We start from the raw sequence: 57,671 nt of genomic DNA on the forward strand, positions 1-57,671 counted from the left end.
CTACCTGGGCTCCTACGGCACCCGCGGCGTCGGGTACGACGTGGAGTACCTGCGCTACCAGATCGCCCGCGAGATCGGCGTCACCCAGGACTGGGCCGTGGTCATCGTCGGGATCGGGAACCTGGGTCACGCGCTGGCGAACTACTCCGGCTTCGGTACGCGCGGTTTCCGGATCGTCGCCCTGCTGGACGCCGACCCGAACCTGGTCGGCGAGCGGATCGGCGACATGGAGGTCCGCGACTTCGCCCAGCTCGAGGACATCGTGAAGGCCGACCGGGTCTCGATCGGGGTCATCACCACTCCCGCCGGTCCGGCCCAGGAGGTGTGCGACCGGCTGGTCGCCGCCGGGGTGACCAGCATCCTGAACTTCGCGCCGGTGGTGCTGTCCGTGCCCGACGGCGTCGACATCCGCAAGGTGGACCTCTCGATCGAGTTGCAGATCCTGGCGTACCACGAACAACGAAAGTCCGGAGAGGCGGCGCTCCCCCAGGTGCCCGAGCTACCAGCGATGAACGGTCTGACCGATCTGCCGAGCGTCGGCGGGGGTGTCGGCGCATGAGTTATTTGGTCGTCGGCATCTCCCACCGGTCAGCGGACATCAACGTCCTCGAGCGGGTGGCACTCGACCCGGACGCGGCGACCAAGCTGGCTCTGGCCGTCAAGCACACCCCGGCCGTCGGTGAGTCCGCGGTTCTCGCGACCTGCAACCGGACCGAGGTCTACGCGACCGTCGAACGGTTCCACGCCGGTATGGACGAGGTCACTGCGATCCTGTCCGACGTCACCGGCGTACCGCTGCTCGATCTGGCCGAGCACCTCTACGTGCACTTCGAGGAAGGTGCCGTCGCGCACCTGTTCCAGGTCGCGGTCGGGCTCGACTCGATGATCGTCGGGGAGAGCCAGGTCCTCGGCCAGGTGAAGGAGACGCTGCGCGTCGGCCAGGACCTGGAGACGATCGGCACCGACCTCAACGCCCTGATCCAGCACGCGTTGCGGGTCGGCAAGCGGGCTCGGGCCGAGACCGGTATCGACTCCGCCGGCCGTTCGGTCGTCTCGGCCGGACTCGAGGCGGTCGGCGGCTTCGAGGGCCGCCGCGCGCTGGTCGTCGGCGCCGGCTCGATGGCCTCGCTGGCCGCCCAGACCCTGCTCAACGGTGGCGCGAAGAGTGTGACCATTGCCAACCGCAACTACGACCGCGCGGTCGCGCTGGCCGAGCGCATCGGCGGTACGGCGATCCAGCTCGCGGCCGTCCCGGACGCCCTGGCCGACGCCGATCTGGTCGTGTCCTGCACCGGCGCGCGTGGCGTCGTACTGACCGAGGAGATGATCCGGAACGCGGCGGACGGGCGACTGTTCGGTGTCCTGGACGTCGCCCTGCCGCGGGACGTGGCGCCCGAGGTGGCCCGGATCCCCGGAGTCACGCTGGTCACCCTCGCCGACCTGGCCGGGACGGCCGGCGGCAGCGAGCACGACATCGACGAGGTACGCCGGATCGTCGGCGAGGAGACGGCTTCGTTCGAGGCCACCCGCCGGGCCGCGTCGGTCGCGCCGACCGTGGTCGCACTGCGGACGATGGCGACCGAACTGGTCGACTCCGAGCTGGCCAGGCTGGAGCGCCGGCTGCCCGGCCTGGACGAGAACCAGCGCCACGAGGTCGCGCGCACGATCCGCCGCGTCGTCGACAAGGTGCTGCACAACCCGACGGTCCGGGTGAAGGAACTCGCGGCCGATCCGGGCGGTCCGACGTACGCCGACGCCCTGCGCGAACTGTTCGCACTCGACCCGGCGACGGTGGACGCCGTCACGGCCGCGAAGGCGCCGGCCGAGACCAGCCACACCCGCGCCGACGCGACCGGAGGTGAGCACACATGATCCGGCTGGGCACCCGGCGGTCCGCGCTGGCGACCGCGCAGGCGACGCTCGTCGCCGACGCGCTCCGCACTCTCGGTCACGAGGTCGAGGTGGTCCCGATCATGACCACCGGGGACGCCGACAAGGTTGCCCCGGTGGAGCAGATCGGTGGCACCGGTATCTACGTCAGCGCGCTGCGCGACGCCTTGCTGGCGGACGAGATCGACATCGCCGTGCACTCGCTCAAGGATCTGCCGACCGGGCCGGTCGACGGCCTGGCCATCGGCGCGATCCCGGTCCGGGAGGACCCGCGCGACGTGCTGGTCGCCCGGGACGGCCTGACCCTCGGTGAGCTCCCGGCCGGCGCCCTGGTCGGCACCGGCGCACCACGCCGGGTCGCGCAGCTCGAGGCGCTCGGCCTGGGCCTGGAATGCACCGGGATCCGCGGCAACGTGGACACCAGGATCGCGATGGTGGCCGAGGGCAAATTGGACGCGGTGGTGCTGGCGAGGGCAGGGTTGTCCCGGTTGGGACGGCTCGCCGAGGTGACCGAGACCCTGGATCCGATCCAGATGCTGCCCTCGCCGGGACAAGGTGCCCTGGGCATCGAGTGCCGCGCGGACGACACCGAGGTACTGGCCGCCCTGGCCCCGCTGGACGACCCGGCCACGCGCGCGGCGGTGACGGCGGAACGGCAGTTGCTGGCCACACTCGAGGCAGGGTGCACGGCTCCGGTCGGCGCGCTCGCCGAGGTGGTCGACGGTGAGGACGGCCCCGAGCTCTGGCTGCGGGGCGCGCTCGGCCAGGACGACGGCGTACGGCGGCTCTCCGCGAACGGGCCGGTGGACGACCCGGTGTCCCTGGGCAAAGCGCTGGCGAACGAGTTGCTGGAGCGAACATGACACCGGCACGGGGAACGACGGCCGCCCACAAGACGGCCCATGAGACGGCGCACAAGACGAGCAGGACGAGGACGAGGGCGAAGGCAGACGTGAGCAGCGCGAAGACAGCCACCGCAGCATCCACGACACCTCAGAAGGTGCCGGCGAAGGCCGCCGCCACCAGTACCGTCAAGCAGACCAGGCCACTCGGCCACGTCACGTTCGTCGGCGTCGGTCCCGGTGACCCGGCCCTGCTGACGCTGGCCGGCCGCGACGTGCTGGCCAACGCCGACGCCGTCGTGGTCGAAGGCCCCGAGCACGATCCCTTCCTGGCGTACTGCAAGCCGGGTGTCGAGGTGATCGACGGCTCCGGCGCCGAGGGCAGCCGGGCGCTCAAGGTCGCCGCCCGGGCCCGGCTCGTGGTGAAGACGGCCAAGACCTCGGCGAACGTCGTCCGCCTGCTGACGGGCGACCCGTTCACCTTCTCCAGCGGCGCCGAGGAGGCGGCCGCGTGCAAGAAGGCGGGCATCGGCTTCAACGTCGTCCCCGGTGTCAGCGAGGTCTCCGCGGTTCCGACGTACGCCGGGATCCCGCTGACGATGAAGGGCGACCGCGAGGTCACCGTGGTCGACCTGGCCGAGGCCAAGCTCGACCTGACCCGGCTGCACCCGAAGCAGACGCTCGTACTGCTGAACGCGACCGAGGTGTTGAAGGACACCGTCGCCGCGCTGCTCGAGGCGGGCTTCGACGCGTCGACGCCGGTCGCCGCGACGGTCGGTGGTACGACGACCGCGCAGACCAGTGTGGTCGGCACGGTCGAGACGATCGTCGCCGACCTGCGCGCCGCCAAGGTGACCGGCGAGGCCGTGATCGTGGTCGGCGCGGTGGTCGAGCAGCGCGAGGCGCTGTCGTGGTTCGAGACCAAGCCGCTGTTCGGCTGGCGCATTCTGGTGCCGCGCACCAAGGACCAGGCCGGCCCGCTGATGGACCGGCTCCGCCGGTACGGCGCGATGCCGGAAGAGGTCCCCACGATCTCGGTCGAGCCGCCGCGCAACCCGCAGCAGATGGACAAGGCGATCCGCGGCCTGGTCGAGGGCCGGTACGAGTGGGTCGCGTTCACCTCGGTCAACGCGGTCAAGGCGGTCCGGGAGAAGTTCGACGAGTACGGGCTGGACGCGCGGGCGTTCTCCGGGCTGAAGATCGCCGCGGTCGGCGACAAGACCGCCGAGGCGATCGGTGCCTGGGGCATCCGTCCGGACCTGGTCCCGTCCGGTGAGCAGTCCGCCGCCGGGCTGGTCGAGGACTGGCCGCCGTTCGACGAGGTGCTGGACCCGATCAACCGGGTGTTCCTACCGCGCGCCGACATCGCGACCGAGACGCTGGTCGCGGGGCTGACCGATCTCGGCTGGGAGGTCGACGACGTCACGGCGTACCGGACCGTGCGGGCCGCCCCGCCGCCGGCGCCGACTCGCGAGGCGATCAAGTCGGGCAAGTTCGACGCGGTCGTGTTCACCTCGTCCTCGACGGTGCGCAACCTGGTCGGCATCGCCGGCAAGCCGCACGCGTCGACGGTGATCGCGGTGATCGGCCCGGCGACGCTGAAGACGGCCGAGGAGCACGGGCTGCGGGTCGACGCGATGGCCGAGTCGCCGTCCGCCGAGGAGCTGGCCGACGCGCTCGCTCGATTCGGTGCGGACCGGCGTGACACCATGATCGAGGCCGGTGAACCGGTCACCCGTCCGTCCGAGCGTCGCTCGGGATCTCGTCGGAAGAGCTGAGTCAATGCCTGGATTCCCGGAGGTCAGGCCGCGGCGGCTTCGGTCGTCGGCGGCGATGCGCAGGCTGGTCGCGGAGACCACCCTGGAGCCGCGGCAGCTGATCCTGCCGATGTTCGTCCGGGAAGGCGCCCGCGAGCCGATCGCGATCAAGTCCATGCCGGGCGTCGTGCAGCACACCCGCGACACCGCGCGCAAGGCGATCGCCGAGGCCGCTCAGCTGGGGCTCGGTGGGGTCATGCTGTTCGGCGTACCCGAGGTGAAGGACGAGGTGGGGTCCGGTGCTGTGGACCCTGACGGCATTCTCAACGTCGCGATCCGGGACGCCGTGTCCGAGGTCGGCGATGCGCTGCTGGTGATGTCGGATCTGTGCGTGGACGAATTCACCTCGCACGGGCACTGCGGCGTACTGGACTCTTCCGGCCGGGTGGACAACGACGCGACGCTGGCGATCTACGCCGAGATGGGGGTCGCTCAGGCTTCCGCTGGTGCGCATGTCGTCGGGCCGTCCGGGATGATGGACGGTCAGGTCGGAGCCGTGCGTACGGCGCTCGACGCGGCCGGGTTCGTGGACACGGTGATCCTGGCGTACGCCGTGAAGTATGCGTCGGCGTTCTACGGTCCGTTCCGCGAGGCTGTGGACTCTTCGCTGCAAGGTGACCGCAAGACCTACCAGCAGGACAGCGCGAACGCTCGCGAGGCTCTCCGCGAGGTCGACCTGGACATCGCCGAGGGCGCCGACATCGTGATGGTGAAGCCGGCGCTGGCGTACCTCGACATCATCCGCCAGGTCCGCGACCACGTGGACGTGCCGGTCGCGGCGTACAACATCTCCGGCGAGTACGCGATGGTCGAGGCCGCGGCTGCCAACGGCTGGATCGACCGCGACCGCGCCATCCTGGAGACCCTCACCTCCATCCGCCGAGCCGGCGCCGACACCATCCTCACCTACTGGGCCGCAGACGCAGTCCACCTCCTCAACCACCGCTGAGGTACTGGGGTTCAGCCCACGCCGACCGCACGCGTCGGCTAGTCGAGCGCGCCTGACCTCGATCCGTGGGCTTCCGAACGGAGCCGGGAGGGGGCTGTGGGCAACGGGTGGGCTGGTTGGGGGTTAGCCTGCTGGGGAGTTCGAGTGAGAGGGAGTGTGGGCGTGCAGGAGGAGCCAGCGGGTGGGGTGTCGGGGGATGACGGGGTGGAGGTGCCGGACGCGTTGGCGCCGGATCCGGATCTGAGGGCCGCGCGGCATGAGGTTCGGGCTGTCAGCTCGGGGATTCGGGATGCCTTGGCTGCCGACGACCTGCTCGCCGCGGGTGACCAGGCCGACGGGGCGGCGCAGTGAGTACGCCTGCTGAGGAGCAGCGGCTGCAGGCACAGCAGCAGGAGCGGGCTGCCTTGCTGGCGGACTCGACCGTCAACGCGTTGACCGCGGCCCGGACCTCGCTGGGGTTCGCAGCTGAGACGGCCGACGAGGTGGACCGACACCTGCGTCGGAGTGAGGACGACATTCTCGAGCTGGGCGGTCAGGTGAACCGGATCCGGTACGCCGGCGACGAGCCGCAGCGGACCGGGGAAGACGTTGCCGTTGAGGTCCATCGGCAGTTCGGGAGTGCGCAGGAGCTCGCGGGGGACATCGATCGTCGGCTGAGGGCCGGGACCTCCGGTCTGCGGGACGCGCAGGATCACCTGGAGCAGAGTGCCCGGGCGATCGCGGCGGGACGGCAGTTCGTCGGGGAGCTCGAGCAACTGCCGGGCCAGCAGAACGAGCGGACTGCGCAACTGCGGGAGCGACTGGCGAACCTCGATCGCGCGGTCCACGGAGCCATGGACGGCGTGGAACGGACCGGCTCGCGGCTCACCGCCGCGCGCCGGAACCTCGAGCCCGTGCTCGAGGGCCGCGCGTACACCGATGATCCCGCGCGGACCGCGGCCATCGTCAACGAGGCCAGCAGCACTGTGGATCGAGACGTCCTGAACGCGCGGAACTCGATCCGGACGCTGCGGGAGGACTTCGATACCACCAGGCCGGATGTCGCCGCCGCCGCCCGGGACAGCGACGAGCTGGCGACCGCCATCCGCGCGGGCACCAACCCGACGCCTCGGGCCCAGCAGACCGCTTCAGCTTCCCAACCCGAAGACCCACGGCGCGGCTGGTCCGAAGGCCGCGACCTCGGCCACGACATCAAGCGCTAGCCGGGCGGTGGATGGTGTAGTCGGATTGGGTGAAGCCGGCTTTCAGGGTGCGGGTGGCGTTGTGGGTGAGGGGGATGTCGGCGTCGAGGTCGCCGAAGAGGCGGATGCCGGCGCCGAGGAGAACGGGGACGGTGGTGATGGTGAGCTCGTTCAGGAGGCCGGCGCGGAGGAAGGTCTGGATGACCGCTCCGCCATCGGCGTACACGCGCCGGGCGCCACGGTCGTTCAGCGTCTCGACCAGCCCGTCGAGGGTCCGGTGCACGATGATGCGCTCGTCGGCGTCCGGGGCGAGCGTCGTACTGAGCACCTCGACCTGCTTGCCGTCGTACGGCCAGAAGTCGAAGCTCAGCACCAGTTCGAAGGTCTTGCGCCCGAGTACGACGGTGTCGATCGACGCCATGAACTCGTCGTACCCGGTGTCGCCCGCCTGCTCGCCGCGCTCGGTGAGCCAGTCGATCGATCCGTCGGGCCGGGCGATGTAACCGTCAAGACTGGTGGCGATGAATACGGCCGCGTGGAAGCTCACTCGCCCATTTTTCCACGCGGGACTTCAGGCGTGGTACTTCTGCACGAAGGTGAGCGCGGCGTCGGCGACCTGTTCCCAGCCGGAGTCGATCACCAGTGAGTGCCCGCGGCCGGGCAGTTCCTCGATCTCGGTGACGGCCGGGTTGACGCGCTGCTTCTGGTACGCCGCGTTTGTGATCGCCCATGGGACCGTGTGGTCCTTCTCCCCGGACAGGAACTTCATCGGACCGCGGTCCGGGTTCGCCCGGTCCACCAGGGTCTCGCTCTTCGGATTGAAGTTCGCGACCGCGGCCTGGAACAGCGGCAACCCGGCCCCTGGCACCGGGAACTCCTCATACAACCGGTGCGCCTCGTCCTCCGGTACGGCGTTCACGAAAGCGAACCGGAACTGGTCGTAGGTCAGCATCACCGCCTTCTTCCGGTTCGCCGGATTCCGCAGCGCCGGGAAGGACGCCCGCAGCGCGGACAGCGGCAACGGCAGCACGCCGCGACCGGGCGCCGGGTCGATCGGGACCGACACCGTCCCGAGGCCCATCCCGGCCAGCTTCTGCGTGATCAGCCCACCGAACGAGTGCCCGACGATGGCCGGCTTCCGCTCCAGCCTGGCGATCACGTCGGCGTAGTACGCCGCGATCGCACCGACCGACTTCCCCGCGAACACCGAAGGATTCGCCCGTCCCTCGCCGACGGACTCCGGTTCGTCCGGCCAGCCCGGCGCGACGGTCGCGAACCCGGCGGCCTCGAACTTCTCCTGCCAGGGCTGCCAGCTTCCCGCCAGCAACCACAACCCGTGCACGAACACCACCGGCGGACGCCCCGATGTGTTCGCGATCTCGATCTCGCCCAACTCACGTGCTGTGGCCATCAGGCACCCCTCTCCCAGCGCAGTAGACCACAGCACGACCGGTCGGGTCAGTAGCCGGTGACGTCCGGCTGGCCGACCTCGACGCCCTGGCTCACCAACCGGTCCTGCAACGCAGTCACCCGTCCGTCGCGCAGCGACAGGTGGGTGCCAGTGAACCGTGCGCGCATGCGCCGGTCGTGGGTGACGATGACCAGCGCACCCTGATAGCTCGCGAGTGCCTCCTCCACCTGCTCCACCAGGAGAGGGGAGAGGTGGTTGGTGGGCTCGTCCAGCAGCAGGAGATCGACCGGCTCGCTGACCAACCGAGCCAGCTCGACCCGGCGACGCTGCCCGTATGACAGGTCCTCGACGCGTTTCCGCAGATCGGCGGGACTGAACAGGCCGAGTGACAGCAGCGCCTCGGCGATCTGGGCAGTGCGCATGCGGCGCACACCTCCTGGGTTCTGCGCGGGAGATGACAGACGTGCACGGCCACGGCGGAGCCAAGCTCAACGCCGTCCGTCCTCGCAGATCACAGGGAACCCATGGGGACCAGCCTAGAGGCACACCTCCCTTGCGCGCAAAGACTTTCCTACGAGGTGCGCAGGGTCAGGGTCTGGCGGTTCGGGGTGCGGCCGGTGAGATAGACGCGGAGGCCGTCGGGGGTGAGGCTGCCGTTCAGGTACGTGAACCGTTCGCCCGGGTCCATCGTCACCCGGGTGGCGCCGTTCCCCGGGCCGAACTCGATCCGGTCCGTGCCGACGGTGTAGCTCCCGGTCCCGGACACCAGCTGGTAGTTGCCGGGGGCATCCAATGCCTCGACGCCTGCGAGCGTGCCGCCGGGACGGAAGCAGAGCTCGATCGCGTACGCCGTCTCGTCACCGTCCAGCTCGAAGGTCAGGTCGAACCCGTTGCCGACCTCGGTCACGGTGATCTCGGTCCGGAGCGAGCGGTACTGCTTCGGCCGGTGCGGGAAGTCCATCGACGCGTAGAACCGGCCTTCCAGCGTGAGCGCATAGCGCCCGTCCGCCCGCCGGTACCGCTTGGGCAGCGGCAGGTGATACGGCACCTTCACCTCGTCGGCGAGCTTGAACGTGCCCGGTCCGGTCCGCCGCAGCCCGTCGCTGCGGAAGTGGCCGGTGCTGAAGAACTGCGGGGACAGCCGGACCGAGTCGAGGATCGCCGCACCCTGCCGGAGCTTGAAGAAGGTGGGGTTGGTGGACAGTCCGGACGCGATCACCGGGATGTCGTGGAAATCCGTGCCGCCGAAGACCGTCGCCGTCCGCGCACCGCGCCGGATCCGGGCCGACGCCTGCGTGGGGAAGGGCTGGACGAAATCCGTCGGCACCGGTTGCGCGGCCGGGAGTACCGCGGCCAGTTCGGGTCGCTCGAGCACCTCGGCGAGGAAGTCGCCGAGCTCACCGGTCCCGCGCTGTTCGATGCTCTTGGCAACAGTTGTGAAGCGGCCGTCCTTGCCGTGCAGGGCGAGCTCGCGGAACTGGGTCAGGTACCACCAGACGTCGCGGATCCCCTTCTGGTCCTGCCGCCGGGACGCCACCGTGTCGACCTCGCCGTTCGGTTCCAGGAAGGACAGCGTCGCGTCCAGGTTGCGCCGTACGTCCTCGAGCAGCTCCGGCTTGCCGCGCAACCACGCGATCGTCAGCAGCGAAGGGTTCGTCACCTCCGCGGCGTAGGTCGAACTCCGCTCGCTGTAGATCCCGTCCGGGGTCGCGTCGATGCCCTCGTCGAGCCAGTCGTCGATCCGCGCGGCGTACCGGCGGTCCGGGAACAGGTGGTGGGTGCGCGCCAGCGCGGCGGACACCTCCCAGCGATGGTTCGGCGTGTGCACTCCGCCGGCCGCGAGCGCCGGTCCGGCCTTCTTGATCACGTTCGCGAGGATCGCGCGATGCGCCTCGGTGTCGGGCTGGCCGTCGGCGTCGAGCAGGGCGTAGAGCGTGCAGGCGTCCTGGATCGCGAACGCGCTGTCCGGCGGCGAGTGCAGGTTGCCGACGTCGTACGTCCCGTCCTCGTGCTGCCGTGCGGCGAGCTGCTCGACCAGCCGGCGCAGCGGCGCGAGCAGGGACGCGTCATGGTGGTACGACGACCGGCCCCAGACGTACCCGGAGATCAGTCGCCGGGCCTTGCGGGCGACGGTGCGCACGCTGTCGGAGGCGTTCTGGTACGAGCTCAGCACCAGCGGGATCTGGGTCTGGTTGGCGTTGGTCAGCACGGTCAGGAAGTCGTCGTCCACAGCAGCTACCTCAGCATGCGCGGGGGCGGCCGGATACAGCGCGCCGACCGTCAGCGTGGTCAGTGAGCCGGCCAGGAAGGTACGACGCTGCATCGGGATCTCCACTCGGTAAGCGGTTGCCAAATGTTCAGTACTGTCGCCGGGCGACTTTGTCCTGTCAACAGCTCGCAACGAGTCCGTATCTGGTCAGCTCACGGCCGCCCGAGCCCTTGCATAAACCGGTTTCTCGTACTAACTTGACCGGCCAAGGCAAGCGCTTTCCAACCTCCGGAGGTCATGAAACATGAGTGCGCTGGGCGAGCTCGGCAGCCTCCGGGGGAAGAAACCGGCGGGCCACAAGAAGGACAACCTGGCTGCGTACCTGTTCCTGACGCCGTGGCTGCTGGGGCTGTTCCTGATCACGATCGGGCCGATGCTGGCCTCGCTGTACCTGTCGTTCACCGACTACAACCTGATCCAGGCCCCGAAGTGGATCGGGCTCGAGAACTTCACCCGGATGCTGTCCGACGAGCGGCTGCACAACTCGCTCCGGGTGACCTTCACCTACGTGTTCGTCTCGGTCCCGCTCCAGCTGGCGATCGCCCTGCTGCTGGCCGTCGTCCTGGACCGCGGCGTCCGTGGCATGGCGTTCTACCGCTCGGTCTTCTACCTGCCCTCGCTGCTCGGCTCGAGTGTCGCGATCGCCGTGTTGTGGCGCCAGGTGTTCGGCACCGAAGGTCTGCTCAACCAGGTGCTCGCCCTGGTCGGCATCGACGGCAAGGGCTGGATCTCCGATCCGAGTACGGCGCTGGGCACGCTGGTGGTGCTGAACGTGTGGACGTTCGGGTCGCCGATGGTGATCTTCCTGGCCGGCCTGCGGCAGATCCCGACGATGTACTACGAGGCCGCGTCGGTCGACGGCGCCGGCGTGCTGCGCCGGTTCTTCAGCATCACGCTGCCGCTGCTCACGCCGATCATCTTCTTCAACCTGGTGCTGCAGATCATCCACGCGTTCCAGTCGTTCACGCAGGCGTTCGTCGTCTCCGGGGGCAGCGGCGGGCCGTCGGACTCGACCATGTTCTTCACGCTCTACCTCTACGACCGGGGCTTCGGCAATTTCGACATGGGCTACGCGTCCGCGATGGCGTGGTTCCTGCTCGTGATCATCGGAGTCTTCACCGCGGCGAACTTCTTCGCCTCGAAGTACTGGGTGTTCTATGACGACTGAAACGCTCCGAACCACGGTGGCCGCGCGGCGGCCGGCCGCCATCACCTGGTCCCGGGTCCGGCCGGTGCTGATCCACGTGGTGCTGGCCGGGTCAGCCCTGGTGATGCTCTACCCGGTGATCTGGATGGTGGTCAGCTCACTGCGGCCGGGCAACGAGATCTTCCGCGATCCGGGCATCCTGGTGAAGGACCTGCAGATCGAGAACTACCGGGCCGGCTGGCACGCACTGACCGAGCCGTTCACCCGCTACCTGCTGAATTCGGCGGTGGTGGTGCTCGGCGCGATCCTGGGCAACCTGGTCTCCTGCTCGATGGCGGCGTACGCGTTCGCCCGGCTGGAGTTCAACGGGAAGAAGTTCTGGTTCGCGATCATGCTGCTCAGCATCATGCTGCCGATCCACGTGGTGATCGTGCCGCAGTACATCCTGTTCTCGCAGGCGGGCTGGATCAACACGTTCCTGCCGCTGATCGTGCCGAAGCTGCTGGCCACCGACGCGTTCTTCGTCTTCTTGATGGTGCAGTTCATCCGCGGTATCCCGCGCCAGCTGGACGAGGCGGCCCGGATCGACGGCTGCGGCAAGGCCGGGATCTTCCTGCGGATCATCCTGCCGCTGATGGTGCCCGCGCTGGCAACCACTGCGATCTTCACGTTCATCTGGACCTGGAACGACTTCTTCAGCCAGCTGATCTACCTGACCGACCCGCACATGTACACCGTCCCGGTCGCGCTGCGGGGATTCGTCGACTCGACCTCCAGCTCGTCGTGGGGATCGATGTTCGCGATGTCGGTCGTCTCGCTCGTCCCGGTCTTCCTCGCATTCCTGCTCGGCCAGCGGTTCCTGATCAAGGGCATCGCGACCACCGGTATCAAGTAACCCCTGAAAGGTGCACAGCATGAGGCACATCCCACGTCCCGCGGGCCGGCGCCTGCGGGCACTCGCCGCAGCCGCTATCGCCGCCAGTCTGCTGGTCGCCAGCGCCTGTGGCGGCGACTCCGGTGGTCCCTCGTCGTCGTCGGCCGACGGCGGCAAGGTGACGCTCCGCTTCAGCTGGTGGGGCAGCGACACCCGGACCAAGCTGACCCAGCAGGCCATCGACGCGTACCAGAAGGACCATCCGAACGTCACGATCAAGGGCGAGTTCGGTGAGTGGTCCGGCTACTGGGACAAGCTCGCCACCACGGTCGCGGCGAACGACGCCCCGGACATCATCCAGATGGACGAGAAGTACCTGCGCGAGTACGCCGACCGCGGCGCGCTGCTCGACCTGAAGAAGGCCGACGGTCTCGACACCGGCAAGTTCGAGCCGGACACCCTGGGCGCCGGCGAGTTCGACGGCGGCCTGTACGGGCTGAACGCCGGGATCAACTCGTTCGCCGTGATCGCGAACCCGGCCGTGTTCAAGGCCGCCGGCGTCGCGATGCCGGACGACACCACGTGGACCTGGGACGACTACTCCCGGATCGCCGCCGAGATCAGCGCGAAGCTGAACGGCAAGGCTTGGGGGACCGGCACGCTCGGCCAGAACGAGGCCGGGCTGAACCTGTGGGCCCGGCAGAACGGCGAGTCGCTGTGGACCAAGGACGGCAAGCTCGGGGTCTCGCCCGAAAAGGCGACCGCCTTCTTCCAGTACGTGCTGAAGCTGCGCGACGCGAAGGCGGTGCCGTCGGCCGAGGCGATCTCGCAGGACCTGAACGCGCCGCTGGACCAGTCCATGATGGCAACCGGCAAGCTGGGTATGAGCTTCACCTGGAGCAACCAGCTGGTCGCCTTCACCAAGGCGTCCGGGCAGCCGCTGAAGCTGCTCCGGATCCCGAGCGCCGACGGCACCGCGAAGGACAACGGCTCCTACTACAAGGGCTCGATGTTCTGGTCGATCTCGTCGCGGTCGAAGCACCAGAAGGAGGCCGCCGAGTTCGTCAACTACCTGTCCAACAACACCGCGGCCGGCAACATCCTGCTCGCCGAGCGGGGCGTCCCGCCGAACACCGAGATCCAGGCCGCGGTGACGCCGAAGCTGCAGCCGGCCGACGCCACGTCCGCGAAGTTCATCCAGGACATCGGCAAGGAGCTCGGTGAGCCGTCGCCGGCGCCGCCGGTCGGTGGTGGCCAGGCGGAGAAGATCGTCCAGCGCTACACCACCGAGGTGCTGTTCGGCCGGCAGGCGCCCGACAAGGCGGCGAAGGCCATGCTGGACGAGATCAGCGGGGAGCTCAAATAGTGTTGCTATCGGCAACTGATTGCCGATGAGGGGGCCTCGGGTGGCCGTGGCTGGTGTCCACGGCCACGGGGCCTCCCATGTCCGCAACGTCGCCCGGCTGGCCGCGGCCGGCCGGGCCGAGCTCGTCGCCGTTGCCGACCCGCGGCCGGCCGCGGACCTGACCGTCCCGGCCTTCGGCAGCCTGGCGGAGTTGCTCGCGGCGACCGAGGTCGACGTGGTGATCATCAGTACGCCGATCCAGACGCACGTACCGCTGGCCGAGCTGGCGATGCGGGCCGGGGCCGACGTCCTGCTGGAGAAGCCACCGACCGCGTCGCTGGCCGAGTTCGACCAGCTGACCTCGATCGTCGCGGAGACCGGGCGGGCCTGTCAGGTCGGCTTCCAGGCACAGGCCTCCCAGGCCACGCTGACGTTGGCGAAGCTGGTGGCCGACGGCCGACTCGGCGAGCTCCGCGGGATCAGTGCCGTGGGCAAGTGGGTGCGGACGGCGCGGTACTTTCAGCGCGCACGGTGGGCCGGTCGCCGGACGCTCGACGGTGTGGCAGTCGTCGACGGTGCGGTGACGAACCCGCTGGCTCACGCGACCGCTGCCGCGTTGCTCCTGGACGGGTCGACCGGGACGGACGACGTACGGTCCGTCGAGACAGAGCTCTTCCGGGCGAACCCGATCGAGTCCGACGACACGTCCACGGTCCGGATCGTGACCGCTCGCGGTACGACGATCCTGATCGCGGTCACGTTGTGCGCGACGGAGCATCTCGAACCGGCTGTGATCGTGGAGGGCTCCGAGGGCCGCGCCGTACTGCGGTATGCGTCGGACAGGCTCGAGGCGGACTCGGGGACCACGACGTACGAACGAGAAGATCCGCTGGAGAACCTGCTCGCGCATCGTGCGGATCCGGCCGTACCGCTCTACTGCCCGCTGGCCGCGACGGGTGGGTTCACCCGGGTCGTCGAGGCGGTGCGGACGGCGAAGGACCCGGCCGGGATCACGGCCGAGCTGATCCGGTGGGAGGGCGAAGGACTCGAACGGCATCCGGTCGTGCTCGACGTCGAGCGATGGATCGACCGGGCCTCGGACGAGCTGGCGTTGTTCAGCGAGATCGGGGCGCCCTGGAGTACTCAATCGACACGGGAGAATTCATGACGCAGAACCTCGGCTGCAATCATGCTGTCGGCCGATCGATCCAGGTGACGGCGGGCGACGCGGAGCTGTTCACCTATGTCTACAAGGCCACCGATCCGCAGTACGAGTCGCCGCGGCCGTACTTCCACCCGATCCGGACGCTGACCGGCGACCTGATCAGCGTGTACCGGCCGTGGGACCACTTGTGGCACAAGGGCCTGGCCTGGTCGTTGCCGCACTTCGGGCACGACAACTTCTGGGGCGGACCGACGTTCACGAAGGAGGACGGCTACAAGCCACTGGACAACAACGGCTCGCAGGATCATGACCGGGTCGACGCCCTCGACGTGTCGGACGATCTGGTCCGGTTCGCCCACCACCTGTCCTGGCACACACAGGGCGGCGTTCACGTCGTCGACGAGGCGCGCACGGTGACCACGCGGCTCGCGGATGACGGCTGGGTGCTCGTGTTCGAGACCGCGATGACGAACGTCTCGGGCGCGACGGTCCAGATCGGCAGCCCGACCACCGCCGGCCGGCCGAACGCCGGGTACGGCGGTCTGTTCTGGCGTGGTCCGCGGGAGTTCACCAACGGCACCATCCTCGCCCCGCAGGGCAAGGGCCGCGACGAGCTCCGCGGTCAGCGCGCACCTTGGATGGGCTTCACCTCCCGGCAGGACGAGACCGACACCGCCTCCACGATCATCGTCGCCGACGCAGGAGACAACGTTCGCCACCCACCGGAGTGGTTCGTCCGCTCCGAAGACTTCGCCGCCGTCTGCCCCGCCCCGTTCTTCTCCGAAGAACTCCCGTTCACCGCCGGCGAGACCCTCCGCCTCAGGTACGCCGTACTGATCGCCGACGGCCTCTCCGACGACCAACGCGCCAAGACCCTCGCCGCCCAAGCCCAGAAGGCCCTGGCGGCCGGATAGTCAGCGGGGTAGGGCGAGTGTGAAGCACGTGTCGCCCGGGCGGGACGTGACCGTGACGATGCCGCCGTGGGCTTCGGTGATGGATTGAGCGAGGGACAGACCGAGGCCCGAGCCGCCGGAGTCGCGGGTGCGTGAGGTATCCGCGCGGGTGAAGCGTTTGAAGACATTCGGTTGCAGGTCGGCCGGGATGCCGGGGCCGTTGTCGTGGATGGTGAGTACGGCCGTATGACGGTCGTCCGCGATCAACTCGACGGTCACGGTGGTCCCGGCCGGCGTGTGTCTGCGGGCGTTGCTGAGCAGGTTCGTGACGACCTGGTGCAGGCGTTGCTCGTCGCCCGTGACGACCACTGGTTCAGGCGGCAGGCTCAAGGCCCAGTGGTGGTCGGGGCTGACGATCTGGGCGTCGGTGACCGACTCCCTCGCCAGCCGGGTGAGATCGACCGGCCTGAGGTCGAGTGGTCGGCCGGCGTCGAGGCGGGCCAGTAGGAGCAGGTCTTCGACCAAGGCGGCCATTCGGGTGGCCTCGACCATCACCTTGCCCATGGCATGGCTGAACAACTCGTGGTCCCGTTGCCGCAGGCTCAGTTGTGCGTAGCCGTGGATGGTGGTGAGCGGCGTGCGCAGTTCGTGGGATGCGTCGGCGACGAACTGGCGAACCTGTAGCTCACTGCGGTGCCGGGCGTCCAGGGCGCTCTCCATGTGGCCGAGCAAGGTGTTGAGTGCGACCGCGACCTGGCCGACCTCGGTCCGTTCGTCGGTGAGCTGATCCGGCACCCGCGCGGTCACCCCGATCTCACCGGTGTCCAGGGGGAGACCGGCCACCTCGCGGGCGGTCTGTGCGACGCGGCGCAGTGGCCGCAACTGACGTCGTACGACGAACACCGCGACACCGCCCGCGGTCAGCACACCCACCCCGCCGAAGAGCACCTCCCAGCCGATCAGGCTGTTGATCGTGTCGGCGATGTCCTTCGTCGGCAGCGCGGTGACCACCGTGACCGGGCCGATCTGTGACGCGTGTGCTCGGTACTGACCGAGTGCCGGCAGGTCGACGGTGCGGTTCCCGTCGTCGGCGGGCACCTCGTCGAGTGCGGCGACGGCCGGGTCCGAGAGCGTCGCGAGTACGCCGTCCGCGGTGATGACGTTGCCAATGGCACCTGACGAGCTGAGATAGGCGGTCACCGTGCCCGCGTCCTGCCCGTGCGGTGCCGGCGGTGGCTGGCTGCCGTCGCCCTTGGTCAGCGCCATGATCGTCCGCCCCTGAGAGGCCGCCACCTTGCTGTCCAGCTGCTTGGTCAGGTACGAACTGATCGCGGCCGTCGTCAGCACGCTGATCACGACACTCACCACCGCGACCAGCAGCACCATCGCCGCCGCGACCCGCACGCTCAACGAGCGCACCGCGAATCCCCGCCTGGACCTCATGACCCCAGCATGTGCGCCCAGCCCTACGACTCCCTCCGGTTTTCCTGGCACCTCGCTGTGAGAGTCAGCGCAGTTCGCCGGCCGCCCGCCGGAGACCGGCGAGCTCGTCGGTGATCGGGCGTCGGGTGGTGTACCCGGTCTTGAAGGCATCCCAGTACGGCGTGGTCGCGACGCCGGCGAAGTCCGCCGCGCGCGGACCGACCGCGGTGAGGTCGAAGTCGAGCAAGAGGAGTCCCTGCTTCGTCAACAAGATGTTGTCCACGGTGACGTCGCCATGGCAGATGCCGGTATTCGAGTACTCCGCGAGGTGGTTCCGTACTGCGGCCGCGAGGTCGCGGAGCAGGTTTTCCTCCGCGGGGTCGACGGCCAGGATCTGTTCGACTGGTTCGTCGAGCCGATCGGCGATCTCGGCCGGGCGTCGCGCGTACGGCGAATGGTAGTTGTCGGCGGCATCGTGGAATGCGGCGAGTTGCCGGCCGAATGCGTCGTACAACTCGTCGTCGAAAGGCGGCTGCGGTTTGGTGCCCTCGACGAAACCGGACAGGATGAACGGCCGGGGTCCTTCAGGTGTCTCGAGCAGTCCGACGGGGACTCCGTCCGACAACAAGACCGGCGGGACTTGTAATCCGGCCGCCTGTAAATGCGCCCAAAGCCCTGCCTCCCAACGGATTTCGTCCGGATCGTGGCCGTCGTGGCGGTACAGCTTGAGGACGTAGCGGGCGTCGCCGGTGGTGAGTTCGTAGACCTCGTTCACCAGCGATCGGAGCAGCGTGCACCCGGTGAAGCCGAGGCCGTAGCGGCCGGCCAGGTGAGCGCCAAGGGCGTGCGGGTCGGGCAGCGATCGCATCGTCGGGATCATGACACCGACCCTAGGAGTCGTGTGAATTGACAGGTGTGAAACGGTGCCCGGGTGGGGAGGTTCGAGACGTTTCCGGATTCGCCTCCCCTTTCGGGGCCGGAAACCGGTAGCCTCGTGCAGCGCCCTTCAGGGGGAGGGGGCCGCCGTACCACCATTCCCGACGAAACTGCCGGAGAGCCCAAACCGGTCAGGAGACCACGTCTTGCAGGAGAACACCAGCAATCCCAGTACTGGCGAACTGGCGAACGTACCGCTTACCGGTGCGGACAAGGTCGCCTACGCCTTCTACGCCACTGCGGCCGCGGCCGCACTTGTCGGCCAGGTCTGGGCCGGCGTGACCCACATCCCCTGGCCGGAGACCGGCTTCTCGACGTTCCTCAAGATCATCCTCGTCACCCCGGCGGTGGCCGTGCTCGAGCTCGGTGGTGTCGCCACCGCCGCGCTCGCCGACCTGCGCCGGCGCAAGGGTGAGCAGGCCTACGCCTACCGCGCGATGTCGTTCTTCGCGGCCCTGGTCGCGGTCGTCTTCAACGTGGTCGGCCACTGGCGGCCGGAGGAGCGGTTCCTGGCCTTCGGCTTCGGCGGCCTGTCCGCGTTCGCCTATGTGCTGTGGCTGATCCACAGCTCGGCCCGCCGCCGCGACGCGCTGCGCCGGGCGGGGCAGATGCGCGAGACCGGCCCGGTGTACGGCGTGATCCAGTGGGCCCGCGAGCCACGGGTCACCTGGCTGGCCCGGTCGCTGGCGATCGAGCACGGCTACGGCCTGTACGAGAGCCTCCGCGCGGCCCAGCACCAGATCCGGAACCGGAGCCGCCGCGAGGCGATCGCCGGAACCGTTGCCGAGTACATCCGGTCCGAGCACCAGGACGAGCGGCTGGCGAAGATCGCCGAGACGACGTACGACCCGGACCGGCTGGCCGGGATGCTCGAGGAGCGGATCAACTACGAGGTCATCACCAACAAGCTGACCAAGGCGATCTCGCCGCCCCCGGAGCCCGCGGAGATCGAGGAGCGCGGCGACCTGCGCGCGGCGGTCTGGGTGCTCGAGGGTGGGCAGCCGAGGCGAGCGGACAATGCCGGGATGTCTCTCCGCGACGAGGACGCCTGGACCGGCGAGCTGATGGCCATCGTCGACCAGCAGCCCGACAGCGACGAACCGGTCGCCGAGGCGGTCGTGGTCGAGGACGAGAGCGAGCCGCAGCACGTCGTCCAGCCGAACGGCGCCCAGAGCAACGGTGCGAAGTCCTCGGCAGCCAAGTTGCGGCCGCTGCCGCCGCAGCCGAAGGCCGAGCCGGTGGTGCAGAAGCCGCAGGGCCCGTCGCCGTTCGCCGAGCCGGCCGACCCGCGGCCGCCGGCGCTCATCCAGACGCCGAAGGCCGAGCCGGCGGTACCGAAGTCGGTCGTGGACGAGTCGGTGGTCGAGAAGCCGGTGATGGAGTCGGTGAAGATCGAGGAGCCGGCCGTCGAGCCGACCGCGCTGGAGAAGAAGCGGATGCGGGCGTGGGCGCTGCTGTCCGACTGGCCGGAGGGCCACGAGCGGACCGCGAAGAAGCTGGCCGACGCGATCGCCTCCAGCGAGCCGATGGCCGCGCGCTTCATCGAGCAGTACGAGGCCGAGCACGGCCTGGTGTTCAGCTCACAGAACTGACCGGACCGCCGGTGGATCTCAGCCTTCGAGGCCGAGGTTCACCGGCAGTTCCGCGAGGCCGCTGACGAGCACGCGACGCCATTCGAGATCCTCGGCCGGCTTCGCGAGGCTCATCCGCGGGAAGCGTCGTAGCAGGGCCAACAAGGACTCCTGCAGCTCGATCCGGGCCAGTTGCGCACCCAGGCAGAAGTGCGGTCCGAAGCCGAACGACAGGTGCTTGTTGTCCGGCCGATCCAGCCGCAGCTCGTCGGGTGCGTCGTACGCGCGCGGATCCCGGTTGGCCGAGTTGAGCGCGGCCATCACGCCTTCGCCGGCCTTGATTTGTACGCCGTGCAGCTCGACGTCCTCGAGTGCGACGCGGAGCTGACCGACCTCGCTGAAGCGGTTGAACCGCAGCAACTCCTCGATCGCCGACGGGACCGGCTCGGGGTTGTCGACGAGGTTGGCCCAGTTCTCCGGGCAACGCAGCAGGGTCGCGACGCAGCTGGAGATCTGGTTCGCCGAGGTCTCGTGGCCGGCGACCAACAGGTTGACGCCAAAGGCGATCAGCTCCTCCTGACTGAGCCGGTCGCCCTCCTCGCGGGCGCGGACGAGTTCATCCAGCAGGTCCTCGGCCGGCTGGTCGGTGTTCGCCAGCTTCTTCGTGACCAGGTCCTCGATGTACGCGGTCAGACTGGTCATCGCGTCCTCGACCAGATCCTTCTCGGCCATCTTCATGCTGTAGCCGAGCTCGGTCCACTCGCGGAACTGCGCGCGGTCCTCGTACGGTACGCCGAGCAACTGGCAGATCACCTGGATCGGCAGCGGCAAGGCGACCAACTGCCGGATGTCGGCGCCGTCACCCGCGCGGGCCACGTCCTCGGCCAGCTGGGCGGACAGCTCCGCGACCCACGGCCGGGTCCGCTCGATCCGCCGGTGCGCGAACGTCGACGACACCAGTTTGCGCAACCGGGTGTGCTCCGGCGGATCGGTCGTGGTCAGGCTGTTCGGCATCGGCTTGGCCAGCGCGACCCGCGGCGCGCCCTGCTTGACCACGGCGGCCCGCGAGAACCGCGGATCCGCGAGCACCAGCCGTACGTCGTCGTACCGTGTCACCAACCACACCTCGGCCCCCGCCAACGTCCGCACCCGAGCCACGGGACGTGTCTCCCGCAGCTCGGCGAACGTCGGCGAAGGATCAAACCGAAACGCATCATCAAACGGAATCTGCAACACCGGCTCGTCCGACATACCCCGACCCTAAGTTCTTAGGTAACCCTTCGCTCGCCAGGTCGCGCGTCGCGCCGGGTGGTGAAGGCTGGGACGATCAGGGCGGCGCTGATGATCAGCAGCAGGACGGCGCCGATGAGTGCGCCGATCGTGATGCCTTCGATGGCGGGCACTGTGCCGCCGACGCCCAGGTCGACGGCGACGTTCTGCGAGCCGTCGGCGTTCATGATCACCACGGACCAGTCGCCGCCGGTGGCGGGCCAGGTCAGGGTGCTGGGTCCGGAGCCCGTGGCGGAGGCGACCCAGAAGGTCTGGGCGGCGGGCGCGGCGGAAGGTTCGCCTCCGGCCCGGGACGTGGTGGAGAGCTTGAAGGGATCGACGTCGAAGTCCGAGATCTCGTCGTGGCCGACGCCGTTCAGGTACGCCGCGACGTCGGCCGCCGGACCGACGCCGACGAACACCGCCGTGCCGGGCGTCTTGGACTCGAAGTCGATCCGGACGTCACCGAGGAAATCGTCGGTGTAGAACGCGTCCGGTCCGGCGCCGCCGATGTCGAGCGACGGAGCCGACAGCGCGTAGGTGCTGGTGCTGAGACGCTCTGGTCCCGCCGTGAAGTATCCGTCGCCGTCGCGCTGATGCTGTGCCCACAGGCCGACGCCGCCGATGGCGAACAGGACGACGCTGACCATTGCGAACAAGGCGCCCACGACGACCAGCAGAGTGCGCCAGCCGCTCCAGGAGCGACGTACCGGTGGTGCGGGGGCAAGGGGTGTGGTGGTCATGAGACAGGCTCCGGTGCGGTGGCGGGGGTGGTGGCGATGGCTGGGGCAGGACGGGTCCAGAAGCGGCGGCTGCCGATGAGCAAGGCGACGGCGACTGCGGACCAGACGACGACGTACAGCCAGGTCTCGCGGGTCAGGTCAGGGCCGGCTTGCCAGAGGTCGCTGGTGTTGATGCTGCCTTCGGTGGCGTGGGCGATGAGGGTGATGAGCACGCTGCCGGCGGCGTGGTTGAACAGCCACGCGTACCAGAAGGTGACGGCGACCGTGGTCACGGCCTCGTACGGCTGGAGGCCGTAGGACGAGATCAGGAACAGCGGCAGATGCCAGCCGGCGATCGCCACGGCCATGAGTGCGGTAGCGGCGAGCGGAGTGCGGGTCGTCTGGAGCTTCGGCTGCGCGAACCCGCGGAAACTCGGCTCCTCGCTGAACGGGCCACCCATCGGGTCGACCATGTTCATTCCGATGACGACCGCGAGGCCGTACCACGGCGCGAACTGCCCGGAGTTGGGCGACGGTGCGCCCATCGCCTGGTTGATCCCGATCGTCACGAAGTGCACGAGCAGCGGTACGGCGACCGCGACGACGTACCAGATCCAGCGGACCCGCCATCGGATCACCCGGGCGCCGAGGGCTCGGAGTCCGGCGAGACCGTCGTTCAGGAACACGATGATGAGCGCGGCAAGCAGGGCACCCGGGGCGAAGAAGGTGCCGAACGGCAGTGTTGCCCAGGTGAGTGCGTAGGCCAGCACGAAGAAGCTGATCACAGGGTGGTTGCGGATGAACGACATGACGGGTCTCCTTGCGGAAGAGTGATTGCCGGAGGGTGCGGGCTGCCTGGCCGGTGGCGGTGTGCCGTCGTCGTCAGGCTGGTTCTGGATGATTCGGGTCTTCACGGCGCCTCCAGGGGTCTACCTCGAGACTCGCGTCGGCAGGCGCGTTCGGCAGACCGGGCAACCGGTGAAGGCGGGGTTCGGGTTTCTGGTGTGCCGTCAGGCGCGCAGGTACAGCAGTACGGCGAGCACCCGGCGGGACTCGCTGCGCGTGGACGGGATGCCGAGCTTGGTGAAGATGCCGGAGACGTACTTCTCCGCGGCCCGCAACGTGACGACCAGGTCGTCGGCGATGCCCTGGTTGGAGGCGCCGGTCGCCATCAGCTCCAGCACCTGCCGCTCGCGCGGGGTCAGCACGGCCAGCGGGTCGTCGCTGCGCCGCCGTTGCAGCAAAGTGGAGACGATCTTCGGATCGATGGCCGAGCCGCCGGAGGCAACCCGCCGTACCGCGCCGGTGAAGTCCTCGACGTCGCTGATCCGGTCCTTCAGCAGGTAGCCGACGCCCTCGGCCGATTCGGACAGCAGTTGCATCGCCAGACCGAGCTCGAGGTACTGCGACAGCACCAGCACACCCACTCCGGGATGCTGCTCGCGGATCTGCAGGGCGGCGCGCATCCCTTCGTCGTTGTGGGTCGGTGGCAGCCGGATGTCAAGAATCGCGACCTCCGGCGGGAAGCCGCGAACGTAGCGCAGCAGGTCGTCGGCGTTGTCGTACGCCGCGACGACGTCCAGCCCGGCGTCGCCGAGGATCCTGGTCAGTCCCTCGCGCAGCAGCACGCTGTCCTCGGCGATGGCTACCCGCACGGGATCTCCGCCTCGAGCCGGGTGCCGCCGTCGGCGGGACTCCAGATCCGGAGCCGGCCGCCGATCGCCTCGACCCGGTCGGCGAGACCGCGCAGGCCCGACCCACGTTCGGTGTCCGCGCCGCCGAGGCCGTCGTCGACGACTTCGACGACGAGACGGCCGCCGGATCGCGTGACCCGGACGGACGCCGTACTCGCGTGGGCGTGCTTGGCGATGTTCGTCAGGCTCTCGCTGACCACGTAGTACGCGGCGACCTCGACATGTTCGGGCAGCCTTCCGCCGGCCGCGACCTCGAGCGTCACCGGGACGGCAGCCTGTGCGGTGAGCGACTCCAGCGCGACGGCCAGACCGTGTCCGGTCAGGACTGCCGGATGGATGCCGCGGGCAACGTCACGGAGTTCGTCCAGCGATGCGGTGACCTGCTGCTTGGCCTGCATCAGGCGGGCCTTGGTGTCGGCGTCGCTCGCGGACCGGCCGGCCAGCAGGCCGATTTCCAGGGCCAGCGCGACCAGGCGCTGCTGGGCGCCGTCGTGCAGGTTGCGTTCGAGCCGTTTCCGCTCCTGCTGCTCGGCATCGATGACCCGCGCACGGGAACCTTGCAGCTCGTGCAGCCGGGCCCGCAGTTCCGCCTGCAGCCGGCTGTTCTCCAAGGCGATGCCGGCCGCCGCCGCGACAGCGTCCAGCAACTCGTGCTCGTCTTCGAGCGACCGGTCGAACTCGAGGGCGACGACGGGTTCGTGGTCGCGATAGATCACCCGCGTCGCCCGCCCGTCGGACCCGCCGGGCAGGGTGACGGCGTGCCCATCGGAGTCGGCCCAACTGCCGTACTTCGGCAACCAGAAAGCAAGGGTCAACGAGGGATCGTGCAAGGCTCGAGCCAGCGGCTCGCGGAGGTCACCGGCCGGGTCAGCACGCAGGTCCATCAGCAGTGCGCCGACATCGGTGCGGGCGAGCCGGGCGTCGAGCAGTCCGAACAGGAACACGACCGGCGCCAGCCCGAGTACGGCGAACGTCACGTGCCGAACCGTTTCGATCTGCGGCCAGCCACGCAGTCCCGCGATGAACAGGATCGCGAGCATGATCAAAGCCAGACCGAAGCTGTCCACGAGCAACGCCACCGGCCGTCGACGGACCAGGCTCGCGGACGGCCGCCGTACGAGGAGAAGGGCGGCGCCGACGAGCAGCAGGGCGCTCATCGTGATCAGCTGCGCCTGCTCGATCCGGCCGGCCAGGACCGGCCTCGTCGTGACGGTGAAGAGACTGTCCGGATTGATCCCGAGCAGGATCTTCGCCAGTTGCAGTACGACGGCAGTCGCGTAACCGGCGACGACGACCAACCGGCGGAGGCGTCCGACCACCCGCCCGGTGGGATACGCGAGGAACACGTGCAGGAACATCGCCGCCGGCACCAGGTCGAGCAGGTGGCCGATGGAGAGCAACAGGGGCACGGTCGACCACTGCAGGGCGGTCAGGGCCATCACGAATCCGGTGGCGATCATCAGCGGACCGAGCCGGCTCGCGGGCCGGCGCCACCACGCGATGGTCCCGCTGATCAGGTACGGGACGGTGATCCAGTTGAAGAGCAGTGCCTGCAGGCCCGGCCGGACCAGTTCGTCTCCCGCCAGTGCGAGCGCGATCGAGACGACGAGCGTGCCGAAACCCGCCACGACGGTCGCCCACAGCGCCCACGGCCCCGGTCCGCGGGCCGGTTCGATCGCCGGCGCCGCCCTCGCCACAACCCGTCACCCACCCTCTACCGGCCAGCGTGCGCCCGTTGGCCGGTGCAGGCAAGCGTGAGGTGCAGGACGCCTGTCCTGCACCTCAGGGGTCCTACTCGGTGCCGAAGGTGTAGATGGTGGTGGATTTGTAGGTCTCGCCCGGCCGTATCACCGTCGATGGGAAGTCGGGGTGGTTCGGGGAGTCGGGGAAGTGCTGGGTCTCGAAGGCGAAGGCGTCGCCCTGGCGGTAAGCCTTGTTGCCGATACCGAGGAACGTGCCGTCGAGGAAGTTGCCGCTGTAGAACTGGGCGCCGGGCTGGTCGGTATGGACCGTGACGGTGCGGCCGTGCTCGGGTTCGGTGAAGCGGGCGGCGAACCGGAGGCCGTCGTCGTCCGGCTCGCCGCCGAGGACGAAGTTGTGGTCGTAGCCGCGGCCGACGATCAGCTGCGGGTGGTCGTGGCGGAGCCGGGCCCCGATCGCGGTCGGCTTGCTGAAGTCGAACGGCGTACCGGCGGTCGGTGCGAGCTCGCCGGTCGGGATCAGGCCCGCGTCGACCGGGGTGTACATCGGCGCGTTCAGTTGCAGGACGTGACCGTCGATCGAGCCGCTGCCCTCACCGGCCAGGTTGAAGTACACGTGGTTGGTCAGGTTGACGATGGTCGGCTTGCCCTTGACGGCCGCGTGGTAGTCGATCCGCAGGTTGTCCCGCCGGTCGAGGGTGTACGTCACCGTGCTGGTCAGCTCACCGGGGAAGCCCATCTCGCCGTCCGGGCTGACGTAGGTGAAGGCGACACCGACGGCGATGTCGTTGCGGACGACCACCGCCTTCCATACCTCCTTGTCGAAGCCGGTGGTGCCGCCGTGCAAGGCGTTCTCGCCGTCGTTGATCGGGATCTGGTACGTCGTCCCGTCGAGCGTGAACCGGCCTTTCGCGATCCGGTTGCCGTAGCGGCCGATGGTGGCGCCGAAGTACGGGCTGAGCGCCGCGTAGTCGGGCAGGTTGTCGAAGCCGAGGCTGATGTTCGTGGTCCGGCCGCGCCGGTCCGGGGTCTCGACCCGCTGGATGGTGGCACCCCAGGTCAGCATCGAGATCGTCACCCGGCCGTTGGTGAACGTGTAGACGTCCACCTGCTGACCGTCCGGGGTCGTGCCGAACGGGTCCTTGCGGATCTCGAACTTGCCGTGATGTTCACCCATGGCGGCCAACTTATCCGGCGTACCAGCGGCCGAACCGGTCTGGGTGGTCTCCGCGGTGTTGCGCGTGGCTGACCAGATCGGTCCGGTGCCGGGCCCGATCGGGACTTCTGCGTACGCCGTACCGCCGCCAGGATGAGCGGTATGAGCCGCACCGCACTGATCGTGATCGACGTCCAGGAATCGTTCCGGGTCCGCGCGAACTGGAAGGCCGTGAACCACCCCGACATCGCCGACCGGGTCAACCGCCTGGTCCGCGCGGCCCGGGACCAGGGTGATCTGGTCGTCTGGGTCCTGCACAGCGAACCGGGCACCGGCGGCGTGTTCGACCCGGCCGAGGGGCACGTCCGGCTGATCGAGGGACTCGAGCCGCTGCCCGGCGAACCCTTGATCACCAAGACGTCCCACAACGCCTTCACCACAACGAATCTGCAGCAGCTCCTGACCCAGCACGGCGTCACCGAGCTGGTGATCAGCGGCATCCGCACCGAGCAGTGCTGCGAGACCACGACCCGGGTCGCGTCGGACTTCGGGTACGACGTCGTGTTCGTCACCGAGGCGACCGCGACCCAGCCGCTGCCGCACTGGACCATGCCGGCGGACGCGACGCTCGAGGAGATCCTCGCCGATCCCCGGACGCTGAGCCCCGAGCAGATCACCGAGCGGACCGAGTACGCCCTGGCCGGCCGCTTCGCCACCATCCGGACACTCGACGAGCTCACCGGCGTACCCGTGGGATCCTGACTGGATCATGACTACCCAGGTCGTCTTCCTGCTGGTGCCGAAGCTGCACCTGCTGGATCTGGCCGGTCCGGCGCAGGTCTTCTCCACCGCGAACGACCTCGGCTACGGCTACGAGCTGAGCTATGTGGCCGAGGCCGACGAGATCCCCACCGCGCAGGGTGTGCCGGTGAAGGCGCGGCTGGAGTGGCCGGATCTCGGTCCGGACGACCTGATCGTCGTACCGGGGTGGCGGTCGCCGCGGCTGTCGCCGGTGCCGCCGATCGGGCCGCAGACCAAGCAGCGGTTGCGCAGTCACCATGCGGCCGGGGGATCGGTGGCGAGCGTGTGTTCCGGCGCCGACGCCCTCGGCGCGGCCGGGCTGCTCGACGGCCACCGGTACACCACCCACCACGACCTGACCGACGAGCTCGCCGCCCGGTATCCGAAGGCGACGATCGTGCGGGACGTCCTGTACGTCGTCGACGACCGGGTGATCACGTCCGCCGGGATCGCGAGCGGGATCGACCTGGCCCTGCACCTGGTCGCGGTCGAGCGTGGCGCCGAGGCGGCGGCGCGGGTCGCGCGGGAGATGGTCGTGTACGCGCGGCGCAACGGAGACGAGCTGCAGGACAGCGCGATGCTGCGGCACCGCGGTCACCTCAGCGATCTCGCCCATCGCGTGCAGGACGTGATCGACGCCCGGTACGCCGACCGCCTGCTGCTCACCGACCTCGCCCGGGAGATCGGGGTCAGTGAACGCACCCTGACCCGGATCTTCACCACCGCGACCGGGCTCACCCCGCTGCGTTACCAGCAGCTCCTCCGCCTCGAACGCGCCGAACACCTGATCGGCCACGGCAGCACCATCGAGGCGGCGGCCCGTGCGGTCGGCTTCGAGGACGCCCGCATGCTCCGCCGCCTGCGCGCCCGGACGCTCGAGCCCGTCGCCGGGTAGGCCTAGCTCCACCCCGGCGGGGGTTCCAGGACTCCTGAGATCCGTTCCCGATCAGGTCAGGCTCGTGCTGACCGGGCAGAGCGTCCGGGCGCTGGAGAGGTGGGGCAAATGACCAGGGGATCGGTGACCGTGCGCGTCGCGCGCTGGAGTGCTGTCCATCCATGGCGGGCGATCGGCCTCTGGCTGCTCCTCGTCGTCGTCGCGGTCGGGATGTCGGTGGCCATCCCGAAGCAGCAGACGCAGAGCAAGGACGAGTGGGTCGGCCAGTCCGGTCAGGCCGCGGAGCTGATCGAGAAGGCGGGTCTCGGCGATCGGCCTACCGAGACAGTCCTGCTGACCGACCCCGACGGTCCACTCGACAAGGCCGCCGCGACCACGGCGATCACGCAGCTTCAGCAGAAGCTCAAGGCGCTCGACCCGGTCCAGGCAGTCGGGCAACCGGTCTGGTCGGACAACGGCAAGGCGGCCCTGGTGCCGATCGAGTTGAAGGGTACGGCGGACGACGCGGCCGACTCGATCGACACTGTGGTCGCCGCCACCGCCGACGTACAGAAGGCGAATCCCGGCCTGACCATCGGCCAGGCGGGCAATGCATCGGTGGACGCCGGCGTCTGGAAGCAGGTCGGCTCCGATCTCGCGAAGGCCGAGAAGCTCAGTCTGCCCATCACCTTCGCCCTGATGCTGATCGCGTTCGGTGCCTTGATCGCGGCCGGGATCCCGGTCCTGCTGGCGTTCTCGGCCGTCGGCGCCGCCCTCGGCTTCTACGCGCCGCTGTCCTACCTGTTCCCCGACGGTGGTTCGGTCGCCAACGTCGTCCTGTTGATCGGCATGGCGGTCGGCGTCGACTACTCGCTGTTCTATCTCAAGCGCGAACGCGAGGAACGCCGCAAGGGCCGCAGCACCCTCGACGCCGTGGAGATCGCCGCGGCCACATCCGGTCACTCTGTGGTCGTCTCCGGCCTCGCCGTGATCGTCTCGATGGCCGGCCTGTACGTCGCTCAGGACGCGACATTCGCCTCGATGGCAACGGCAACGATCGTGGTCGTCGCGGTGGCGGTCCTCGGCTCGCTGACCGTGTTGCCGGCGCTGCTGGCGAAGCTGGGTCACCGGGTCGACCGGCCGCGTGTCCCGCTCTTGTGGCGGGTCAACCGGCGCATCGGTCCCGGCGGGATCAGCCGCCGCATCCTGGCGCCCGTACTGCGCTATCCGCGGGCCGCGCTGACGATCTCGGCCCTCGCCGTGATTGCACTCGCCCTACCGGCACTGGGGATGAAGACCGAGTCGGCCGATCTGAACACGCTGCCCCAGAGCATCCCTGAGGTGCGCACGCTGAAGGCACTGCAGGAGAACTTCCCGTCCCAGGGCAGTCTTTCGTACGACGTTGTCGCGCAGGGTGAAGGTGCGGCGACGGCGTTGACCGGGCTGCAGGAGTCCGCCGTACGGAGCGGGAAGTTCGTCGTACCGGCGGGCGACGCGATCCGGCAGGCGGGCGGCACCGCGGTGCTGACGCTGGTCTCGGTCCTGCCGGACAGCAGTGCGAACGCCGACACCGCGCTGCATCAGTTGCGTGGGGAGCTGGCGCCGGCCGCGCTGGGATCCACGACCTGGGCGGTCGGTGGGGACTCGGCGGAGTCGGTTGACTACGGCAACAATCAGCGGGACAAGCTGCCGTACGTGATCGCGTTCGTGCTGGCGTTGACGCTGGTGATGATGGCGTTCACCTTCCGGAGCTTGGCGATCGCCTTGGTGACGACGTTGCTCAACCTCGCCTCGGTCGGTGCCTGCTTCGGGGTGCTGGCGCTGGTGTTCCAGCATTCGTGGGCGGAAGGGATCCTGGGCTTCACGTCAGCCGGCTTCGTGGTGTCGTGGATTCCCCTGTTCCTGTTCGTGATCCTGGTCGGGCTGTCGATGGACTACCACGTCTTCGTGCTCGGTCGCATCCGTGAAGGCGTGGCCGAGGGGCTGAACCCACAGGAGGCGGTCCGCAAGGGCATCACCGAGTCGGCCGGTGTGGTGACCAGCGCGGCGGCGGTGATGGTGTCGGTCTTCGCCGTCTTCGCCACCCTCAGCATGCTCGAGATGAAGCAGATGGGCGTCGGCCTGGCCATCGCCGTCCTGATCGACGCCACGCTGGTCCGGATCGTGATTCTCCCGTCGATCATGGTCCTGCTGGGCCGCAAGGCCTGGTGGCCCAACCGCCTGCACCGGCAGACGCCGGCGCAGGCGGAACGGGAGTTGGTCTCGGTCTGAGCCGTCACCCGACCTTGGAGGCCGCGGTCAGCTTGCTGACCGCGGCACTCAGGTTCCCGGTCAGGAGCAGGTGCTCGGCGTCCGAGGTGAGTTTCGAGGTGGGCTCGGCGAGGTTCTGGCCGATGTGGTTCTGGGCGATCCAGCGGGCCGTGCCGACGACCGCGTCGTCCTCGGCGAACGTGTCCACCTTGGTGCGCTCGAGGAACTTGGCGGACTGGGCCACGGCCGCCAGGGCAATAGTTGCCTGCGGCCCCGACCAGTCCTTGACCTGGAGCGCCACTCCGGCGGCGATCCCGGCCGCCAGGGCGTACGGGTCGTGCTGGCGGAGCAAGGTGTTCCGGGCGTCGGTCAGCTGCTGCCTCGCGGCCGCCTGGGTGGTCAGACCCCACCCGAACGGATACTGCGGATCGTAGGAAGCGTCACCGACGTTCAGTGGCTGCTGGGCTTCCGACCGCGGCCAGCTGACTGGGAGCCGGCCACTGAACGGGCGCTTGCCGAACAGTACGTCGGCAACACCCGCACCCTCGGTACCGGGCAACCACGACGCCACCAGCGCGTTGATCTTGCCGAGTTGGTCGGCGATGACCTGCGGCCGGCCGGAGACGATCAGTACGACGCACTTCATCGCCCCGCACACCTTGTCCACGGCCGCCTTGTCGGCGTCGGAGAGCAGCAGGTCGTGACCGTTGCCCACGTCACCGATCCCTTCGGCGTACGGGCGTTCGCCGACCACGACGACTCCGACGTCGTGACCCTCGAGCGGTGCCGATGCGTCGGCGCTGAAGGTGGCCGTCGGCACCACCTGCTTGATCCCGTCCAGGATCGTCGTACCGGTGGTCGTCGCACCGGAGCCGCCCTGCCACGTGATGCTCCATCCGCCCATCTGGTTACCCAGGTCGTTGGCGTTGCTGCCGGCGACGTACACCTTGGCGGTGGGTGCCAAGGGCAACAGGTTGCCGTCGTTCTTCAACAGCACCTGGGACTTCGCGGCCGCCTCCCGGCCGACCGCCCGGTGCGCGGCCGACCCGATCTCGGAGCTGCGCGACGTGTCGGCGTACGGGTGCTCGAAGAGGCCGAGCTTGAACTTCTCGGTCAGGATCCGCCGGACGGCGTCGTCGACCCGGGTCATCGGGATCCGGCCGGCGGTGACCTCGTCGGTCAGGCCCTGGGTGAAGCCCTGGTAGTTCGTCGGCACCATGATCATGTCGAGGCCGGCGTTGATCGACGTACGGATGTCGCTGGCGTAGTCGCCCGGCAGTTGGTCGATCGCCTGCCAGTCGCTGATCACGAAGCCGCCGAAGCCCATCCGCTGCTTCAGCACCCCGTTGATCAGCTCGGCGTTCCCGTGCATCTTCACCGGAGCCACGCCGTCGATCGCGACACTCGAGTACGACGGCATCACGGTGCCGACGCCGAGATCCACGGCGGTCTGGAACGGCGCCAGGTGCAGCGTCTCCAGCTGGGCCCGGGTGACCTCGGTGATGCCCTGGTCGATCTTGTACGAACCCGTCGTCGAGGAGCCGTACGTCGTACCGCCGTCGCCGACGAAGTGCTTCGCGGTCGCCAGTACGTGGTTGTACTGCGCGAGCTGGCTGCCGTCCGCCTTGCCCTGCAGGCCGGTGACCACGGTCGCCATCGACTGGACGAGTGCCGGATCCTCACCGAAGCCCTCGTAGGCCCGGCCCCAGCGGTCGTCGCGGACCACGCACACGCACGGCGCGAAGTCCCACGGGATACCGGTCGCGCGGACCTCGGTCGCGGTCACCTCACCGGTCCGCTTGGCCAGGTCGGGATCGCGGGTCGCGCCCATACCGATGTTGTGCGGCAGGATCGTCGCGCCGACCACATTGTTGTGTCCGTGAACGGCGTCGACGCCGTAGATCAGCGGGATCTGCAGCCGCGTCGCCTGCGCGTTCAGCTGGAAGTTGTCGATCATCGCGGCCCAGGCGGCCGGCGTGTTCGGCGTCGGCACCGAGCCGCCGCCGGACAGCAGCGAACCGAGCGCGTACGACGCGATGTCGCTGCGGGACCGGAGTGCGTTGCGCTCGGCCTGGGTCATCTGGCCGACCTTCTCGGCCAGGTTCATCCGGGCGAGCAGGTCGTCGACCCGCTTCTTCAGCGGGAGCTTGGGGTTGAGATACGGGAGGTCGTGGGCATTGATCACCACGACCGGCTGGGTCGAGGGAGCCTTCGCGCCGGTGACGGTCAGCTCCAGCGGGATCGTCTCGGCGGCCTCGGCGGTGCGGTCCTTGCGGGTGGTGACCGCCACGGTGTGAGAGGTGCCGGACGCCGTACCGGCCGGGAAGGTGAACGTGCCGGAGACTGGGTTGTAGTCGTCCGTACCGGCGGTGCCGGTGCCGGTGCGGTAGTCGACGGTGACCGGTTCCTCCAGCGGAGTGCTGCCGGTGGTCGCGACAGAGATCTTGACCTGTGCGGTGCCGCCCTCCTTGACCGGGTAGACGCCGGCGTCGGTGACGACGCTTGCCTTCAGCGCGGGGTCGGCCTTGCCGTAGACCTCGACCTGGTCGATCGCGAACTCGCCGGGGGAGCCGACCGGCATGGTGATCGCGTAGCCCCACATCTGGGTCAGGTTCAGCACCTGGTCGATGCCGCCGACCGGCTGGTAGTCGCTGCGGTAGACCAGTTCGCTGAACGGGATCTCGACCAGGTGCCAGCCCTGCCAGTCGTCGGTGAAGCTCGTGTTCCACAGCTCCGACGCCTCGGCGTTGGCGCCGCCGTCCTTGATCTCGAAGAAGATCCGCTTGCCGGAGCCGGGTGGGAGTGGCGCGGTGTTCTGGCCGTACCACCAGAACCGAATGCCCTTGTGTGCGGACCAGTCGCCGGGGTTCTGGTCGAAGGTCACGTCGTGGCTGAAACCGCCGTACCCGCTGATGTTGTAGGTGCCGTGCAGCACCTTCTCGCCGGACGGCGCGTCGGCGCGGGTCTGCAACTCCATCGTCGGCGGGTCGTCGGCGTCGCTGCCCCAGCCGAAGATGCCCGCGTTCGGCGGGAACGCGAACGGCTCGGCCCCCTCGAACGCCGCCAGCACGATCGGCGCCGGATCATCGGCCGCCGCCTGCAACGGCAGCAGCCCGGTGATCAGCGCTGCCGCCGCGAAGAGCGCTGTCTGACGAAAACCACGCATGGCCGACTCCCCACCTCCGCGCGAGCCTCACACCCACGTCCGGCCCCGACTCTCAGCTCTCCCCACCCCCAGGTCAACCCCTCGCCGGTTCCGGAACTAGAGCGCTCTCATCACCACCTCGGGCCGCATGTGCGGCCGCGGGCCGGCGCGATACCGGAAGCGGACCAGTTCAGGCGCGGGGATGCTGACCGCGCCGAACTCGGTCGCGCGGTGGGCAGCGACCCAGTCGATCAGCTTCCCGGGCTGCGTGATGGCGGTGGTGAAGTGCAGGAGGTTCAGGTACCAGATGTCGCGGCGACCGTGCGGCCGCTCGAACCAGTCGTCGGGCCCGAGCTCGACGGCGAAACGATCCATGAGGTCGTCGGCGTTCGAGTCGAGAGGAAACGCGCAGGCCATCACGGTCCCCGGGGTGAGCGTGAGGCCGGCGACGCGGAAGCAGGTCGGGCCCGTCCCGGCGCGGTCGAGAGCGGACTGGTAGCGCTGGATTGCGGGGTCGTGCGGCTCGATGACCGCGCGATAGCCCTCCAGAGCGCGGACGGTGAGGTGGGCGGAGCCGATGCGGCCCGTGTGCCAGTGATCCGGGCCGGCGAGGTCCGCGGCCTCGGTGGTCAGGTCGTCGAGGTGGCGGCTGAGCAGGTCGTCCCTGGGTGGGCGGAGTGCGACGGAGACCGGCCAGCGGCCGCCGTCCTGCGGGAGAGCGTCGCGCTGGTGGTCGCCGGCGGCGATGAGTGGGGCGGCTCGATCGAACAGCTGGTCGAACTTCGGCAAGATCCCTCCCTGGGCGTCGGCTGGATACGACGCTGCGGCATCGCGGTGGGTTGGGTGGAAGGGTGGACAGGGCGGAGTTGGTGGGTGAGGGTGTGGCTGCGGGGGTCGGGTTGGCTGCTTGGGGGCTGGCTTCCGTGGTAGCTGGGTTCTCCGGTGTGTGAGGCTGAGGAGGAACTGTGAGGAAGCTGGCCTGTCTGTTGAGTGGTGTGGCGTTGATCGTCCCGCTGGCGATCGTCGCCGCCGTCCAACCCGCCACGGCGGCGCCCGCCGTCGACGCGGCGTCGGGCACCCCGTCCAAGATCCCGACCCTGCTGCGGCAGAGCGCGGAGCTGGCCAAGGCCGCCGCGTCGGCCAAGGCAAAGGTGGCCGGTCCGGAAGCCCGTTCGCTCGGTGTCGACACCAGCGGCCGGATCGGCGTCCAGGTGTACGCCGCCGCACCCGTGACCGCGGCACAGGAAGCCGACCTGTCGACGCTCGGCGTGACGGTCCTGAAGAACTCGGCGGACTTCAAGGCTGTCCCCGGTGCCGATCTGCCCAGCACCGGCCTCGTGTCCGCCTCGGTGCCGTCCGACAAGCTCGACGCCGTCGCCGCGCTCGGCTGGGTGACCGCCCTGCGACCGTCGCTGCGGCCGGCCGTCGACGTCGGCGCGATCACCGCCGAGGGCGTCCAGCTGCACCAGGCCGACAAGGCCCAGGCGCGCGGCTTGACCGGACGCGGCCAGAAGGTCGGCGCGATCTCCGGCGACGTCGACCACATCGCCGACTCGATCGCCGCGGGCGAGTTGCCGAAGAACGTGCAGGTGCTGCAGCAGGCGGCGTACGACGATGACGAAGGCACCGCGATGCTGGAGATCATCCACGACATGGCGCCCGGCGCGAAGCTTGCCTTCGCCAGCACGCAGGACACCACCGCGCAGTACGTCGAGGCGTTCCACACGCTCGCCAATGCCGGCGTCACGATGATCGCCGAGGACATCGCGCTCGACGACGAGCCGGCCTTCCAGCAGGGCATCGGCGCCGCAACCGCCGAGGGCCTGGCCAAGCACGGCATCTGGGTCAGCTCGTCAGCCGGGAACCTCGGTGGCCGGCACGCGCCGAGGGTGACGGCCACGGGCACCGGTAAGGGCCCGGACGGCGTCGTGGGTCCGTTCAATGGCTGCCCGAACGCACCCGACAACGTGGTGCAGCTCCGGGGTGCCGACACGACCTACGATCTCAACCTGCTGCCCGGTGCGGCGATCCTGCCGACCCTGCAGTGGAGTGAGCCGCGCGCGGTGTTCCCGACCGCGGGACAGGGTGGATTCACCGACCTCAACCTGTACCTGATGGACGCCGCCGGTACGACGTGCCTCGCAGCCAGCAACGCGGTTCAGGCGAACGGGGTCGGCGACACCATCGAGCAGTTCATCTACGAGAACACGACCACTGTCGCGCAGCCGGTCAAGCTGGTCGTCGACGTGCAAGGCACCTCGACAGCCCGTAAGGCCCCGATCCTGGACCTGCGCTGGCGTGCACTGTCGGCCGGCGTCCAGACGATCGACCCGCCGGAGCGCGCCGGCTCGATGAACCCGGACTCGAACTACCTGGGCTTCGCGACCAGCGCCGGCGCCGTCAACGCCAGTCTGTCGGTCGACCCGGCGACGGTCGCGCTCGAGCCGTACAGTGCGGCCGGCCCGACCCAGATCGTCACCACCACCCGGTGCCCGGGCGGGAAGCCGGGTCCGTGCAAGGGAGTCTCCGGTGGTTCGTCGCGGAGCTTCCCGGCGCCGTACTGGGCCGCCGCCGACGGTGTCTCCGTCAGTGGCGCCGGCGGCTTCGGATCCGGAACCTGCCCGACCACGGTGCAAGGCGCCTGCCGCTTCTTCGGTACGTCGGCGTCCGCGCCGACCGCGGCCGGAGTGGCAGCCCTGACCCGGCAGGAGTTCGGCGGCCGGCTGGCGCCGATCGCCCTGAACGCGATCCTCGCGCACCGGGCCGTCGACAGGTCCGGACCCGGCTTCGGAGCCGGCGTCCTGAGCGCGCGCTGACGATCTGCTCCGGGTGCCTCCCGCAGGCACCCGGAGCAGCATTAAGAAGTTCTAGTGGTCCGATTAAGCACGAATTCAGTAGCCAGAGTGATGGACCCTGCCGGTCGCGGCCGGAAAGGATGTCAGCATGACTACACGTTTCGGGATTTTCGTTCCGCAGGGCTGGAAGATGGATCTCGCGCAGATCGCGGATCCGATTGAGCAGTGGGAAGCGATGACGTCGGTCGCGAAGCGGGCCGACGACCAGTCCTGGGACTCGATCTGGCTCTTCGACCATTTCCACACGGTGCCGGAGCCCAGTGACAACACCACCTTCGAGTGCTGGAGTGCGACGGCCGCGCTGGCCCGCGACACCGAGCGGGTGAACATCGGCCAGATGGTCGGCTGCAACGGCTACCGCAACCCGGCGCTGTACGCGAAGATCGCGTCCACCGTCGACGTCGCCAGCCACGGCCGCCTGTACGCCGGGATCGGCGCGGGCTGGTACGAGCACGAGTGGAAGGCGTACGGCTACGATTGGACCGACATCCCGCCGCGGATGGCCGCGTTCCGGGAGGCCACCGAGATCATCTACAAGATGTGGACCGAGGACAAGCCGGTCTTCAACGGCAAGTACTACTCGATCGACGCGCCGATCAACGAGCCGAAGGGCGTGCGCAAGCCGCACCCGAGCTTCTGGATCGGCGGCGGCGGCCCGAAGGTGACGCTGAAGCTGGTCGCGGAGTACGGCGACGCCGCGAACATCGGCGGGGGCAACCCCGAGGTGATCCGGGAGAAGGCCGCGATCCTGCGCGATCACTGCCAGAAGGTCGGCCGCGACTACGACGAGATCATCAAGTCGACCTCGTTCAACGTGTTCCCGATCGACAAGGGTGACGACCCGCAGCGGGCGACCGAGAAGGCGCTCGGCCCGATGGACCGAGAGAAGTTCGACAACGACAACCTGATCGGCACCGAGGACGAGATCGCGGACAAGGTCGAGGCCTCCCTCGAGGCCGGCGCCGACTACATCATCTTCTACGTCCCGGGCGTCGCCTACGACCTGGACCTGGTGGATCGGGTGGAGCAGGTCGCCAAGCGCTTCGCCTGACCGTCATATGGCCATGACCGGTATCGGTCATGGCCGGTGTACGTCAGCCGGAGCGGTGGACCGGGGCTGAGGGCAACTGTCAGGCTCCCGAAGATGGCCTCGCGTGGGTCGGGGCATCGGGAGGTGTCCGCCTGTGTTTGCCCAATCATCCCGTTGCGCGACGAGCCTGCTTGCGACGGTGGTCGCCAGTTCCCTGCTGCTGGCGACCATCTCCGCGCAGGCTTCCGGCGGCGGTTCCACCGCGGCCGCGACCGGCCAGCCGACCCCGGGCGCGAGCACGCGCCGGATCACGCTGGTGACCGGCGACGTCGCCGAGCTGACCACGAGCTCGAACGGCCAGGTCTCCGCCCGGCTGACGAGCGACGAGCCGTACTACTTCGGCACCTTCGACGGTGAGCTCAGCCTGGTCCCGGCCAAGGCCTACCAGCTGCTGAGCGACGGCCGCCTGGACAAGCAGCTGTTCAACCTCACCGACCTCGTCGCGCAGGGGTATGACGACGCCGGCAGCGACCAGTTGCCCCTCCTCCTGACCGCGCCGGCCACTCTGCGCAGCGCCCCGTCCACGCCGGCCGCCGCGACTCTGCGCCGTACGCTCCCCAGCGTCGACAGCAGCGCGGTCACCGTGCGGAAGGCCGATGCCAAGACCTTCTGGGACAGCATCAGCGGCCCCACGGCCTTCAAGAGCGGCAGCCAGGTCAGCAAGATCTGGCTCGACGGCCGCACTCATGCCACCCTCGACCAGTCCACCCGGCAGATCGGTGCGCCGGCCGCATGGAAGGCCGGGTACGACGGACGTGGCGTCAAGGTGGCCGTGCTCGACACCGGGTACGACGCCGGGCACCCCGACCTCGCCAAGCAGGTCGTGGCGTCGGAGAGCTTCGTCCCGGGCGAGGCTGTCCAGGACCTGTTCGGTCACGGCACTCACACCGCCTCCATCGTCGCCGGCCTCGGCACGGCGTCCGGCGGGAAGGAGAAGGGCGTCGCGCCCGGCGCCGGCCTGCTGATCGGCAAGGTCCTCGACAACAAGGGCGGCGGGTTCGACTCCGAGGCGATCGCCGGGATGGAGTGGGCCGTCCAGCAGGGCGCGAAGATCATCAGCATGAGTTTCGGCGGCCGGCCGACCGACGGGTCCGACCCGATGAGCCAGGCCGTCGACGACTTGTCGAAGTCCAGCGGCGCGCTGTTCGTGATCGCGGCCGGTAACGCCGGGGCGGAGGAAACTGTCGGTTCTCCCGGTGCCGCGTCCGAGGCGCTGACCGTGGGCGCGGTCGACGGCAACGACAAGCTCGCGTACTTCTCCAGCCGTGGCCCACGCCTCGGCGACGGCGCGATGAAGCCAGAGGTCACCGCGCCCGGCGTGGAGATCCCGGCCGCCCGTGCCGCCGGCACCGAACAGGGTCACGTGCTCAGCCAGTACTACACGGCGATGAGTGGCACCTCGATGGCGACTCCGCACGTCGCCGGCGCCGCCGCGATCCTGGCGCAGCGCCACCCGGACTGGACCGGCCAGCAGTTGAAGGCCGCGCTGGCCGCGACGGCAGTGCCCGCCAAGGACGCGACGCCCGCTCAGCAGGGCCTCGGCCGGATCGACATCCCGAAGGCGCTCGACCCGACGATCCTGCCCGACACCGCGAACCTCTACTTCGGTGACGTCTCCTGGTCCGGGCCCACGCCGCCGGCGCCGGTCGTCCGCAAGTTCACGTACCGCAACACGTCCGGCCGTCCGGTGACCCTCGATCTAAGCGTCACCGCACAGTCCCCGAGCAAGGTCGACGCGGCTGTCACGGTGACTCCGGCGCGGATCACGGTCCCGGCCCACGGGGTGGAGTTGGCCGCCGTCATCCTCGATCTCGCGAAGACCCAGCCGGCCAAGTACTCCGGCGTCGTCACGGCACGTTCCGGCAGTACGTCGTACCGGACCGGGCTCGGGTTCGCGGCCGGCGGACGGCTGAACCAGGTGACCGTGAAGGCGATCGGCCGTGATGGCCAGCCCGCCACCACGAAGGCCGGGGCGAGCGGTGTGCAGCTGTGGAACCAGGACACCGGCGACGTGAGCGGGATCGCGTTCGACCAGACCGGCAGCCGGACCCTCGACGTGCCGACCGGGCGGTACAGCGTGATGGCGTACGCGATGGGCGGTGACGAGGCCAACTGGGCGAACTCGGTCACCCTGCTCGGTGATCCGGACGAGTGGATCGACGGCGACCGGACGTACACCTTCGACGCCCGCAAGGCGCACAAGGTGACGGTGAAGACGCCGCGGCCGGCCGACGCGCAGAGCGTCGGCATCGCGTGGCATCGCAAGGTCGGCGACCGCGACGCGGTGTCCGGCTGGGCGTACAACGGCCGGGTCGCCAACGGCATCTACGTGCAGGACTTCGGAAAGGTTGCCAACGGCACCTTCCAGGTCGTGCAGCGCTGGGACCTCGCACAGCCGATGCTGACCGTCGACGTCAGCGGCGCGGGCAGCAGCTTCCGGCTCCCGACGCCGGGCTCGGGCTCCAGCCGGACCGTGTACGTCGGCAACGAGAAGCTCCCGCTGGTGAACGGCGGCGACGGTACGCCGGCCGAGCTGACCGGGGTCAAGGACAAGGTTGCGCTGATCCGGTGGGTCGCGTCCGACCAGGTCACCCCACAGGTCAAGGCGGCGAAGGACGCCGGCGCGAAGGCAGTCTTCCTGTACAAGGAGGCGCCGGGCTACTGGTCGACCGGGACGGAGCAAGGCGTCCCGTTGTACCTGCTGCGGTCCGAGCAGGGGAAGCAGCTTCTCGACCTACTGGCGAAGGGCCCGGTTTCCCTGCAACTGAACGGCTTGCGGGACAGCACCTACCGCTACGACCTGGCTGTCGGGCCATCGACCGTGAACGGCCCGCTCACGTTCGACGTCGCGAAGATGCGGCCGGCCGTGGTGACCATGGACTTCGCGCGCAACGAGGCCTTCCCGCTGCACAACGATCAGCGGATCGCGCACCTGCCGGGGATCGCCACCGGGCTGTCGTCGACCCGCGGTGTGACCGGACCGGTCACTCGCACCGACTATCTGGTCACGGATCTCAAGGGTGTCACCTGGGACGAGAAGACGGCCGCGGGCGAGTGGAACGAGAGCGGCTTCGAGTCCACGGTTCCGCGCGGCTACCGGCCGAACGAGAAGGCCACCCGCGGCTGGTGGGAGTCACTCATGCGTCCGGCTGTTCCGGTGGCGACGAGCGCCGAAGAGGCGGGCGGCTGGCCGCCGGCCCGGTTCGAGAACGCGCTGCGGATCGCGATCCCGCAGTACGTGAACGGCGATCGCACCATCTTCGGCTGGGGCGACCGGGGCGACGTGACGAGTATGACCTTGAGCAGCAATGGCGTCGAACTCGGCCGCGAGGCCTGGTCCGTCGGTCAGTTCGCGGTCCCGGCGAAGGCGGCGTGGTATGACCTGACGCTCGACCAGCAGCGTGGTCCGAACAGTTGGGCGACCACGTCGACAGCCACCCACACCGAGTGGCACTTCCTGTCCAAGCCGACGAAGACGCGGTCCGTCCTGCCGCTCGTGCAGGTCGATTACAAGCACACGGACGGGATGCTCGAGCTCAAACCGGCGTACCAGCCGGGCGTCCGCGGGGTCAGGGTCTTCCGGACCACCGCCGAGATCTCGTACGACGGGACGACCTGGCAACGACTGGCGTTGCGGGGAGTCGGTGGCGCGGTGCGGGCTCAACTGCCGGCCGCTCCGGTGGGCGCGTCGTACGCGAGCATCCGGGTGGCCGCGACCGATCTGATCGGCAACAAGATCAGCCAGACCATCGAGAAGGCTTGGGCCGTGAACTGACCTGAACGTTAAAAAGGGCGACGCCACGAAGCCGGGGGGAGTGCTCCGTGGCGTCGCCGGGGGCGCGCCAAGGGAGGGGTGGGGGCTGGCGCGCCGGTCTTGGGGGGTCAGTTCCCGAGCAGGCCTCCACCGAGAATGCCCAGCAGCCCGAGCACGGACAGCAGGTTGCGGATGACCTGGTCGACGGCCTTCGTGCCGCCGGTCTGGTAGGCGGTCACGCACTTCTGCAGCTGGTCCTGGGTCGGCTTGGTGATCGTCACCTTCGCCATCTCGGACTGGCAGTACTGCGTCGCCTTGGTCAGCTCACCGACCGTGCTGCCGACCGTGCCGACGATCAGGCCGGCCGCCGTCTGCAGCGTCGCGACGCCCGGCGCCGGCGGCTTGGTGGTCGTGGGCGGCTTGGTCGTCGCCGGCGGTTGGGTGGTGGTCGGCGGCTTGGTGGGATCGTCCGACGGCTTGCCGGTGGTCGGCGGGCGCTTCGTCGGGTCGGTCGTCGGCTTGCCGGGCTGGTCCACGACCGTCGGCGTCGGCCTGACCGACGGGTACGTCTCCTGGTTCGTCGCCTGCGGCAGGTTGTTGTCGGCGGGGGCGTCGATGGTCGGATCGCCGACCTGGTCCCCGGCCCGGTCGACCCCCTGCTCGTCGTCCTCGGTGCCGTTGCCGACCGCGATCCAGCTGCCGCCGGCGTACGCCTTGGCGATGCTCACGACCAGGTCGACGTACTGCTGGGAGTGGTTGTAGCGCAGGACAGCCGACTCCAGGTCGCTCGCCTTGGAGAGGTCCGTCTTGCCGGAGCACAGGTAGACCGCGGTCGACATGGCCGCGTCGTCGATGTCCTGTGGGTTCCGCACGCCGTCGCCGTCGCCGTCCACTCCCATCGACCGCCAGGTGCCCGGGATGAACTGCATCGGGCCGACCGCCCGGTCGAACGCGCCGTCGCCGTCGAACGCACCGGCGTCGGTGTCGGCGATCTTGGCCGTGTTCACGCCGTCGAGCCGCGGGCCGTAGATGCCCGGCACGGCGACGCCCTGCGAGTTCAGCGCGTTGCCGCCGAAGCGGCCGTGGTTCGACTCGACGCGGCCGATGGCGGCCACCAGCGTCCAGGGCAGATGACAGCCCGGGTCCACCTGGGCCAGCACCTGCTGGGCCCGGGAGTACGCCTTCAGCGCCGCGTTCGGGATGCCGTTGCGGGACAGGCCGGACACCACCTGGGTCGGCTGCTCGCCGGGATCGACGCCGTGGCCGACCACACCCGGCACCGGCACGTTGGCCGGCTGGGCGATCGGCTGCTTCGGCACGACGACCGGACTGTTGCCGGACAGGCCCTGCTCCAGCGACGCCGTGGCGATCGCCGGATCATCCGTGGCACTGACGGTGAACGCGCTCGCGAACAACGCCAACGGGATGAGCGGCGCCACCTGACGCCACCCTCCACTCGTGGCGCGGCGCTTGCCCTTCGCCATCGATGATCCCCTCCGTGACTCATCGACCTGCCCGGCCCCACGCCGCGGACACGTCATGTCGTCGTTCTCGGTTGCCGTCGTACTTGGTCTAACGTCCGCCCCGTGCGTGGGTTACGCGCCGGACTCGGACCATCTACGTGCGGTGACGAGGTACCCATACTGGCGCGTAACAACACTGCTTGTGAACCCCCGGCGGGCCATTTGCCCCGGCCCGCCCACCTGATCCGCAGGTCTGTCGGGGACAATAGCGGCCGTGCCCGACCACACAGAACAGTCCGCCGCGCTCTTCGACAGGGCCTCCGCAGTCACCCCGGGCGGGGTCAACTCTCCCGTCCGCGCGTTCCGCGCCGTCGGCGGCGTACCGCGCTTCATGGCATCGGGTGACCGATGTCACATCACCGACGTCGACGGCAACCGCTACCTCGATCTGGTCTGCTCCTGGGGGCCGATGCTGCTCGGCCACGCCCATCCGGAGGTGACCGCCGCCGTCCAGGCCGCGGTCGCCCGCGGGACGTCGTACGGGACGCCGACCGAGACCGAGGTCCTGCTCGGTGAGGAGATCGTCGGCCGGACGCCGGTGGACAAGGTCCGGCTGGTGTCGTCCGGCACCGAGGCCACCATGTCCGCGCTCCGGCTCGCCCGCGGCTTCACCGGGCGCGCCAAGATCGTCAAGTTCGCCGGCTGCTATCACGGACATGTCGACGCACTGCTGGCGCAGGCCGGTTCCGGCGTCATCACCCTGGGCATCCCCGGTACGCCGGGGGTCACCGAGGCGACCACGGCCGACACGATCGTGCTGCCGTACAACGACCAGCCCGCCGTCACCGCCGCCTTCGCCGAGTACGGCGACCAGATCGCGGCCGTGATCACCGAGGCGTCGCCCGGCAACATGGGCGTCGTCCCGCCGCGCGACAACTTCAACGCCTTCCTCGCCACGACGTGCAAGGACAACGGCGCACTGTTCATCTCCGACGAGGTGATGACCGGCTTCCGGATCACCCGCTCCGGTTGGTACGGCGTCGACGGCGTCCAGCCGGATCTGATGACGTTCGGCAAGGTGATGGGCGGTGGCTTCCCGGCCGCGGCCTTTGGCGGCCGGGCCGACATCATGGCCCACCTGGCGCCGGAGGGCTCGGTCTACCAGGCCGGGACTCTGTCCGGGAACCCGATCGCCACCACGGCCGGCCTGACCACGTTGCGGCTGGCAACCGATGAGGTGTACGCCCGGCTGGACGAGACCTCGGCCACCATCCAGCGCCTGGTCACGACCGCGCTGGACAAGGAGGGTGTGCCGCACGTCATCCAGGCCGCCGGGAACCTCTTCAGCGTCTTCTTCGTGGAGTCCTCGGAGGGATCTGCCGAGATCCGGGACTTCGCCGGTGCGAACGCCCAGGTGCTGCCCCGGTTCGCGGCGTTCTTCCATGCAATGCTTGAGGCTGGTGTCTACCTGCCGCCAAGTGCGTTCGAGGCTTGGTTCGTCAGCGCCGCGATCGACGACGACGCGCTGGCCGAGCTGGAGTCCGCCCTCGCCCCGGCTGCTCGTGCGGCAGCCGCAGTACGGAACTGAGAAGGGAACGGCAGCGGTGACCGAAACGACGGTCGTGCATCTGATGCGTCACGGCGAGGTGCACAACCCGACCGGTGTGCTCTACGGCCGGATCCCCGACTTCCACCTGTCCGAGCTCGGCCGGAAGATGGCGGACCGGGTGGCCGAGCACGTGGCCGGCCGGGACATCGTCCATCTGGTCAGCTCGCCGCTGGAGCGGGCCCAGGAGACGATGGAGCCGATCGCCGAGACGCTCGGGCTGACCCCGGACATCGACGAGCGGGTGATCGAGGCGGCGAACCTGTTCGAGGGCAAGAAGTTCGGCGTCGGCGACGGCGCGCTGCGCAACCCGAGTGCCTGGTGGTTGCTCCGGAACCCGATCAAGCCGTCCTGGGGTGAGCCGTACCAGCAGATCGTCCGGCGGATGCGGGACGCGATCGAGACCGCCCGGCAGAAGGCCGCCGGGCACGAGGCGCTGATCGTGTCGCACCAGCTGCCGATCTGGATCGTCCGGTCGGCGATCGAGGGCCGCCGGCTGCCGCACGACCCGCGCAAGCGGCAGTGCAGCCTGGCCAGCCTGACCTCGTTCACCTTCCACGGCGAGACGATCGTCTCGGTCGGCTACTCCGAACCGGCCAAGGACCTGCTGCCGGTGAAGAACCCGAAGAAGTTCGTAGGCGGCGCGTGATGTTTCGCCGTACGACGCTCCTCGTCGCCGGACTGCTGCTGATCGCAGGCTGCAGCTCCGGCCAGCAGGCCGCGCAGAACCGGGAGGGACAGGCCGGGTTCGTCAGCGGCACCGGGAACGTGTCGGTGTTCGCCCCGGCGAACCGCAAGCCGGCGCCCGCGCTGACCGGTACGACGCTGGACGGCAAGCCGTGGAGCCTGGCCGACCAGACCGGCAAGGTAGTCGTGCTGAACGTCTGGGGCTCGTGGTGCCCGCCCTGCCGCAAGGAAGCACCGGACCTGGTCGCGGCCGCGAAGGAACTCGGCCCGACGGTGCAGTTCATCGGGCTGAACACCCGTGACCTCGACCCGGCGCCGGCCCGCAAGTTCGTGCAGGAGTTCGGCGTGCGGTACCCGAGCATCTACGACCCGAACGGCAAGGCACTGCTGCGGTTCCGCGGCCAGATCTCGCCGAAGGCGATCCCGACCACGCTGGTGATCGACAAGTCCGGAAAGGTCGCGGCGCGGGTGGTCGGCGAGGTCTCGAAGGACACCTTGCTCGGCATGGTCCATGATGCTTCCGCCGGTTGACCGAAGGAATCAGCACCGTGGGTGAGTGGTTCGCCGAGTCGATGACGGGTTCGATGCTGGTGGCATTGCCGATCGCGGTGCTGGCCGGTGCGATCTCGTTCTTCTCACCCTGCGTCGTACCGCTGCTGCCCGGCTACCTCTCCTACGTCACCGGACTGTCCGCGGCCGAGCTCGGATCGGACAAGCGCGGCCGGATGCTGGCCGGGACGGCCTTGTTCGTGGCCGGGTTCTCCGCGGTCTTCATCCTGACCGGAGTGGTGTTCGGTAAGGCGGGTGACCTGCTGATCGATCACCAGACCGCGATCACGCGGGTACTCGGCGCGCTGACCGTCGTACTGGGTCTGGTCTTCCTCGGCGGGTTCGGCTTCCTGCAGAAGGACATGCGGGTGCATCGGGTGCCGGCGGTCGGGATCGCGGCGGCGCCGCTGCTCGGCATACTGTTCGGATTCGGCTGGACGCCGTGTATCGGGCCGACGCTCGGGACCGTGATGACGCTGGCCACCACCGAGGGCAGCACCGCGCGGGGTGCGATGCTGGCCCTGGTGTTCAGCCTCGGGCTCGGTATCCCGTTCATCGTGGCGGCACTGGCGTTCCGGCGGATGCTGGGCGCGGTGGCGTGGGTCCGCAGGCACCAACTGCTGGTGATCCGGATCGGCGGCGTACTGATGATCGCGGTGGGGCTACTGCTGCTGACGGGAGTGTGGGATGCGATGACCGCGGACCTGCGGCAGTGGGTCGCCAACTTCGGGTCGGCGGTGTGACGTGACCGAGGTCAAGGACCACATCGCCGCACCGACCGGGGGTTCCGGCAACGAACCGCCCGCGCTCGGCCTGGTCGGCTGGCTGCGCTGGACCTGGCGGCAGCTCACCTCGATGCGGACTGCGCTGGTGCTGCTGTTCCTGCTCGCGCTCGGCGCGGTGCCCGGCTCGCTGGTCCCGCAGACGGCGATCGATCCGATCAAGGTGTCGGACTTCCTCACGGCGCATCCGAAGCTCGGGCCGTTCTACGACAAGCTCGGGCTCTTCGACGTCTACAAGTCGCCCTGGTTCTCGGCCATCTACCTGCTGCTGTTCATCTCGCTGATCGGGTGCGTGGTGCCCCGGCTCGGCGTGTACCTGAAGGCGATCCGGGCCAGGCCGCCGAAGCCGCCGCGCAACCTCAACCGGCTGCCCGGGTACGAGCGCTTCACCGTCGACTCCGAGGGCGACGTCCTCGAGCTCGCGACCCGGGAGCTGAAGCGCCGCCGCTTCCGCGTCCAGGCGTACGACGGTGCCGTCGGAGCGGAGCGTGGTTACCTGCGTGAGGCGGGCAACCTGCTGTTCCACTTCTCGCTGATCCTGGCGCTGGTCGGGGTCGCGTGGGGCTCGCTGTTCGGCTACCGCGGCACCGTCCTGGTTGTCGTGGGCAACGGTTTCTCCAACACGGTCGCGCAGTACGACGACTTCACGCCGGGGCGGGCGTTCAGCGGTGATCAGGATCTGCCGCCGTTCTCCCTGACGGTGAAGGACTTCCAGGTCAAGTTCCAGGAGGACGGGCCGCAACGCGGCGCGGCGCGTGAGTTCAAGGCGCAGCTGTCGTACCAGGAGACACCGGACGCACCGGAGAAGTCGTACGAGCTGCAGGTCAACCACCCGCTCAAGCTCGACGGCAGCAGCCTCTACCTGCTCGGCCACGGCTACGCGCCGCGGGTGACCGTGCGGGACGGGAACGGGCAGGTCGCGTTCTCCGGACCGGCGCCGTTCCTGCCGCAGGACAGCAACTTCTCGTCGTTCGGCGTGATCAAGGCGCCGGACGCCCGGCCGATGACGCTGGGCTTCGAAGGCTTCTTCCTGCCGACCGCGGTGATCGACCAGCGCGGTCCCGTCTCGGTGTTCCCCGACGACCTGAACCCGATGCTGGTGATGACCGGGTACTACGGCCGCCCGCAGCCGGAGACCGGGAAGCCGGAGTCGGTGTACCAGCTGGACAAGACCAAGCTCACGCAGTTCGAGCAGAACGGCGACAAGTGGCGCTTCCAGCTCGCGCCGGGCCAGACCCAGGCCCTGCCGGACAAGGCCGGCACGATCACCTTCGACGGCTACAGCCGCTGGGTGAAGCTGCAGGTCAGCCACACTCCCGGCACCGATCTCGCGCTCGCGGGCATCCTGCTGGCCATCCTCGGGCTGATGGGCTCGCTGTTCGTGCATCCACGCCGTACCTGGGTGCGGGTCCGGACCGAGGACGGGCGTACGGTGGTCGAGGTAGCGGGACTGGACCGCGGACCCGAGCGTGGCCTCGGCGACGAGATCCGGGCCATCGGTGCGGTACTCAGACCTGATCGATCGAGCACGCAGGAGACATCATGAGCCCGGAGACTTACGCGCACGTCTCCAACCTGCTGATCCCGACCGCCACCGTGATCTACGCCCTGGCGATGATGTCGCACGCGATGGAGTGGGCCCTCGGCCGCTCGGCGGTGGCGAACACGGCCGCGGTGAAGGAGGAGGTCCTGGTCGCCTCCGACGGCGAGCAGGTCATCGGGGGCTCGACCGACGACGTACCTGACGCCGACGGGAGCATGGAGCGGCTGGAGGCAGCCAGTCGGATCGGGCTGCTGCTGACCTGGCTGGCGTTCGTCTTCCACCTCGGCGGAGTGGTCACCCGCGGCCTGGCGGCCGGCCGGGTGCCGTGGGGCAACATGTACGAGTTCTCGATCACAGCGTCGCTGGCCGTCGCGATCGTCTACCTGATCTTCGTGCAGCGCTACAAGCTTCAGTGGCTGGGCCTCGGCGTGACCCTCGTGATCGCCGCCGTACTCGGGCTCGCGACGCTCGCGCTGTACACGCCGGCCGGTCCGCTCGTGCCGGCGCTGCACTCCTACTGGCTCGTCATCCACGTGTCCTCGGCCGCGATCTCCGGTGGTGCGTTCACCGTCGGCGGCCTCGTCTCGGTGCTCTACCTGATCAAGGCCCGCGCCGAGCGGAAGGTGCTGGCCGGCGGGACGATGTCGGCGTCGCTGCGCCGGCTGCCGAGTGCGGAGTCGATGGACAGTACGGCGTACAAGGTGCTGGCGTTCGCGTTCCCGCTGTGGACCTTCGGGGTGCTGGTGGCCGGGCCGATCTGGGCCGAGTACGCCTGGGGCCGGTACTGGGGCTGGGACCCCAAGGAGGTCTGGTCGCTGGTGACCTGGGTGGTGTACGCCGCCTACCTGCACGCGCGGGCGACCGCGGGCTGGCGGGGCCGCCGGGCCGCGACGATCGCGATCGTCGGCTGGTTCGTGTTCATCTTCAATTTTGTCGGGGTCAACCTGTTGGTCTCCGGTCTGCACTCCTACGCTGGGGTGTGAGATGAAGGAGTTCGCCATCTACACCGGCCTGCGGGCGGCGCTGTTCGCCGTCTGCTTCGCGGTGCTGTGGTTCGCGCTGAACAACTGGCTGAGCCTGTTCCCGCTGCTGCTGCTCGCGCTGATCGCCTCGTCGATCCTGTCGATCTTCGTGCTCCGCGCCGCCCGCGACCGGCTGGCCGGCAAGATCGAGCACCGGGCCGAGCGGATCTCGCACCGGATCGAGCAGGCCCGCACCGCCGAAGACGACGACTGACCGGTCGTTCCGGCCGATCCTTCGGGTAGCCCGTTCGGGCAACTGCGCCGCGTCCAGGCGGCAGAACGCCGTACCACTCGATCGACTGGTACGGAGAGTGACCTAAGCCACTTCCGCCTTTGCGGGAAAATCCTTTGTGCATCCCTTCACATCAGTCGTAGTGTGGTTGATGAAACGAAACCGTTTCGTTCTATCAGCTACCAATGGCTTACGCAGGGTGATCATGGTCGAGACAGCAGGGGTGCGGCAGCGGCCGCGGGTCGAGGGTGGTCGCGAGGAGGAGATCCTCGACGCGACCGTCGCGGTGGTGGCCGAGCTCGGCTACGACCGGCTGACCATGGACGCGGTGGCGACGGCGGCGAAGGCCAGCAAGGCGACGCTGTACCGGCGCTGGACCACCAAGGCCGAGCTGGTCGTCGACGCGATCAGCCGGGCCAAGGGCTGCCCGATCCCGGAGGACGTCGACACCGGCAGCCTGCGGGGCGACCTGATCTCGATGTCGTGTGGTGACGGCGGCTTCACCGACGAACTGCCGATGTCGGTGATCGCCGGTCTGCTCACCGCCCTGCACCGCGACCCGGAGCTGCAGAAGGCGTTCCAGGAGCGCTTCCTCGCGCCCCGGCAGCACGTGGTGGCGACGGTCTACGCCCGGGCCGTCGAGCGGGGCGAGATCGCCCCCGACGTCGACGTCGAGCTGCTCTCGGTGACGCTGCCGGCGGTCATCATCCACCACGCGTACATCCTCGGCGTCGAGCCGACGGACGCCCTGATCCTCCGAGTGATCGACAACGTGATCCTGCCTGCGGCGCGGGGGTCGCAGGTGAGCTGACCGGTGAGGGGCCGGTCCGCGACCAGCAAGACAGTCTGCCCAAGAGGGGAAATATTCTTATGTCCGAAGAAGTCATCAACGCCGATCCGCCGGAGAACCGGCCGGTCGACTCGGTGCACGATTCAGGGACCGAGCCAGAGAACGGCCACGGTCACCGCAACCTCGGCATCGCGCTCGCACTGATCTGCATGGCGCAGCTGATGGTGGTGCTGGACGGCACCATCGTCAACATCGCGTTGCCGCACATCAAGGACGATCTCGGCTTCAGCAACGCGTCGCTGCCGTGGGTGGTCAACGCCTACGCGCTGGCGTTCGGCGGGTTGCTGCTGCTCGGCGGCCGGATCGGGGACATCCTCGGCCGCCGTAAGGTCTTCGTCTTCGGCGTCGTGCTGTTCGGCCTGGCGTCGTTCGTCGGCGGTATCGCCCAGAGCGAGGAAGTGCTGCTGGTCAGCCGGATCCTGCAGGGCGTCGCGGCCGCGGCGGCTGCGCCGAACGCGCTCGCCCTGATCACCACCACCTTCCCGGCCGGCAAGGAGCGCAACCGCGCGATGGCCGTGTACGCCGCGATGTCCGGGGCCGGCGCGGCTGTCGGCCTGATCCTGGGCGGCCTGCTGACCGAGGCATCCTGGCGGTGGACGTTCTTCATCAACACGCCGATCGGCCTGATCGTGGCTGTGCTGGCGTTCCGGTTCCTGGGTGAGTCGGCCCGGCAGACCGGCAAGTTCGACCTGCCCGGTGCGATCACCGGCACGCTGGGTCTGAGCTCCTTGGTCTACGGCCTGACCCACGCGGCCTCGAACGGCTGGGGCGACGCGGCGACGCTGACCTACATCTTCGGTGGTCTGGCCCTGATCGGGATCTTCCTCGGCATCGAGGCCCGGTCGCGGCACGCGCTGCTGCCGTTCCGGATCCTCGCGAACCGGACCCGTGGCGTCAGCTTCTTCGTGATGCTGATCGTCGGTGCGGCGATGTTCTCGATGTTCTACTTCCTGGGCATCTTCGTGCAGAGCATCATGGGCTACAGCGCGCTGAAGACCGGTATCTCGTTCCTGCCGTTCAGTGTCGGCATCGTGGTCGCGGCGCAGGTCGCGTCGACGCTGGTGGCCCGGATCGACCCGCGGTGGATCGCCGGTGCCGGTGGCGTGCTGGTCTCGGCCGGCATGTTCGGGTTCAGCCGGCTCGAGATCGACTCGACGTACCTGACCCACCTGCTGCCGTACATCCTGGTGCTGTCGTTCGGGATGGGCCTGATCTTCGTGCCGATCACGCTGACCGCGGTCAGCGGAGTCGCGCACGAGGATTCCGGTGTCGGCTCCGCGGTGCTGAACACGGTCCAGCAGATCGGTGGTGCGATCGGCCTGGCGCTGCTCGGCACGATCTCCACCAGCGCGATCAAGGACAGGTTCACCGAGCTGGCCCCGGGCCTGCAGAAGGCCGCCGAGGCCGGGCAGTCGCCGGACCAGATCAAGCAGTTGCAGGGGCAGTTCACCGCGCTGGCGACGACGCACGGCTTCACCCGGGCGTTCGTCTGGTCCGCGTTCCTGGCGCTGGGCGCGGCCGTGATCACGATGATCGGCCTGTCGATCAAGCACCAGGATCTGGCGACCGACAACGCGGACGGACCCGTCCACGTGGGCTGAGGCTCCGAAGAAGACCCGAAGGGCCCGCTTCCCGGGAGGGGGGAAGCGGGCCCTTCGTCGTACTCGGGGTCAGAGCGCCTTGCGCATCACGATCTCGCGGTGGATACCGTCCGGCATCAGGTCGCCCAGCTCGTCGGTGTCGGCGAAACCGCTGCGCAGGTAGAGGTTGTGCGCCGGGTCGTTGCCGTCGACAACCGACAGCCTCAGGACCCGAGCGCCGGTGCGACGGGCCCAGTCCTCGATGGCGCTCATCAGCGCGTCACCGACGCCCTGACCACGGCCGGCCGGGGCGATCCACATCGACACGAGCTCGGCGACCCCGGGCTCGTCGGCACGGAACCCGCCGGCCATGCCGACCGGCGTACCGTCGAGCGAGGCGATCACCTGGTAGGCGGTGGGCACGCTCAGCCGCTCACGCCAGCGTTCCTCGGGTGCGTCCGCCCAGTCCACCAGCTGGGAGCCGAACGCGTACGGCGCTTCCGCGAGCGCGGCCAGGCGGAGTTCGCGCCAGAGCTTCCAGTCGTCCGGCCCGACGCTCTTCAGCTCGATCACCGCGTGGGGAACCTCGTGGAGACCCAGTCGCGGAGGCCGTCGAAGCCGTCGCCGAGGTCACGCAGGAACTTCGCCAGCGGATCCTGGGAGCGGTTGAAGGCGTCGGTGTACGACTTGGCCGCGTTCTTCGCCTCCTGCGACATGGACGCCGCGGCGTCGTCCTGGCGCTTCGGGTAGTCGCCGGAGACGATCGTCGTGTACTCGCCGTCGTCGACCCAGCGCCGCAGCTCGTGCGCGCGGATCACGGCCATCGGGTGCGTCTGCGCCTCGAGCAGCAGCAGCTTCAGCACGCTGTCGCGCAGGTCGCCGGCGCTCTCGTACTCCGTTCCCTGGGCGAGGAAGGCCGTGGTGTCGAGCTCGCCGAGCTGACCGCCGCTGGCCAGCTTCATCTGGACCCGCAGCGCGACCGCCGGGTCCTGGACCGCCAGCAGGCCGGCCCGGTCGCCGGACAGCTCGGCCTTGCGGGACCACTCGTGCAGGGCGGCGATGATCGCGCGCAGGCCCAGCGCGCCGATCGGCATCCAGTTGATCGCGCCGGTCAGCCGCATCAGCCACAGCAGCAGCGACTGGTAGAGCGCGTGCCCGCTCTGTGCGTGGCCGAGCTCGTGACCGAGGATGAACCGCAGCTCCTCCTCGTCCAGGCCCTGCACCAGGGCGCTGTTCACCACGATGAACGGCCTGTCCATGCCGATCGTGACGGCGTTCCAGATCGGGCTGTTGGTCACGTACAACTCGGGCAGCTGCCGGACGTCGAGCGTCGTACCTGCCTCGGTGAAGAGCCGGTGCACGTCCGGGAACTGCCGCTCGTCGACCCGGATCGCCCCGCCGAGGAACTGCAGCCGGAAGGCCCGCTCGTTGATCATCCCGGACATCTTCCGCAGGACGTAGTCGAAGCCCTTGAGCTGCCGCAGCGCCACCAGCGCGCCCCGGTCCGCCGGGTGCTCCCACGCCCGCGAACTGATGTCTGTCAGCGTCGTCCGCTGCCGCGTCGGCCGATCCTCGTTCTCGCTCATCGCTCCCCCTGCCCAGTCGTCGTGTCCGACCAACCTAGCTCGCTCGTGGGTCGAGGCCGGCGCGGATAGGCCAATGCGGCGATCAGGCCGGTGGGGATCCAGCTGAGCGGGACGACGGCCCAGCCGAGACCCGTCTGGATCAGGCTCGCCATGATCCCGACCGTGAGTCCGGTGCCCCACAGCCAGTACCAGAAGCCGTTCCAGCCGGGGTGGGCGATGCCGCGGCGGTGGCCGACGAGCGCCAGCGGGATCGTCACCGGCAGGGCGCCGACGACACCGATGACGAACAGCGCACCGAGGAGCAGGGCGACGTCGGCGGGCGAGAACTCGACTGGTCCCAGGGGAATCATGCGACTCATCGTTCCGTCCGCGCGGGGGTGAACTTGAGCGTAGGAATACTCAAATCGGGCCTTAGCACCTAGCCTGGCCCGCATGAGTGAGGTTGACGGCGTGTGTCGTGAGGTGGATCGCCGGGACGACAAGGCGCGGGCCTGGGTCTCGGAGGCGATCCGGATCGTGGACGCGGACGCGAACCGCAGCGCGGACACCCACCTGCACGTGTTCCCGATGCCGGACGGCACCGGCGTGGACCTGTACCTGAAAGACGAGTCCGTGCACCCGACCGGCTCGCTCAAGCACCGGCTGGCTCGCTCGCTGTTCCTGTATGCGCTGTGCAACGGCTGGATCCACGAGGGCACCACGGTGATCGAGGCCTCCAGCGGCTCGACCGCGGTCAGCGAGGCGTACTTCGCCCGGCTGCTCGGACTCCCGTTCGTCGCGGTGATGCCGCGCTCGACCAGCCCGGAGAAGGTCGAGCTGATCGAGTTCTACGGCGGCCGCTGCCACTTCGTCGAGCGCTCCGGCCAGATCTACGGCGAGGCGAAGCGGCTGGCCGAGGAGACCGGCGGCCACTACATGGACCAGTTCACATACGCCGAGCGCGCCACCGACTGGCGGGGCAACAACAACATCGCCGAGTCGATCTTCGGTCAGCTGAAGCTCGAGGAGCACCCGATTCCGACCTGGGTCGTGGTCGGCGCCGGCACCGGCGGTACGTCGGCCACCATCGGCCGCTACGTCCGCTACCAGCGCTACGACACCTCGGTCGCGGTCGTGGACCCGGAGAACTCGGCCTTCTTCCCCGCCTTCGAAGCCGGCGACCACGACTTCTCCACCGGCCGCCCGTCCCGCATCGAAGGCATCGGCCGGCCACGCGTCGAGCCGTCGTTCGTGCTCGGCGTCGTCGACCGGATGATCTCGGTCCCCGACGCCGCGTCGATCGCCGCCATGCGCTTCTGCTCCCGCGTCACCGGCCGCCTGGTCGGCGGCTCCACCGGCACCAACCTCTGGGGCTCGCTGCGGCTGGCCGCGGAGATGCGCCGTACCGGGGTCCGCGGCAGCATCGTCACACTCCTCTGCGACAGCGGCGAACGCTACGGCAACACGTACTACGACGACGCGTGGCTCCGCACGAGCGGCATCGACATCACGCCGTACATGACAACCCTCGAAGCCTTCGCAACCACCGGCCACTGGACCGAGCCCGAGCAGGTGGGGTAAACCCCGCCCGTGAGGGTCGGTTCTCGTCTCTTACAGGTAGTCGGCCTGGTGTCGGGCTCGGGAACGGGCGAGGTAGGTCGCCAACTCCACTCGGCCGGCGTCGTGGTCGTCGTCGCCGTCCAGATTGCCTTGAAGATAGATTCGATTCGCCATGCCCTCGAGCACGGCCTCCCTGACCTCTTCGGGCTGATTGGCGATGAATCCATGGACGGTCCGCAGCCGGAGATCGGCCCGCTTGGCCCGTCGGGATTCACGATGGTTGACGGACCCGCGGCGGAAGCAGAGACAGGCGAGCCCGATTGCTGTGACGGCGATCCCGAGCCTCGTCAAGGTGATGGTCGTCGATGACAGGACATTTGAATCCGCGCTGAAGTAGTGGGCAAGGAGGATGACCAGCGGAACCCCGCCGACCGTAAGTCCCAGCAAATCCCAGGTCCAACCGGCGAACGCCTTGTTGCGTGCATTCTCTCCGTAGCTGTCGGCGACCGCCTGTTGAGTCAGCGCGGTCACGACATTCGCACCCTGGGATCGCATCTCGTCCAAGCTGGCAAGGTCTCGACTGGCCCCGAGTACTGCCGTCATGAGTGTTTCCTCGAGCTCATCGAGGTTCGCCCGGTAATTCTCCGTAGCAGCCGAGATCTGCCGCTCCAGCGAATCCTTGATCTCCTTCTCCAACTCGCCCTTGTACTGCGTGATCGTGACGGCGACGGCCTGTCGAATGTCCTCCACCTGGCGAAGTAGCTGATCTCGATCTGCCTGGAGAGCCTCGAGCGAGACCTTCATGGAGGCTTCGCATTGTGAGTGCGCCCTCCGCGCGGCTTGCCCGGCACCTTTCGGACTCAGCGGCGGCCAGGTCCCCAGCTGCTCGAGCACAGCGTCGATGCCATCAGCGGCAGTCCGCAGGTGAGGCGCGAAACCGTCCGGATCCCGCGCGTACTGCGAGAGGTGGGGCTGCACGTGTGCCGCGATATGAATGTGGACATTGTCCAGCATGCGCGTCGAGTAGCGTCGCGGGTCTTCCTGCCGATGCGCATCAATTGTCTCGACCAGCCACTGCAGGCGCGACAGCGAATCCGCCAACTCCACATCATCCGGCAGCGCGAGTCCATTGAGTTCGCCGGCGATCTGATTGATCAGCGCCCAGAGCGGATGATTATTGAATCTGGTCTCCCAAATCGACCCCATGATCCCCCTACAGACGTGAGGCCAGGATGCGCTCCGGACCCAAACACGTCAACGCGTGCAGGTCCCGGGTATCGACAAAGCGTGTGCAATCGTTACCCAGCGTAGGAATGGAACTGGACGGTCTCGGAACAATGCGCGGCACCAAGCCCCGTCGAGGCCTCGTCGCGTGGCAGACGGCGGAGCGGGCCGGCCACCTGATCGCAGCGTCTTGCTTGCCGACAGCAACGATCTCGGCGCTAGCCGCCGAGGGCGAGGCCGATGGCCAATCCGATGGCATAGAGGAGTTCGGTCAGGCCGGTGTTCTTGAGGACCGGGATGAGGGCTGGGCCGACGGCGTCGCTCAGGACCACTCGGACTGCTTTGAACGCGAGGGGGAGGGCGATGAAGGCCAGGAGGGTCCAGGGCGTTGCCAGGACCGACACGACCGCCAGGGCGAAGGCGAGTGCGACGAGGGCGGCGTACAGCTTTCGTGAGCGGGAAGCGCCCAGGACTACAGCCAGGGTGCGTTTGCCGGTGGCGGTGTCGGTGGGGATGTCACGAAGGTTGTTGGCGACCAGGAGGGCGCAGGCGATGGAGCCGACGGAGACCGCGCCGGCGACCGCTGTCCAGCTCAGCGTCTCGGCCTGCACGTAGGTGGTGCCGAGTACGGCGACCAGTCCGAAGAAGAGGAATACGCTGACCTCACCCAGTGCCCGGTACCCGTACGGCCGCTTGCCGCCGGTGTAGAACCACGCTCCGACCAGTGAGGCCGCGCCGGCGACCAGTAGCCACCAGTTGGAGGTGGCGCACAGGACCACTCCGAGTACGGCGCCCACGCCGAAGCAGGTGAACGCTGCGGTCTTCACCTGTCTCGGAGTGGCGACCTTGGAGCCGACCAGACGCAGTGGGCCGACCCGGTTCTCGTCCGTGCCGCGGATGCCGTCGCTGTAGTCGTTGGCGTAGTTGACCCCGATCTGGAGGGCCAGAGCGACGCCGAGGGCGAGCAGTGCCTTCCACCAGACGAAGCCGTCCAGGTACGCCGCCGCACCGGTACCGACGAGGACAGGGGAGATCGCGGCGGGCAGCGTGCGTGGGCGCGCGCCTTCGATCCACTGGGCAGGGGTGGCCATGACCGTCGATTGTGTCAGCCACTCGGTCGGCGCCCGCAACGAGGGCCGTACGCTCGGACTGACATGTCTACCTTGCGCCTGGTCCCCGGCACGCCGGATGCCGTGTTGTCCGCGCTCACCGGCGTACTGGACGGCAGCGGTACGCCGTTCGCACCGGTACCGTCGGATCCGGCGGCGGCCGCCCGTGTCCGGCAGGCTGCGGCACCGGATGAGCCGCTCGAGGACGACTGTGCGGTGGTGCTGACCACGTCCGGGTCGTCCGGCGAGCCCAAGGGTGTGCTGCTCTCCCGAGATGCCTTGCTCGCGTCCGCGGTCGCCACCCACTACCGCCTCGGCGGACCGGGCCAGTGGCTGCTCCCGATGAAGCCGTACTTCGTCGGCGGCCTGCAGATCCTCACCCGCTCGGTGGTGGCCGGGCTGGCACCGGTGATGCTGGGCGAGAGCTTCACCGCGAGCGCCGAGGCAATGACCGGGTCCCGGCGCTACACGGCGATGGTGCCGACCCAGCTGGCGCGCTATCTGGACACTGACCTGGACGCATTGCGGTCGTTCGACGCGATCGTCATCGGTGGCGCCTCCACACCGGCACCTCTGAAGGCCCGCGCGGCGGAGGCCGGCGTCACCGCGATCCCGGCGTACGGCATGACGGAGACGGGCAGCGGATGTGTGTACGCCGGCGAGCCGCTGGACGGGACGTGGATCGACCTGGACGACGGGCGGATCCTGATCAAGGGCAGCACACTGTTCTCCGGGTACCGGCTGCGGCCGGAGCTCACCGCGGAGGTGCTGCGGGACGGATGGTTCCGGACCCAGGACCGCGGCGAGATCGTGAACGGCCGGCTGCGGGTGGTCGGTCGGGTGGATGACGTGGTGATCTCGGGCGGGGTGAACGTCA

51 protein-coding genes (2 of these 51 running past the window's edge) are annotated in these 57,671 nt (G+C 69.0%); 31 read left to right on the forward strand and 20 right to left on the reverse strand.

The window, feature by feature from the left end; genetic code table 11:
• The 7 genes from OG876_RS17245 to OG876_RS17275 all read left to right on the forward strand — a co-directional run.
• Positions 1-559: the 3' portion of a redox-sensing transcriptional repressor Rex gene (locus OG876_RS17245; RefSeq protein WP_328525889.1), read on the forward strand. 197 nt of this gene lie to the left of the window's left edge; 559 of the gene's 756 nt are visible here — the last part of the coding sequence; its start codon lies beyond the left edge, outside the window; its stop codon occupies positions 557-559.
• Positions 556-1,872: a glutamyl-tRNA reductase gene (locus tag OG876_RS17250; RefSeq protein ID WP_328525890.1), complete on the forward strand. Its 1,317-nt coding sequence runs from the start codon at positions 556-558 to the stop codon at positions 1,870-1,872. Before OG876_RS17245 ends, OG876_RS17250 begins: the two co-directional genes overlap by 4 nt.
• A complete protein-coding gene (hemC, locus tag OG876_RS17255) occupies positions 1,869-2,753 on the forward strand; it encodes a hydroxymethylbilane synthase (RefSeq protein WP_328525891.1) in 885 nt (294 codons plus the stop codon). The genes OG876_RS17250 and hemC overlap by 4 nt, the downstream gene beginning before the upstream one ends.
• A complete protein-coding gene (locus OG876_RS17260; protein ID WP_328525892.1) occupies positions 2,750-4,510 on the forward strand; it encodes a uroporphyrinogen-III synthase in 1,761 nt (586 codons plus the stop codon). The genes hemC and OG876_RS17260 overlap by 4 nt, the downstream gene beginning before the upstream one ends.
• 4 nt (positions 4,511-4,514) lie before the next feature.
• Positions 4,515-5,498: a porphobilinogen synthase gene (hemB, locus tag OG876_RS17265; protein WP_328525893.1), complete on the forward strand. Its 984-nt coding sequence runs from the start codon at positions 4,515-4,517 to the stop codon at positions 5,496-5,498.
• Between the two features lie 162 nt (positions 5,499-5,660).
• Positions 5,661-5,849: a hypothetical protein gene (locus OG876_RS17270; protein WP_328525894.1), complete on the forward strand. Its 189-nt coding sequence runs from the start codon at positions 5,661-5,663 to the stop codon at positions 5,847-5,849.
• A complete protein-coding gene (locus OG876_RS17275) occupies positions 5,846-6,700 on the forward strand; it encodes a hypothetical protein (protein ID WP_328525895.1) in 855 nt (284 codons plus the stop codon). The genes OG876_RS17270 and OG876_RS17275 overlap by 4 nt, the downstream gene beginning before the upstream one ends.
• Here OG876_RS17275 and OG876_RS17280 read toward each other — a convergent pair.
• The 4 genes from OG876_RS17280 to OG876_RS17295 form a co-directional block, all read right to left on the reverse strand.
• The gene (locus OG876_RS17280) at positions 6,690-7,226 is read right to left on the reverse strand and encodes a dihydrofolate reductase family protein (RefSeq protein WP_328525896.1); all 537 of its coding nucleotides are present in this window, start codon (positions 7,224-7,226) and stop codon (positions 6,690-6,692) included. The two genes, OG876_RS17275 and OG876_RS17280, sit on opposite strands and share 11 nt — an antisense overlap.
• A gap of 24 nt (positions 7,227-7,250) precedes the next feature.
• Positions 7,251-8,090 (reverse strand): alpha/beta hydrolase, encoded by an 840-nt coding sequence (locus OG876_RS17285; RefSeq protein WP_328525897.1) that lies wholly within the window; start codon positions 8,088-8,090, stop codon positions 7,251-7,253.
• A gap of 47 nt (positions 8,091-8,137) precedes the next feature.
• Positions 8,138-8,521: an ATP-binding cassette domain-containing protein gene (locus OG876_RS17290; protein ID WP_442914137.1), complete on the reverse strand. Its 384-nt coding sequence runs from the start codon at positions 8,519-8,521 to the stop codon at positions 8,138-8,140.
• A gap of 140 nt (positions 8,522-8,661) precedes the next feature.
• Complete coding sequence (locus OG876_RS17295; RefSeq protein ID WP_328525898.1) at positions 8,662-10,413, reverse strand: hypothetical protein; 1,752 nt, start codon at positions 10,411-10,413, stop codon at positions 8,662-8,664.
• A 190-nt stretch (positions 10,414-10,603) separates the two neighbouring features.
• Here OG876_RS17295 and OG876_RS17300 point away from each other — a divergent pair, with 190 nt between their 5' ends.
• The 5 genes from OG876_RS17300 to OG876_RS17320 are packed head-to-tail and all read left to right on the forward strand — an operon-like array spanning position 10,604 to position 15,804.
• On the forward strand, positions 10,604-11,527 hold the full coding sequence (locus OG876_RS17300) for a carbohydrate ABC transporter permease (RefSeq protein WP_328525899.1): 924 nt from the start codon (positions 10,604-10,606) through the stop codon (positions 11,525-11,527).
• A complete protein-coding gene (locus OG876_RS17305) occupies positions 11,517-12,401 on the forward strand; it encodes a carbohydrate ABC transporter permease (protein WP_328525900.1) in 885 nt (294 codons plus the stop codon). Before OG876_RS17300 ends, OG876_RS17305 begins: the two co-directional genes overlap by 11 nt.
• A 19-nt stretch (positions 12,402-12,420) precedes the next feature.
• The gene (locus tag OG876_RS17310) at positions 12,421-13,746 is read left to right on the forward strand and encodes an ABC transporter substrate-binding protein (protein ID WP_328525901.1); all 1,326 of its coding nucleotides are present in this window, start codon (positions 12,421-12,423) and stop codon (positions 13,744-13,746) included.
• A gap of 40 nt (positions 13,747-13,786) precedes the next feature.
• The gene (locus OG876_RS17315) at positions 13,787-14,893 is read left to right on the forward strand and encodes a Gfo/Idh/MocA family protein (RefSeq protein WP_328525902.1); all 1,107 of its coding nucleotides are present in this window, start codon (positions 13,787-13,789) and stop codon (positions 14,891-14,893) included.
• Positions 14,890-15,804, forward strand: coding sequence for a PmoA family protein (locus OG876_RS17320; RefSeq protein WP_328525903.1), 915 nt, complete (start codon positions 14,890-14,892; stop codon positions 15,802-15,804). Before OG876_RS17315 ends, OG876_RS17320 begins: the two co-directional genes overlap by 4 nt.
• On the opposite strand, the gene OG876_RS17325 is transcribed toward OG876_RS17320, so the two are convergent.
• Together OG876_RS17325 and OG876_RS17330 are read right to left on the reverse strand one after the other, a co-directional pair.
• Entirely contained in the window at positions 15,805-17,226 is a 1,422-nt protein-coding gene (locus OG876_RS17325) for a sensor histidine kinase (RefSeq protein WP_328525904.1), read from the reverse strand. It abuts the gene before it with no gap.
• A gap of 64 nt (positions 17,227-17,290) precedes the next feature.
• Positions 17,291-18,085 (reverse strand): phosphotransferase enzyme family protein, encoded by a 795-nt coding sequence (locus tag OG876_RS17330; RefSeq protein WP_328525905.1) that lies wholly within the window; start codon positions 18,083-18,085, stop codon positions 17,291-17,293.
• 202 nt (positions 18,086-18,287) lie between these two features.
• On the opposite strand from OG876_RS17330, the gene OG876_RS17335 reads away from it, so the two are divergent.
• On the forward strand, positions 18,288-19,733 hold the full coding sequence (locus OG876_RS17335) for a hypothetical protein (RefSeq protein WP_328525906.1): 1,446 nt from the start codon (positions 18,288-18,290) through the stop codon (positions 19,731-19,733).
• Between the two features lie 18 nt (positions 19,734-19,751).
• Here the strand turns inward: OG876_RS17335 and OG876_RS17340 are convergent, their stop codons facing one another.
• The 6 genes from OG876_RS17340 to OG876_RS17365 form a co-directional block, all read right to left on the reverse strand.
• The gene (locus OG876_RS17340; protein ID WP_328525907.1) at positions 19,752-20,963 is read right to left on the reverse strand and encodes a cytochrome P450; all 1,212 of its coding nucleotides are present in this window, start codon (positions 20,961-20,963) and stop codon (positions 19,752-19,754) included.
• Between the two features lie 17 nt (positions 20,964-20,980).
• Positions 20,981-21,724, reverse strand: coding sequence for a hypothetical protein (locus tag OG876_RS17345; protein WP_328525908.1), 744 nt, complete (start codon positions 21,722-21,724; stop codon positions 20,981-20,983).
• Positions 21,721-22,512: a CPBP family glutamic-type intramembrane protease gene (locus tag OG876_RS17350; protein ID WP_328525909.1), complete on the reverse strand. Its 792-nt coding sequence runs from the start codon at positions 22,510-22,512 to the stop codon at positions 21,721-21,723. The genes OG876_RS17345 and OG876_RS17350 overlap by 4 nt, the downstream gene beginning before the upstream one ends.
• A 201-nt stretch (positions 22,513-22,713) precedes the next feature.
• Positions 22,714-23,358, reverse strand: coding sequence for a response regulator transcription factor (locus OG876_RS17355; RefSeq protein ID WP_328525910.1), 645 nt, complete (start codon positions 23,356-23,358; stop codon positions 22,714-22,716).
• Entirely contained in the window at positions 23,349-25,094 is a 1,746-nt protein-coding gene (locus tag OG876_RS17360; RefSeq protein ID WP_328525911.1) for a sensor histidine kinase, read from the reverse strand. Before OG876_RS17360 ends, OG876_RS17355 begins: the two co-directional genes overlap by 10 nt.
• Before the next feature lie 94 nt (positions 25,095-25,188).
• Entirely contained in the window at positions 25,189-26,274 is a 1,086-nt protein-coding gene (locus OG876_RS17365; RefSeq protein WP_328525912.1) for an aldose epimerase family protein, read from the reverse strand.
• Between OG876_RS17365 and OG876_RS17370 the strand changes: the two genes are divergently transcribed.
• The 4 genes from OG876_RS17370 to OG876_RS17385 all read left to right on the forward strand — a co-directional run bounded on the left by OG876_RS17370 (position 26,273) and on the right by OG876_RS17385 (position 30,199).
• On the forward strand, positions 26,273-26,410 hold the full coding sequence (locus tag OG876_RS17370; protein WP_328525913.1) for a hypothetical protein: 138 nt from the start codon (positions 26,273-26,275) through the stop codon (positions 26,408-26,410). The genes OG876_RS17365 and OG876_RS17370 overlap by 2 nt on opposite strands.
• A gap of 5 nt (positions 26,411-26,415) precedes the next feature.
• Positions 26,416-27,015: an isochorismatase family protein gene (locus tag OG876_RS17375; RefSeq protein ID WP_328525914.1), complete on the forward strand. Its 600-nt coding sequence runs from the start codon at positions 26,416-26,418 to the stop codon at positions 27,013-27,015.
• A gap of 7 nt (positions 27,016-27,022) precedes the next feature.
• Positions 27,023-27,949, forward strand: coding sequence for a GlxA family transcriptional regulator (locus tag OG876_RS17380; RefSeq protein WP_328525915.1), 927 nt, complete (start codon positions 27,023-27,025; stop codon positions 27,947-27,949).
• A 108-nt stretch (positions 27,950-28,057) separates the two neighbouring features.
• On the forward strand, positions 28,058-30,199 hold the full coding sequence (locus tag OG876_RS17385) for an MMPL family transporter (RefSeq protein WP_328525916.1): 2,142 nt from the start codon (positions 28,058-28,060) through the stop codon (positions 30,197-30,199).
• Positions 30,200-30,203: 4 nt separating this feature from the next.
• Here OG876_RS17385 and OG876_RS17390 read toward each other — a convergent pair whose 3' ends face one another.
• Positions 30,204-33,344, reverse strand: coding sequence for a glycoside hydrolase family 3 N-terminal domain-containing protein (locus OG876_RS17390; RefSeq protein WP_328525917.1), 3,141 nt, complete (start codon positions 33,342-33,344; stop codon positions 30,204-30,206).
• 96 nt (positions 33,345-33,440) lie between these two features.
• Positions 33,441-34,112: a hypothetical protein gene (locus OG876_RS17395; RefSeq protein ID WP_328525918.1), complete on the reverse strand. Its 672-nt coding sequence runs from the start codon at positions 34,110-34,112 to the stop codon at positions 33,441-33,443.
• 176 nt (positions 34,113-34,288) lie between these two features.
• Here OG876_RS17395 and OG876_RS17400 point away from each other — a divergent pair, with 176 nt between their 5' ends.
• From OG876_RS17400 to OG876_RS17410, 3 genes are all read left to right on the forward strand, one after another.
• Positions 34,289-36,139 (forward strand): S8 family serine peptidase, encoded by a 1,851-nt coding sequence (locus OG876_RS17400; RefSeq protein WP_328525919.1) that lies wholly within the window; start codon positions 34,289-34,291, stop codon positions 36,137-36,139.
• A gap of 127 nt (positions 36,140-36,266) precedes the next feature.
• Entirely contained in the window at positions 36,267-37,229 is a 963-nt protein-coding gene (locus OG876_RS17405) for an LLM class F420-dependent oxidoreductase (protein ID WP_328525920.1), read from the forward strand.
• Positions 37,230-37,407: 178 nt separating this feature from the next.
• A complete protein-coding gene (locus tag OG876_RS17410) occupies positions 37,408-41,043 on the forward strand; it encodes a S8 family peptidase (protein WP_328525921.1) in 3,636 nt (1,211 codons plus the stop codon).
• A 107-nt stretch (positions 41,044-41,150) separates the two neighbouring features.
• Here the strand turns inward: OG876_RS17410 and OG876_RS17415 are convergent, their stop codons facing one another.
• A complete protein-coding gene (locus tag OG876_RS17415; RefSeq protein WP_328525922.1) occupies positions 41,151-42,506 on the reverse strand; it encodes a lytic transglycosylase domain-containing protein in 1,356 nt (451 codons plus the stop codon).
• 244 nt (positions 42,507-42,750) lie between these two features.
• Here OG876_RS17415 and hemL point away from each other — a divergent pair, with 244 nt between their 5' ends.
• From hemL to OG876_RS17460, 9 genes are all read left to right on the forward strand, one after another.
• Positions 42,751-44,073: a glutamate-1-semialdehyde 2,1-aminomutase gene (gene hemL, locus OG876_RS17420; protein WP_328526920.1), complete on the forward strand. Its 1,323-nt coding sequence runs from the start codon at positions 42,751-42,753 to the stop codon at positions 44,071-44,073.
• A gap of 43 nt (positions 44,074-44,116) precedes the next feature.
• Entirely contained in the window at positions 44,117-44,740 is a 624-nt protein-coding gene (locus OG876_RS17425; protein ID WP_328526921.1) for a histidine phosphatase family protein, read from the forward strand.
• Positions 44,740-45,309: a TlpA family protein disulfide reductase gene (locus tag OG876_RS17430; RefSeq protein WP_328525923.1), complete on the forward strand. Its 570-nt coding sequence runs from the start codon at positions 44,740-44,742 to the stop codon at positions 45,307-45,309. The genes OG876_RS17425 and OG876_RS17430 overlap by 1 nt, the downstream gene beginning before the upstream one ends.
• Before the next feature lie 17 nt (positions 45,310-45,326).
• Positions 45,327-46,070, forward strand: a complete 744-nt coding sequence (locus OG876_RS17435) for a cytochrome c biogenesis CcdA family protein (RefSeq protein WP_328525924.1) — start codon at positions 45,327-45,329, stop codon at positions 46,068-46,070.
• A gap of 1 nt (position 46,071) precedes the next feature.
• Positions 46,072-47,655, forward strand: a complete 1,584-nt coding sequence (resB, locus tag OG876_RS17440; RefSeq protein ID WP_328525925.1) for a cytochrome c biogenesis protein ResB — start codon at positions 46,072-46,074, stop codon at positions 47,653-47,655.
• On the forward strand, positions 47,652-48,635 hold the full coding sequence (gene ccsB / locus OG876_RS17445; RefSeq protein WP_328525926.1) for a c-type cytochrome biogenesis protein CcsB: 984 nt from the start codon (positions 47,652-47,654) through the stop codon (positions 48,633-48,635). Before resB ends, ccsB begins: the two co-directional genes overlap by 4 nt.
• Position 48,636: 1 nt before the next feature.
• Complete coding sequence (locus OG876_RS17450; RefSeq protein WP_328525927.1) at positions 48,637-48,888, forward strand: DUF4229 domain-containing protein; 252 nt, start codon at positions 48,637-48,639, stop codon at positions 48,886-48,888.
• A gap of 223 nt (positions 48,889-49,111) precedes the next feature.
• Positions 49,112-49,717 (forward strand): TetR-like C-terminal domain-containing protein, encoded by a 606-nt coding sequence (locus OG876_RS17455; protein ID WP_328525928.1) that lies wholly within the window; start codon positions 49,112-49,114, stop codon positions 49,715-49,717.
• A 59-nt stretch (positions 49,718-49,776) separates the two neighbouring features.
• Complete coding sequence (locus tag OG876_RS17460) at positions 49,777-51,357, forward strand: MFS transporter (RefSeq protein ID WP_328525929.1); 1,581 nt, start codon at positions 49,777-49,779, stop codon at positions 51,355-51,357.
• Between the two features lie 69 nt (positions 51,358-51,426).
• On the opposite strand, the gene OG876_RS17465 is transcribed toward OG876_RS17460, so the two are convergent.
• The 3 genes from OG876_RS17465 to OG876_RS17475 are packed head-to-tail and all read right to left on the reverse strand — an operon-like array spanning position 51,427 to position 53,272.
• Positions 51,427-51,909 carry a GNAT family N-acetyltransferase gene (locus OG876_RS17465; protein WP_328525930.1) on the reverse strand — a complete coding sequence of 161 codons (483 nt, stop codon included), beginning with the start codon at positions 51,907-51,909 and terminating at the stop codon, positions 51,427-51,429.
• Positions 51,906-52,922 carry a M48 family metallopeptidase gene (locus OG876_RS17470; RefSeq protein WP_328525931.1) on the reverse strand — a complete coding sequence of 339 codons (1,017 nt, stop codon included), beginning with the start codon at positions 52,920-52,922 and terminating at the stop codon, positions 51,906-51,908. The genes OG876_RS17465 and OG876_RS17470 overlap by 4 nt, the downstream gene beginning before the upstream one ends.
• Complete coding sequence (locus OG876_RS17475; protein ID WP_328525932.1) at positions 52,919-53,272, reverse strand: hypothetical protein; 354 nt, start codon at positions 53,270-53,272, stop codon at positions 52,919-52,921. The genes OG876_RS17470 and OG876_RS17475 overlap by 4 nt, the downstream gene beginning before the upstream one ends.
• An 82-nt stretch (positions 53,273-53,354) precedes the next feature.
• Here OG876_RS17475 and OG876_RS17480 point away from each other — a divergent pair, with 82 nt between their 5' ends.
• The gene (locus tag OG876_RS17480; protein ID WP_328525933.1) at positions 53,355-54,482 is read left to right on the forward strand and encodes a PLP-dependent cysteine synthase family protein; all 1,128 of its coding nucleotides are present in this window, start codon (positions 53,355-53,357) and stop codon (positions 54,480-54,482) included.
• Positions 54,483-54,512: 30 nt separating this feature from the next.
• Here OG876_RS17480 and OG876_RS17485 read toward each other — a convergent pair whose 3' ends face one another.
• Positions 54,513-55,667, reverse strand: a complete 1,155-nt coding sequence (locus OG876_RS17485; protein WP_328525934.1) for a hypothetical protein — start codon at positions 55,665-55,667, stop codon at positions 54,513-54,515.
• Positions 55,668-55,903: 236 nt separating this feature from the next.
• Complete coding sequence (locus OG876_RS17490) at positions 55,904-56,776, reverse strand: 1,4-dihydroxy-2-naphthoate polyprenyltransferase (protein WP_328525935.1); 873 nt, start codon at positions 56,774-56,776, stop codon at positions 55,904-55,906.
• Between the two features lie 63 nt (positions 56,777-56,839).
• Between OG876_RS17490 and menE the strand changes: the two genes are divergently transcribed.
• Positions 56,840-57,671 carry the 5' portion of an o-succinylbenzoate--CoA ligase gene (gene menE, locus OG876_RS17495; RefSeq protein ID WP_328525936.1) on the forward strand. The gene runs 269 nt beyond the window's last position, so the window shows 832 of its 1,101 coding nt (coding positions 1-832); it begins with the start codon at positions 56,840-56,842; its stop codon lies beyond the right edge, outside the window.

The sequence above is a fragment of the Kribbella sp. NBC_00359 genome (assembly GCF_036097425.1).
Lineage (GTDB): Bacteria > Actinomycetota > Actinomycetes > Propionibacteriales > Kribbellaceae > Kribbella.

Coding starts and splice junctions, on each gene's coding strand:
- OG876_RS17250 (WP_328525890.1), top strand. CDS start 556: ATGAGTTATTTGGTCGTCGGCATCTCCCACCGGTCAGCGGACATCAAC.
- hemC (WP_328525891.1), top strand. CDS start 1,869: ATGATCCGGCTGGGCACCCGGCGGTCCGCGCTGGCGACCGCGCAGGCG.
- OG876_RS17260 (WP_328525892.1), top strand. CDS start 2,750: ATGACACCGGCACGGGGAACGACGGCCGCCCACAAGACGGCCCATGAG.
- hemB (WP_328525893.1), top strand. CDS start 4,515: ATGCCTGGATTCCCGGAGGTCAGGCCGCGGCGGCTTCGGTCGTCGGCG.
- OG876_RS17285 (WP_328525897.1), bottom strand. CDS start 8,090: ATGGCCACAGCACGTGAGTTGGGCGAGATCGAGATCGCGAACACATCG.
- OG876_RS17295 (WP_328525898.1), bottom strand. CDS start 10,413: ATGCAGCGTCGTACCTTCCTGGCCGGCTCACTGACCACGCTGACGGTC.
- OG876_RS17300 (WP_328525899.1), top strand. CDS start 10,604: ATGAGTGCGCTGGGCGAGCTCGGCAGCCTCCGGGGGAAGAAACCGGCG.
- OG876_RS17305 (WP_328525900.1), top strand. CDS start 11,517: ATGACGACTGAAACGCTCCGAACCACGGTGGCCGCGCGGCGGCCGGCC.
- OG876_RS17310 (WP_328525901.1), top strand. CDS start 12,421: ATGAGGCACATCCCACGTCCCGCGGGCCGGCGCCTGCGGGCACTCGCC.
- OG876_RS17320 (WP_328525903.1), top strand. CDS start 14,890: ATGACGCAGAACCTCGGCTGCAATCATGCTGTCGGCCGATCGATCCAG.
- OG876_RS17325 (WP_328525904.1), bottom strand. CDS start 17,226: ATGAGGTCCAGGCGGGGATTCGCGGTGCGCTCGTTGAGCGTGCGGGTC.
- OG876_RS17330 (WP_328525905.1), bottom strand. CDS start 18,085: ATGATCCCGACGATGCGATCGCTGCCCGACCCGCACGCCCTTGGCGCT.
- OG876_RS17340 (WP_328525907.1), bottom strand. CDS start 20,963: ATGTCGGACGAGCCGGTGTTGCAGATTCCGTTTGATGATGCGTTTCGG.
- OG876_RS17345 (WP_328525908.1), bottom strand. CDS start 21,724: ATGACCACCACACCCCTTGCCCCCGCACCACCGGTACGTCGCTCCTGG.
- OG876_RS17350 (WP_328525909.1), bottom strand. CDS start 22,512: ATGTCGTTCATCCGCAACCACCCTGTGATCAGCTTCTTCGTGCTGGCC.
- OG876_RS17370 (WP_328525913.1), top strand. CDS start 26,273: ATGGCGGCCAACTTATCCGGCGTACCAGCGGCCGAACCGGTCTGGGTG.
- OG876_RS17365 (WP_328525912.1), bottom strand. CDS start 26,274: ATGGGTGAACATCACGGCAAGTTCGAGATCCGCAAGGACCCGTTCGGC.
- OG876_RS17375 (WP_328525914.1), top strand. CDS start 26,416: ATGAGCCGCACCGCACTGATCGTGATCGACGTCCAGGAATCGTTCCGG.
- OG876_RS17380 (WP_328525915.1), top strand. CDS start 27,023: ATGACTACCCAGGTCGTCTTCCTGCTGGTGCCGAAGCTGCACCTGCTG.
- OG876_RS17385 (WP_328525916.1), top strand. CDS start 28,058: ATGACCAGGGGATCGGTGACCGTGCGCGTCGCGCGCTGGAGTGCTGTC.
- OG876_RS17390 (WP_328525917.1), bottom strand. CDS start 33,344: ATGCGTGGTTTTCGTCAGACAGCGCTCTTCGCGGCGGCAGCGCTGATC.
- OG876_RS17405 (WP_328525920.1), top strand. CDS start 36,267: ATGACTACACGTTTCGGGATTTTCGTTCCGCAGGGCTGGAAGATGGAT.
- OG876_RS17415 (WP_328525922.1), bottom strand. CDS start 42,506: ATGGCGAAGGGCAAGCGCCGCGCCACGAGTGGAGGGTGGCGTCAGGTG.
- OG876_RS17425 (WP_328526921.1), top strand. CDS start 44,117: ATGCGTCACGGCGAGGTGCACAACCCGACCGGTGTGCTCTACGGCCGG.
- OG876_RS17430 (WP_328525923.1), top strand. CDS start 44,740: ATGTTTCGCCGTACGACGCTCCTCGTCGCCGGACTGCTGCTGATCGCA.
- ccsB (WP_328525926.1), top strand. CDS start 47,652: ATGAGCCCGGAGACTTACGCGCACGTCTCCAACCTGCTGATCCCGACC.
- OG876_RS17450 (WP_328525927.1), top strand. CDS start 48,637: ATGAAGGAGTTCGCCATCTACACCGGCCTGCGGGCGGCGCTGTTCGCC.
- OG876_RS17455 (WP_328525928.1), top strand. CDS start 49,112: ATGGTCGAGACAGCAGGGGTGCGGCAGCGGCCGCGGGTCGAGGGTGGT.
- OG876_RS17460 (WP_328525929.1), top strand. CDS start 49,777: ATGTCCGAAGAAGTCATCAACGCCGATCCGCCGGAGAACCGGCCGGTC.
- OG876_RS17470 (WP_328525931.1), bottom strand. CDS start 52,922: ATGAGCGAGAACGAGGATCGGCCGACGCGGCAGCGGACGACGCTGACA.
- OG876_RS17475 (WP_328525932.1), bottom strand. CDS start 53,272: ATGATTCCCCTGGGACCAGTCGAGTTCTCGCCCGCCGACGTCGCCCTG.
- OG876_RS17480 (WP_328525933.1), top strand. CDS start 53,355: ATGAGTGAGGTTGACGGCGTGTGTCGTGAGGTGGATCGCCGGGACGAC.
- OG876_RS17485 (WP_328525934.1), bottom strand. CDS start 55,667: ATGGGGTCGATTTGGGAGACCAGATTCAATAATCATCCGCTCTGGGCG.
- OG876_RS17490 (WP_328525935.1), bottom strand. CDS start 56,776: ATGGCCACCCCTGCCCAGTGGATCGAAGGCGCGCGCCCACGCACGCTG.